This window comes from Streptomyces sp. cf386 (assembly GCF_900103585.1).
Taxonomy (GTDB): Bacteria; Actinomycetota; Actinomycetes; order Streptomycetales; family Streptomycetaceae; genus Streptomyces.
The window spans coordinates 201,655-256,459 of the sequence record NZ_FNHV01000002.1 but is presented as its reverse complement, the minus strand read 5'-3'; the positions used below and the strand labels follow the sequence as shown (position 1 = coordinate 256,459).

The 54,805-nt window shown below is 70.5% G+C and carries 59 protein-coding genes, 1 pseudogene and 1 riboswitch (1 of these 61 cut by a window edge); of the genes and pseudogenes, 34 read left to right on the top strand and 26 right to left on the bottom strand.

Annotated features, from left to right (window positions below):
• Positions 1 to 4: 4 nt before the first annotated feature.
• Positions 5 to 133: a hypothetical protein gene (locus BLU79_RS48820; protein ID WP_093904438.1), complete on the top strand. Its 129-nt coding sequence runs from the start codon at positions 5 to 7 to the stop codon at positions 131 to 133.
• Positions 134 to 229: 96 nt separating this feature from the next.
• Positions 230 to 448, top strand: coding sequence for a hypothetical protein (locus tag BLU79_RS05375; RefSeq protein WP_093904437.1), 219 nt, complete (start codon positions 230 to 232; stop codon positions 446 to 448).
• On the opposite strand, the gene istB is transcribed toward BLU79_RS05375, so the two are convergent.
• On the bottom strand, positions 426 to 1,643 hold the full coding sequence (gene istB, locus BLU79_RS49750) for an IS21-like element helper ATPase IstB (protein WP_093904436.1): 1,218 nt from the start codon (positions 1,641 to 1,643) through the stop codon (positions 426 to 428). The two genes, BLU79_RS05375 and istB, sit on opposite strands and share 23 nt — an antisense overlap.
• Before the next feature lie 131 nt (positions 1,644 to 1,774).
• On the opposite strand from istB, the gene BLU79_RS05365 reads away from it, so the two are divergent.
• Positions 1,775 to 3,418 carry a DNA repair helicase XPB gene (locus BLU79_RS05365; protein WP_093904435.1) on the top strand — a complete coding sequence of 548 codons (1,644 nt, stop codon included), beginning with the start codon at positions 1,775 to 1,777 and terminating at the stop codon, positions 3,416 to 3,418.
• 41 nt (positions 3,419 to 3,459) lie between these two features.
• Here the strand turns inward: BLU79_RS05365 and BLU79_RS05360 are convergent, their stop codons facing one another.
• From BLU79_RS05360 to BLU79_RS05350, 3 genes are read right to left on the bottom strand one after another with little or no spacing between them, the layout of a single operon-like run.
• Positions 3,460 to 3,792 (bottom strand): SH3 domain-containing protein, encoded by a 333-nt coding sequence (locus tag BLU79_RS05360; RefSeq protein WP_093904434.1) that lies wholly within the window; start codon positions 3,790 to 3,792, stop codon positions 3,460 to 3,462.
• Positions 3,756 to 4,970, bottom strand: a complete 1,215-nt coding sequence (locus tag BLU79_RS05355) for a glycosyltransferase 87 family protein (RefSeq protein WP_256333159.1) — start codon at positions 4,968 to 4,970, stop codon at positions 3,756 to 3,758. Before BLU79_RS05355 ends, BLU79_RS05360 begins: the two co-directional genes overlap by 37 nt.
• A 16-nt stretch (positions 4,971 to 4,986) precedes the next feature.
• Positions 4,987 to 5,166 (bottom strand): hypothetical protein, encoded by a 180-nt coding sequence (locus BLU79_RS05350; RefSeq protein ID WP_093904433.1) that lies wholly within the window; start codon positions 5,164 to 5,166, stop codon positions 4,987 to 4,989.
• Positions 5,167 to 5,485: 319 nt separating this feature from the next.
• Between BLU79_RS05350 and BLU79_RS05345 the strand changes: the two genes are divergently transcribed.
• Positions 5,486 to 7,552 (top strand): HelD family protein, encoded by a 2,067-nt coding sequence (locus BLU79_RS05345; protein WP_093904432.1) that lies wholly within the window; start codon positions 5,486 to 5,488, stop codon positions 7,550 to 7,552.
• A gap of 180 nt (positions 7,553 to 7,732) precedes the next feature.
• Here the strand turns inward: BLU79_RS05345 and BLU79_RS05340 are convergent, their stop codons facing one another.
• On the bottom strand, positions 7,733 to 8,428 hold the full coding sequence (locus BLU79_RS05340; RefSeq protein WP_093904431.1) for a copper homeostasis protein CutC: 696 nt from the start codon (positions 8,426 to 8,428) through the stop codon (positions 7,733 to 7,735).
• Between the two features lie 122 nt (positions 8,429 to 8,550).
• Entirely contained in the window at positions 8,551 to 9,225 is a 675-nt protein-coding gene (locus tag BLU79_RS05335; protein WP_093904430.1) for a maleylpyruvate isomerase family mycothiol-dependent enzyme, read from the bottom strand.
• Positions 9,226 to 9,288: 63 nt separating this feature from the next.
• Here BLU79_RS05335 and BLU79_RS05330 point away from each other — a divergent pair, with 63 nt between their 5' ends.
• The 4 genes from BLU79_RS05330 to BLU79_RS05315 all read left to right on the top strand — a co-directional run bounded on the left by BLU79_RS05330 (position 9,289) and on the right by BLU79_RS05315 (position 12,127).
• Complete coding sequence (locus tag BLU79_RS05330; protein ID WP_093904429.1) at positions 9,289 to 9,942, top strand: HD domain-containing protein; 654 nt, start codon at positions 9,289 to 9,291, stop codon at positions 9,940 to 9,942.
• Positions 9,943 to 9,969: 27 nt separating this feature from the next.
• Positions 9,970 to 11,088 (top strand): GNAT family N-acetyltransferase, encoded by a 1,119-nt coding sequence (locus tag BLU79_RS05325; RefSeq protein WP_093904428.1) that lies wholly within the window; start codon positions 9,970 to 9,972, stop codon positions 11,086 to 11,088.
• 42 nt (positions 11,089 to 11,130) lie between these two features.
• Positions 11,131 to 11,550 carry a PPOX class F420-dependent oxidoreductase gene (locus BLU79_RS05320; protein ID WP_093904427.1) on the top strand — a complete coding sequence of 140 codons (420 nt, stop codon included), beginning with the start codon at positions 11,131 to 11,133 and terminating at the stop codon, positions 11,548 to 11,550.
• Positions 11,551 to 11,653: 103 nt separating this feature from the next.
• The gene (locus BLU79_RS05315) at positions 11,654 to 12,127 is read left to right on the top strand and encodes a carboxymuconolactone decarboxylase family protein (protein ID WP_093904426.1); all 474 of its coding nucleotides are present in this window, start codon (positions 11,654 to 11,656) and stop codon (positions 12,125 to 12,127) included.
• Positions 12,128 to 12,158: 31 nt separating this feature from the next.
• Here the strand turns inward: BLU79_RS05315 and BLU79_RS05310 are convergent, their stop codons facing one another.
• Both BLU79_RS05310 and BLU79_RS05305 read right to left on the bottom strand, forming a co-directional pair.
• Positions 12,159 to 12,428, bottom strand: a complete 270-nt coding sequence (locus BLU79_RS05310) for a DUF4031 domain-containing protein (RefSeq protein ID WP_093904425.1) — start codon at positions 12,426 to 12,428, stop codon at positions 12,159 to 12,161.
• The gene (locus BLU79_RS05305; protein ID WP_093904424.1) at positions 12,425 to 12,796 is read right to left on the bottom strand and encodes a hypothetical protein; all 372 of its coding nucleotides are present in this window, start codon (positions 12,794 to 12,796) and stop codon (positions 12,425 to 12,427) included. The genes BLU79_RS05310 and BLU79_RS05305 overlap by 4 nt, the downstream gene beginning before the upstream one ends.
• 54 nt (positions 12,797 to 12,850) lie before the next feature.
• On the opposite strand from BLU79_RS05305, the gene BLU79_RS05300 reads away from it, so the two are divergent.
• The 6 genes from BLU79_RS05300 (at position 12,851) to BLU79_RS05275 (ending at position 18,831) form a co-directional block, all read left to right on the top strand.
• A complete protein-coding gene (locus tag BLU79_RS05300; protein WP_093904423.1) occupies positions 12,851 to 13,768 on the top strand; it encodes a MurR/RpiR family transcriptional regulator in 918 nt (305 codons plus the stop codon).
• A gap of 113 nt (positions 13,769 to 13,881) precedes the next feature.
• The gene (gene murQ / locus BLU79_RS05295; RefSeq protein ID WP_093904422.1) at positions 13,882 to 14,817 is read left to right on the top strand and encodes an N-acetylmuramic acid 6-phosphate etherase; all 936 of its coding nucleotides are present in this window, start codon (positions 13,882 to 13,884) and stop codon (positions 14,815 to 14,817) included.
• Positions 14,818 to 14,843: 26 nt separating this feature from the next.
• Positions 14,844 to 15,689 (top strand): aldo/keto reductase, encoded by an 846-nt coding sequence (locus BLU79_RS05290; RefSeq protein ID WP_093904421.1) that lies wholly within the window; start codon positions 14,844 to 14,846, stop codon positions 15,687 to 15,689.
• Between the two features lie 92 nt (positions 15,690 to 15,781).
• Complete coding sequence (locus BLU79_RS05285; protein WP_093904420.1) at positions 15,782 to 16,585, top strand: hypothetical protein; 804 nt, start codon at positions 15,782 to 15,784, stop codon at positions 16,583 to 16,585.
• A gap of 147 nt (positions 16,586 to 16,732) precedes the next feature.
• Entirely contained in the window at positions 16,733 to 18,109 is a 1,377-nt protein-coding gene (locus tag BLU79_RS05280) for a cytochrome P450 (RefSeq protein WP_305657734.1), read from the top strand.
• Entirely contained in the window at positions 18,109 to 18,831 is a 723-nt protein-coding gene (locus tag BLU79_RS05275; RefSeq protein WP_093904418.1) for a DUF6333 family protein, read from the top strand. The genes BLU79_RS05280 and BLU79_RS05275 overlap by 1 nt, the downstream gene beginning before the upstream one ends.
• 38 nt (positions 18,832 to 18,869) lie before the next feature.
• Here BLU79_RS05275 and BLU79_RS05270 read toward each other — a convergent pair whose 3' ends face one another.
• Both BLU79_RS05270 and BLU79_RS05265 read right to left on the bottom strand, forming a co-directional pair.
• Positions 18,870 to 19,940, bottom strand: coding sequence for a methyltransferase (locus BLU79_RS05270; protein WP_093904889.1), 1,071 nt, complete (start codon positions 19,938 to 19,940; stop codon positions 18,870 to 18,872).
• A 139-nt stretch (positions 19,941 to 20,079) separates the two neighbouring features.
• Complete coding sequence (locus BLU79_RS05265) at positions 20,080 to 20,913, bottom strand: helix-turn-helix domain-containing protein (protein WP_093904417.1); 834 nt, start codon at positions 20,911 to 20,913, stop codon at positions 20,080 to 20,082.
• Positions 20,914 to 21,066: 153 nt separating this feature from the next.
• Between BLU79_RS05265 and BLU79_RS05260 the strand changes: the two genes are divergently transcribed.
• Positions 21,067 to 21,630: a DinB family protein gene (locus BLU79_RS05260; RefSeq protein WP_093904888.1), complete on the top strand. Its 564-nt coding sequence runs from the start codon at positions 21,067 to 21,069 to the stop codon at positions 21,628 to 21,630.
• Positions 21,631 to 21,672: 42 nt separating this feature from the next.
• Here BLU79_RS05260 and BLU79_RS05255 read toward each other — a convergent pair whose 3' ends face one another.
• Complete coding sequence (locus BLU79_RS05255) at positions 21,673 to 22,803, bottom strand: FAD-dependent oxidoreductase (RefSeq protein ID WP_093904416.1); 1,131 nt, start codon at positions 22,801 to 22,803, stop codon at positions 21,673 to 21,675.
• A 139-nt stretch (positions 22,804 to 22,942) separates the two neighbouring features.
• Positions 22,943 to 23,335, bottom strand: a complete 393-nt coding sequence (locus BLU79_RS05250; protein WP_093904887.1) for a hypothetical protein — start codon at positions 23,333 to 23,335, stop codon at positions 22,943 to 22,945.
• Positions 23,336 to 23,463: 128 nt separating this feature from the next.
• Here BLU79_RS05250 and BLU79_RS05245 point away from each other — a divergent pair, with 128 nt between their 5' ends.
• From BLU79_RS05245 to BLU79_RS05220, 7 genes are all read left to right on the top strand, one after another.
• On the top strand, positions 23,464 to 24,303 hold the full coding sequence (locus tag BLU79_RS05245) for a helix-turn-helix domain-containing protein (protein WP_093904886.1): 840 nt from the start codon (positions 23,464 to 23,466) through the stop codon (positions 24,301 to 24,303).
• Positions 24,287 to 24,550, top strand: a complete 264-nt coding sequence (locus BLU79_RS05240) for a DUF397 domain-containing protein (protein WP_093904415.1) — start codon at positions 24,287 to 24,289, stop codon at positions 24,548 to 24,550. Before BLU79_RS05245 ends, BLU79_RS05240 begins: the two co-directional genes overlap by 17 nt.
• A gap of 108 nt (positions 24,551 to 24,658) precedes the next feature.
• Entirely contained in the window at positions 24,659 to 25,630 is a 972-nt protein-coding gene (locus tag BLU79_RS05235) for an ankyrin repeat domain-containing protein (RefSeq protein ID WP_093904414.1), read from the top strand.
• 226 nt (positions 25,631 to 25,856) lie between these two features.
• Positions 25,857 to 26,738 (top strand): hypothetical protein, encoded by an 882-nt coding sequence (locus tag BLU79_RS05230; protein ID WP_256333156.1) that lies wholly within the window; start codon positions 25,857 to 25,859, stop codon positions 26,736 to 26,738.
• Between the two features lie 59 nt (positions 26,739 to 26,797).
• On the top strand, positions 26,798 to 26,992 hold the full coding sequence (locus BLU79_RS49870; RefSeq protein ID WP_371131812.1) for a hypothetical protein: 195 nt from the start codon (positions 26,798 to 26,800) through the stop codon (positions 26,990 to 26,992).
• Complete coding sequence (locus tag BLU79_RS05225; protein WP_371131811.1) at positions 26,952 to 27,260, top strand: Uma2 family endonuclease; 309 nt, start codon at positions 26,952 to 26,954, stop codon at positions 27,258 to 27,260. Before BLU79_RS49870 ends, BLU79_RS05225 begins: the two co-directional genes overlap by 41 nt.
• Positions 27,261 to 27,493: 233 nt before the next feature.
• A complete protein-coding gene (locus BLU79_RS05220; protein ID WP_093904412.1) occupies positions 27,494 to 28,069 on the top strand; it encodes a hypothetical protein in 576 nt (191 codons plus the stop codon).
• Between the two features lie 25 nt (positions 28,070 to 28,094).
• Here the strand turns inward: BLU79_RS05220 and BLU79_RS05215 are convergent, their stop codons facing one another.
• The 3 genes from BLU79_RS05215 to BLU79_RS05205 form a co-directional block, all read right to left on the bottom strand.
• Positions 28,095 to 29,573, bottom strand: coding sequence for an MFS transporter (locus BLU79_RS05215; protein WP_256333155.1), 1,479 nt, complete (start codon positions 29,571 to 29,573; stop codon positions 28,095 to 28,097).
• A gap of 147 nt (positions 29,574 to 29,720) precedes the next feature.
• The gene (locus BLU79_RS05210; RefSeq protein ID WP_093904411.1) at positions 29,721 to 30,581 is read right to left on the bottom strand and encodes a metallophosphoesterase family protein; all 861 of its coding nucleotides are present in this window, start codon (positions 30,579 to 30,581) and stop codon (positions 29,721 to 29,723) included.
• 28 nt (positions 30,582 to 30,609) lie between these two features.
• A complete protein-coding gene (locus tag BLU79_RS05205) occupies positions 30,610 to 31,737 on the bottom strand; it encodes an NADH:flavin oxidoreductase (RefSeq protein ID WP_093904410.1) in 1,128 nt (375 codons plus the stop codon).
• A gap of 177 nt (positions 31,738 to 31,914) precedes the next feature.
• On the opposite strand from BLU79_RS05205, the gene BLU79_RS05200 reads away from it, so the two are divergent.
• On the top strand, positions 31,915 to 32,586 hold the full coding sequence (locus BLU79_RS05200) for a class I SAM-dependent methyltransferase (protein WP_093904409.1): 672 nt from the start codon (positions 31,915 to 31,917) through the stop codon (positions 32,584 to 32,586).
• A gap of 91 nt (positions 32,587 to 32,677) precedes the next feature.
• On the opposite strand, the gene groL is transcribed toward BLU79_RS05200, so the two are convergent.
• The 4 genes from groL to thrC form a co-directional block, all read right to left on the bottom strand.
• On the bottom strand, positions 32,678 to 34,300 hold the full coding sequence (groL, locus tag BLU79_RS05195) for a chaperonin GroEL (protein WP_093904408.1): 1,623 nt from the start codon (positions 34,298 to 34,300) through the stop codon (positions 32,678 to 32,680).
• A gap of 352 nt (positions 34,301 to 34,652) precedes the next feature.
• Positions 34,653 to 34,859, bottom strand: coding sequence for a cold-shock protein (locus BLU79_RS05190; RefSeq protein ID WP_006382349.1), 207 nt, complete (start codon positions 34,857 to 34,859; stop codon positions 34,653 to 34,655).
• 474 nt (positions 34,860 to 35,333) lie between these two features.
• Positions 35,334 to 35,609: a MoaD/ThiS family protein gene (locus tag BLU79_RS05185; protein WP_093904407.1), complete on the bottom strand. Its 276-nt coding sequence runs from the start codon at positions 35,607 to 35,609 to the stop codon at positions 35,334 to 35,336.
• Complete coding sequence (gene thrC / locus BLU79_RS05180; RefSeq protein ID WP_093904406.1) at positions 35,606 to 36,895, bottom strand: threonine synthase; 1,290 nt, start codon at positions 36,893 to 36,895, stop codon at positions 35,606 to 35,608. The genes BLU79_RS05185 and thrC overlap by 4 nt, the downstream gene beginning before the upstream one ends.
• A gap of 18 nt (positions 36,896 to 36,913) precedes the next feature.
• Positions 36,914 to 37,060, bottom strand: a riboswitch (SAM riboswitch).
• 159 nt (positions 37,061 to 37,219) lie between these two features.
• Here thrC and BLU79_RS05175 point away from each other — a divergent pair.
• Together BLU79_RS05175 and BLU79_RS05170 are read left to right on the top strand one after the other, a co-directional pair.
• Positions 37,220 to 38,164: a glucosyl-3-phosphoglycerate synthase gene (locus BLU79_RS05175; protein ID WP_093904405.1), complete on the top strand. Its 945-nt coding sequence runs from the start codon at positions 37,220 to 37,222 to the stop codon at positions 38,162 to 38,164.
• Positions 38,165 to 38,259: 95 nt separating this feature from the next.
• Positions 38,260 to 39,702 (top strand): alpha,alpha-trehalose-phosphate synthase (UDP-forming), encoded by a 1,443-nt coding sequence (locus BLU79_RS05170; protein ID WP_177000877.1) that lies wholly within the window; start codon positions 38,260 to 38,262, stop codon positions 39,700 to 39,702.
• Between the two features lie 66 nt (positions 39,703 to 39,768).
• Here the strand turns inward: BLU79_RS05170 and otsB are convergent, their stop codons facing one another.
• The 3 genes from otsB to BLU79_RS05155 form a co-directional block, all read right to left on the bottom strand.
• Complete coding sequence (gene otsB, locus BLU79_RS05165) at positions 39,769 to 40,644, bottom strand: trehalose-phosphatase (RefSeq protein ID WP_093904403.1); 876 nt, start codon at positions 40,642 to 40,644, stop codon at positions 39,769 to 39,771.
• 52 nt (positions 40,645 to 40,696) lie between these two features.
• Positions 40,697 to 40,975, bottom strand: a complete 279-nt coding sequence (locus BLU79_RS05160; RefSeq protein ID WP_093904885.1) for a DUF3263 domain-containing protein — start codon at positions 40,973 to 40,975, stop codon at positions 40,697 to 40,699.
• 98 nt (positions 40,976 to 41,073) lie between these two features.
• Entirely contained in the window at positions 41,074 to 42,354 is a 1,281-nt protein-coding gene (locus BLU79_RS05155) for an ABC transporter substrate-binding protein (protein ID WP_256333154.1), read from the bottom strand.
• Between the two features lie 120 nt (positions 42,355 to 42,474).
• Here BLU79_RS05155 and BLU79_RS05150 point away from each other — a divergent pair, with 120 nt between their 5' ends.
• The 3 genes from BLU79_RS05150 to BLU79_RS05140 all read left to right on the top strand — a co-directional run bounded on the left by BLU79_RS05150 (position 42,475) and on the right by BLU79_RS05140 (position 45,700).
• Positions 42,475 to 43,419 carry an ROK family protein gene (locus BLU79_RS05150; RefSeq protein ID WP_093904401.1) on the top strand — a complete coding sequence of 315 codons (945 nt, stop codon included), beginning with the start codon at positions 42,475 to 42,477 and terminating at the stop codon, positions 43,417 to 43,419.
• Positions 43,419 to 44,630 (top strand): N-acetylglucosamine-6-phosphate deacetylase, encoded by a 1,212-nt coding sequence (gene nagA / locus BLU79_RS05145; RefSeq protein ID WP_177000876.1) that lies wholly within the window; start codon positions 43,419 to 43,421, stop codon positions 44,628 to 44,630. The genes BLU79_RS05150 and nagA overlap by 1 nt, the downstream gene beginning before the upstream one ends.
• A 140-nt stretch (positions 44,631 to 44,770) precedes the next feature.
• Complete coding sequence (locus BLU79_RS05140; RefSeq protein ID WP_093904400.1) at positions 44,771 to 45,700, top strand: 1-phosphofructokinase family hexose kinase; 930 nt, start codon at positions 44,771 to 44,773, stop codon at positions 45,698 to 45,700.
• On the opposite strand, the gene BLU79_RS05135 is transcribed toward BLU79_RS05140, so the two are convergent.
• Both BLU79_RS05135 and cdgB read right to left on the bottom strand, forming a co-directional pair.
• Positions 45,701 to 46,672 carry a CBM35 domain-containing protein gene (locus BLU79_RS05135; RefSeq protein ID WP_093904399.1) on the bottom strand — a complete coding sequence of 324 codons (972 nt, stop codon included), beginning with the start codon at positions 46,670 to 46,672 and terminating at the stop codon, positions 45,701 to 45,703. It abuts the gene before it with no gap.
• A gap of 119 nt (positions 46,673 to 46,791) precedes the next feature.
• Complete coding sequence (gene cdgB, locus BLU79_RS05130; protein ID WP_093904398.1) at positions 46,792 to 48,453, bottom strand: diguanylate cyclase CdgB; 1,662 nt, start codon at positions 48,451 to 48,453, stop codon at positions 46,792 to 46,794.
• 306 nt (positions 48,454 to 48,759) lie between these two features.
• Here cdgB and BLU79_RS05125 point away from each other — a divergent pair, with 306 nt between their 5' ends.
• Complete coding sequence (locus BLU79_RS05125) at positions 48,760 to 49,353, top strand: flavin reductase family protein (protein ID WP_371131810.1); 594 nt, start codon at positions 48,760 to 48,762, stop codon at positions 49,351 to 49,353.
• Between the two features lie 96 nt (positions 49,354 to 49,449).
• The gene (locus tag BLU79_RS05120; protein WP_093904396.1) at positions 49,450 to 49,941 is read left to right on the top strand and encodes a GNAT family N-acetyltransferase; all 492 of its coding nucleotides are present in this window, start codon (positions 49,450 to 49,452) and stop codon (positions 49,939 to 49,941) included.
• 61 nt (positions 49,942 to 50,002) lie between these two features.
• On the opposite strand, the gene BLU79_RS05115 is transcribed toward BLU79_RS05120, so the two are convergent.
• Entirely contained in the window at positions 50,003 to 50,875 is an 873-nt protein-coding gene (locus BLU79_RS05115) for a sigma-70 family RNA polymerase sigma factor (RefSeq protein WP_093904395.1), read from the bottom strand.
• Between the two features lie 113 nt (positions 50,876 to 50,988).
• A complete protein-coding gene (arfB, locus tag BLU79_RS05110) occupies positions 50,989 to 51,426 on the bottom strand; it encodes an alternative ribosome rescue aminoacyl-tRNA hydrolase ArfB (RefSeq protein WP_093904394.1) in 438 nt (145 codons plus the stop codon).
• A gap of 206 nt (positions 51,427 to 51,632) precedes the next feature.
• Between arfB and BLU79_RS05105 the strand changes: the two genes are divergently transcribed.
• From BLU79_RS05105 to BLU79_RS05095, 4 genes and pseudogenes are all read left to right on the top strand, one after another.
• Positions 51,633 to 52,208, top strand: a complete 576-nt coding sequence (locus BLU79_RS05105) for a TerD family protein (protein WP_093904393.1) — start codon at positions 51,633 to 51,635, stop codon at positions 52,206 to 52,208.
• 167 nt (positions 52,209 to 52,375) lie between these two features.
• Positions 52,376 to 52,783, top strand: a pseudogene (locus BLU79_RS48805) (hypothetical protein); the annotation flags it as partial.
• 48 nt (positions 52,784 to 52,831) lie between these two features.
• Positions 52,832 to 54,556 (top strand): nucleic acid/nucleotide deaminase domain-containing protein, encoded by a 1,725-nt coding sequence (locus BLU79_RS05100; protein ID WP_093904392.1) that lies wholly within the window; start codon positions 52,832 to 52,834, stop codon positions 54,554 to 54,556.
• A gap of 54 nt (positions 54,557 to 54,610) precedes the next feature.
• On the top strand, positions 54,611 to 54,805 hold the beginning of the coding sequence (locus tag BLU79_RS05095; RefSeq protein WP_093904391.1) for an SUKH-4 family immunity protein. The gene runs 378 nt beyond the window's last position; 195 of the gene's 573 nt are visible here — the first part of the coding sequence; its start codon is at positions 54,611 to 54,613; its stop codon lies beyond the right edge, outside the window.

The following is a 54,805-nucleotide window of genomic DNA, read 5'->3' as shown; positions in this document are numbered from 1 at the left end:
TCCCATGCGCACAGCTCGTCGTCTTGCCACCGTCCTGGCCGCCGCAGCCCTGATGATGGGTGCCTTCACCGCCCCGGCCTCAGCGATCGGCATCGACGTCGCCGGGCTGGTCATCGAGACGCCGCCGGTCTGAGGCGACCGCGGCACACCCATCGGGCCGGTCCCGGCGCCCCCGGGCCGGCCCGCCCTCCGTACTCGCCCTCCGTAGGTGAAAGGCCCTCAAGTCCCCATGCGTTCCAAGCGCCCCGTCCGCACCCGTACCGCCCTCTCCGTCGCCGCCCTCTGCTCGGCCGCCGCCGTGGTCGCCGTCCTCGCGCCCGAGGCCTCGGCAGCCCCCTCCGCGCTGCCGCTGCCCATCGGGCCGCAGGGCGGGGAGTCCCTGATCACCGAGGGCCTCACCATCGAAGGCCCGCTGATCAACAACGTCAGTCTGCCCATGCTGAAGTAGCGCGGCGCATCCGGTAGCTGTCCCCGTCGATCCGTACGACCTCGGCGTGGTGGGCCAGCCGGTCCACCATCGCCGGCGCGGACGGGCCGCCGAAGATCTCGTCCCAGCGGCCGAGCGGACGGTCACCGGTCACGATCAGCGAGGCCCGTTCGTAGCGGTGGGCGACCAGCTGGAAGAAGAGGGCGGTGGTCTCCGCGTCGAAGGGCGTGTAGCCGATCTCGTCGACGACCAGCACGGCGTGGTCGTCGAGCGCGGCCAGCTCCTCGGCGAGCCGCCCGGCGTCCCGCGCCCCGGCCAGCCGGGCGGCCCACGCCGCGGCGGTCGCGAACAGCACCGAGTGCCCGGCCTGACAGGCCCGCACGCCGAGGCCGACGGCCAGATGCGTCTTGCCGGTGCCGGGCGGGCCGACGAAGACCACGTTCCGGCGGGCGGCGACGAAGTCCAGCTTGCCGAGCCGGGCCACGACCTCCCGGTCGAAGGAGCGCGGGTGCTCGGAGTCGAAGTCCTCCAGCTGCTTCCGGGCGGGGAATCCGGCGGCCCGCAGCCGCTCCTCGGCGCTCGGCTCGTCCTCGCGCGAGGTCGCCTGGGCCGGCACGAAGACCTTCTCGGCGGGCTCCTCGGGAGCGTGCTCGCGGTGCGTCTGCTGATGGCCGCGCTCGGACTGCGCGGCCATCGGCCCCGACATGTAGGCCAGGATCGCCGCCGAGGCGATGAACGCCATGTGGATCACCGTGCCCCACAGCAGCGAGTGGTGCGAGGTGTGGTGGACGTCCACGAACATCTGGAGCAGATGGACCGAGGAGATGCCCACGATGGCGGTGGCAAGCTTGACCTTGAGCACGTTGGAGTTCACGTGCGAGAGCCATTCCGGCTGGTCGCGGTGGCCCTGCAGGCCGATGCGCGAGACGAACGTCTCATAACCGCCGACGATCACCATGATCAGCAGATTGGCGATCATCACGACGTCGACCAGCTTCAGCACGGCGAGCATGACGTACGTCTCGGTCGCCTGACCGCTCACGCACCGGAGAATTAAGGTCCACAGCTCGTTGAAGAACTTGTAGACGTACACCCCCTGGGCGGCCACGAGGCCGAAGTAGAGCGGGGCCTGCAGCCAGCGGGTGGCGAACAGGGCGTACCCGAGTGTGGTGGTCGTGGGGGACGGGTCACTGCTGATGGGCTGCACGGTCGGCATTCTTCGCAGCCGCCGCCGTCCAGGTGAAAACCACGTCACTCACAAGAATGAAAAGACATCCTGTAGGACTCCGGAATCGATCAGGCACACTGGACGTTTGGCCGGGTGGTCTAGCGGAAGGGCTGACGCACGTGAACGGACCACTGATCGTCCAGTCGGACAAAACCCTGCTCCTGGAGGTCGACCACGAGCGGGCCGACGCATGCCGTCGGGCGATCGCCGCGTTCGCCGAGCTGGAGCGGGCGCCGGAGCACATCCACACCTACCGGGTGACCCCGCTCGGCCTGTGGAACGCGCGCGCGGCCGGGCACGACGCCGAGCAGGTCGTGGACGCGCTGGTGACGTACAGCCGCTACCCCGTGCCGCACGCCCTGCTGGTCGACATCGCCGACACGATGGACCGCTACGGCCGACTGACGCTCTCCAAGCACCCCACGCACGGCCTCGTCCTCACCACCACCGACCGCCCGGTCCTGGAGGAGGTGCTGCGCTCGAAGCGGATCGCACCGCTCGTCGGCGCCCGCATCGACCCGGACACCGTCGCCGTGCACCCCTCCGAGCGCGGTCAGATCAAGCAGACGCTGCTGAAGCTGGGCTGGCCGGCCGAAGACCTCGCCGGGTACGTCGACGGCGAGGCGCACCCGATCGAGCTGCGCGAGGACGGCTGGGCGCTCAGGCCGTACCAGAAGCAGGCCGTGGAGAACTTCTGGCACGGCGGCAGCGGGGTCGTGGTGCTGCCCTGCGGCGCCGGGAAGACCCTGGTCGGCGCCGGGTCCATGGCGCAGGCGAAGTCGACCACGCTCATCCTCGTCACGAACACCGTCTCGGCCCGGCAGTGGAAGCACGAGCTGGTGAAGCGGACGTCGCTCACCGAGGAGGAGATCGGCGAGTACAGCGGGACGAAGAAGGAGATCCGCCCCGTCACCATCGCGACGTACCAGGTACTGACGACGAAGCGGAAGGGTGTCTATCAGCACCTGGAGCTCTTCGACTCCCGCGACTGGGGCCTGATCCTCTACGACGAGGTGCACCTGCTGCCCGCGCCGGTCTTCAAGTTCACGGCGGACCTCCAGGCCCGCCGCCGTCTGGGCCTGACCGCGACCCTGGTCCGGGAGGACGGGCGCGAGTCCGACGTGTTCTCCCTCATCGGCCCCAAGCGCTTCGACGCGCCCTGGAAGGAGATCGAGGCGCAGGGCTACATCGCGCCCGCCGACTGCGTCGAGGTCCGGGTCAATCTCACCGACGCCGAGCGGCTCGCGTACGCCACCGCCGAGCAGGAGGAGAAGTACCGCTTCTGCGCGACGACCGACACCAAGCGGAAGGTCACCGAGGCCATCGTCCGCAGGTTCGCCGGGCAGCAGATCCTGGTCATCGGCCAGTACATCGACCAGCTCGACGAACTGGGCGAGCATCTGAACGCCCCCGTGATCAAGGGCGAGACCTCCAACGCCCAGCGCGAGAAGCTCTTCGACGCCTTCCGGGAGGGCGAGATCAGCGTCCTCGTCGTGTCCAAGGTCGCTAACTTCTCCATCGACCTGCCGGAGGCCACGGTCGCCATCCAGGTCTCGGGCACCTTCGGCTCGCGCCAGGAGGAGGCACAGCGGCTGGGGCGGGTGCTGCGGCCGAAGGCCGACGGTCACAAGGCCCACTTCTACTCGGTCGTCGCCCGCGACACGATCGACCAGGACTTCGCCGCCCACCGCCAGCGCTTCCTGGCGGAGCAGGGGTACGCGTACCGCATCGTGGACGCGGACGAGATCCTGGCGGAGGGCTAGCGGAGGGCGGCGAAGAACCGGGCTGGACCAGGCTGCACGGCCTAGAAGAAGGCGTGGTACTCCATCCAGCCCTTGGTGCTGCCGTGCTTGGAGTAGTACCAGTCACCGCCCTTGGCGGTGCAGTACACGGTCACGTTGCTGCCCGCGAACACGGACTTCTTCACCGTGGAGCTGAAGCTGGGCTTGGCGTACATGTCCGCGTGGTCCCACTGGACGACCTGCAGGGTCTTGTTCCTGATGTTCTTGGTGCAGGACGAGTGCTCCCCCACGGCCGAGGCGCTGGGCGCGGCCACGAGCGTGGCGCCGAGGGCGAGGGCGGTGGCGGCGGTCAGACCGCTCACCGCCCTGCGGAACGGAAGCGACGAGAAGCGCATACAGATTTCCCCGTTTGCTCGATCGAATGAATCGAAGGATTCGGACAACGGCTGATCATGCTGCCACACGCGATGGCGAGCGCCAGGAGGGGGTACGGGGCCGCCAATGCCTGCTGCCACCACGGCAGTTCGAGGTCCAGGGCGCCCTCGTGGGGCACCAGCCACATGGTGCGGGCGGTGAAGACGACGACCACGAGCCATGCCGTACGCAGGCGCCCCTCCGCCAGCAGTACCGCGATCAGCGGCACGCACCACACCCAGTGATGGGACCAGCTGATCGGTGAGATCAGCAGCGCGGTGAAGGCCATGAGGAGGAGGGCGTGGCTCTGCCGGGCGGCCCGCGCGGTCAGCCACAGGCCCGTGAGGGCGACGGCCGCCGCCGGGAGCGCCCAGGCCGGGCCCGGTGCGGCATCTCCCAGGGCGCGGGCGGCCAGGCCCTGCAGGGACTGGTTGTCGACGATCCAGGCCTTGCCGACGCGGTCCGTCTCGTAGAGGCGGCGGGTCCAGAAGTCGAGGCTCGCGGAGGGGAGCGCGAGGGCGCCGAGTACGACGGTCCCCGCGAAGGCCGCCGTCGCCGTGCCTGCCTCCCGGAGGCGCCCTCGCAGCAGCAGGTAAGCGATGAAGATCGCCGGGGTGAGCTTGATCCCGGCGGCGACGCCGATCGCGACGCCCTTCCAGCGGGCGCCCGACGGCCGGGTCAGGTCCCACAGGACCAGGCAGGCCAGGGCGAGGTTGATCTGGCCGAAGAGGAGGGTCTGGAAGACCGGCTCCAGCCAGAGGGCCAGGGCCGTGGCAGCGCAGCGGACCGGGAGGTCGAGGGTCAGACCGGCGAGGCGGGCGGAGAGGTGGATCAGTACGGCGACCAGGAGCGCGTTGCCCGCCAGGAAGGCCGCCTTGAGGACGGCGAACGGGAGCAGTGCCGCCGGGACGAAGAGGAGGGCCGCGAAGGGCGGATAGGTGGCGGGGAGGTGCCACTCGGTGACCGTGAAGCCGTAGAGATCGGCGCCGCCGCGGAGGACGGCTTCGCCTTCCGCCCGGTAGACCAGCGCGTCGGCCATCGGGAGGCGCTGGTGGACGCAGAGGGTGGTGAAGGCGCTGAAGGCGGTGAGGGTGAGGAGGGCGAGGAGAGAAGTCGCCAGAAGGCTGTAGGGAGTTGCGGAATGTGATCGGCGGGTCACGGAGTGACCCTAGGCGTCACTTGTGGCGAACGCCCGCTTCCTCGCCGTACTCACCGAGGACGATCACGTCGAAGGCCGCACCCGCGAACACCCTGACGGCACGCAGGGCTTCGCCGAGGCGATGACGGTGGCTCCCCTGGAGCGCTGTCGCTCCTCGGGGTCCCATGGGGGCTGGGTGGATGGTTGCTGCGCTCATGTCTCCATGATGGGTTCACCGGCACGAAGACCGCATCGGCCCACGGTGCCAAGCCGTGTACTACCTCCGTACGCCTCGGGACGGACCCCCTACCCCCAGGGAGGAGGGCCGCGTCCGGCGGGATCCCCTAGGGGTCGGACAGGGGCGGGTCAGGGGCGGGTCAGGGGCCGGAGATATTCGTTGGCATTTGAGAGGGGCGCTCACCTAAAATCTCCGCTCTTGCCCGCCTCCGTTCACGGAGCGCCGCCGACCGGACGGAAACCGGTAGGCACCTCGCAGCGCCACCCGTCTCACCCGTAGGTCCTCCGGAGGCACCCCCTTGTCCACGCCCGTCGACGACCCACTTGGCCCACTCGACCCGCTCGACCCGCTGTCCCGGGAGCGCACCCACCTCGCCGGCTCCCGCGCCGCCCTGCGCGCCATGCGCGAGGACGTCGAGTCCCTCGACATCAGCGACGTCACCGCGAACTGGGTCAACGCCGAGGTCCTCGCCCACCAGATCGACCTGCGCATCAAGGCGCTGGCCGACCTCAGCGACACCCCACTGTTCTTCGGGCGGCTGGACTATCTGCACGCGCCCGGAATGGAACAGGCAGAAGGCGCGGAGGGCGAGCGCTTCTACATCGGGCGCCGACATGTGCACGACGCCGACGGCGACCCGATGGTCATCGACTGGCGGGCGCCGGTGTCCCAGCCCTTCTACCGGGCCTCGAAGAAGGACCCGCTGGACATCGCGCTGCGCCGCCGCTTCGGCTACACGGGCGGCGATCTGACGGCGTACGAGGACGAGCACCTCTCCGACCCGGCCGAGGCGGCCCGGACCAGCAAGCTGCTCCAGCAGGAGATCGAGCGCCCGCGCGTCGGCCCGATGCGGGACATCGTGGCGACGATCCAGCCGGAGCAGGACGAGATCGTCCGGTCCGGGCTCGGCGGCACGGTCTGTGTCCAGGGCGGCCCCGGCACCGGGAAGACGGCGGTGGGCCTGCACCGGGTGGCGTACCTGCTGTACGCGCACCGCGAGCGGCTCGCCCGCACCGGCACGCTCGTCATCGGGCCGAACAAGTCCTTCCTGCACTACATCGAGCAAGTGCTCCCGGCGCTGGGCGAGTTGACGGTCCGCCAGGCGACGGTGGACGACCTGGTCGCGCACGTCGAGGTGCGCGGCACGGACGAGGCGGCGACCGCGGTGGTCAAGGGCGACGCGAGGATGGCGGAGGTCCTGCGGCGGGCGATCTACTCGCACGTGACGATGCCGACGGAAGCGGTGGTCGTGGTCCGCGGATCACGCCGCTGGCGCGTCCCGGCGTACGAAGTCGAGGAGATCGTCCGCGAGTTGCTCGCCCGCGACATCCGCTACGGCGCCGCCCGCGAGGCCCTCCCGCAGCGCATCGCGCACGCCGTGCTGGTGCAGATGGAGCGGTCGGGCGAGGCGCCGGACGACCGGGTGCAGGACGCGGTGGCCCGCAACAGCGCGGTGAAGGCGGCCGTCAAGGAGCTGTGGCCGCCGGTCGACCCGGCGAAACTGGTCCTGCGCCTGCTGTCGGACGCCGATTTCCTCGCCGAACACGCGGACGGGATCCTCAGCGAGGACGAGCGGAAGACGATCCTGTGGGCGAAGCCGGCCCGGTCGCTGAAGTCCGCCAAGTGGTCCGCTTCGGACGCGGTGCTGATCGACGAGGCCGCCGACATCGTGGCCCGCACCCCCTCCCTCGGCCATGTCGTCCTCGACGAGGCGCAGGACCTCTCGCCGATGCAGTACCGGGCGGTGGGCCGCCGCTGCACGACCGGTTCGGCGACGGTCCTCGGCGACCTGGCGCAGGGCACGACGCCATGGGCGACCCGCAGTTGGGACGAGGCGCTGGCCCACCTCGGCAAGTCGGACGGCCTCATCGAGGAACTGACGGCCGGCTTCCGCGTCCCGACGGACGTCATCACCTACGCCTCCCGCCTCCTCCCCCACATCGCGCCCGGCCTGACCCCGGTGGCCTCGATCCGCGAGAACCCCGGCTTCTTCGAGGTCCGCACGGCAGCGGACACGGCCGAAGTGGTCGCCGCGTGCGGGGAGTTGCTGGCCAACGAGGGGTCGGTCGGGCTGATCGCCGCGGATGCGCGGATCCCGGCCCTGTCGGAGGCGCTCACGGCAGCGGGGATCACATACCTGGCCCCCGGCGAGGAGACGACCCACGAGACCCGCCTGACCCTGGTCCCGGCGTCGCTCGCGAAGGGCTTGGAGTACGACTACGTCGTCCTGGACGAGCCGCAGGCGGTGGTGGACGGCGAGCCGGACGAGCGGACGGGGCTGCGGCGGTTGTACGTCGCCCTGACGCGAGCCGTGTCGGGGCTGATCGTGGTGCATGCGGCTCCGTTGCCGGCTCAGCTGGGCTGAGAGTCACCGGGTCGGGGGGGGCGGAGACGAGTTATGCCGGGCTGCGGGTCGTCGGTGGCTGGTCGCGCAGTTCCCCGCGCCCCCTAGGGGGCGTTGCGGCACCCGTCCCCATGAGAGGCGGTACCCCGCCGGCGCCGGGCTGCGCGACCCACCCCCCCACCCAGCCGCCACTCCGCCCGCCTACGAAACCCCGTCCAGCACACCCCGCCACTCAGCCACGGCCTCCGCCGAGACCGGCCCGTCCCAGCCCTCCGGCCTGGCCGCCCCGCCGATGTGAAACGCGTCGATCCCGGCCGCCACCAGCCCCGGCACATGATCGAGCCGCAACCCACCCCCCACCAGGATCCCCTGCTCATACCCGGGCTCCCCACTCCGCGCCGCCTCCGCCAGCAACGTGGAAAGCCCGTCGTCCACCCCCGCCGCCGACCCCGCCGTGAGATACGTGTCCAACCCCGCCATCCCGTCCATCTGCTTGCGCAGCGCGTCACGGTCCGCAGCCCGGTCGATCGCCCGGTGGAAGGTCCACCGGCATCCGTCCAGCGCCGCCACCACCCGCTCAACGGCGGCGAGGTCCAGCCCGCCGTCGGTGTCGAGGAAACCGAGCACGAACTCGTCGGCTCCGGCACCCCGCATCTCGCGCGCCGTCCGCGTCAGCCGGTCCAGGTCTCCGGCGGCGAACCCGTCCGCCAGCCGCAGCATCACGCGCAGGTCGATGTCGACGGCGGCGCGGATCGCGGCGACGGTCTCGACCGGCGGGGTCAGCCCGTCGGCCGCCATGTCGGTGACCAGTTCGAGCCGATCCGCACCTCCGGCCTGGGCGGCGACCGCGTCCTCGACTCCGAGGGCGATCACCTCCAGGACTGCACGCTTGCTCATGGGACCCCATTCCTCGGCATTCGACGACGACTGCGCGCGTCTACAGGTCTAGTCCAATCCAAGGGTACGGGTTGGAGAAGCCGCCGAGGAGGAGGGCCACCTGGTTGGCGTGATCCGTCGGGTCACCCGAAGATGTTCAGCTCCCTCGCCTCCGCCCCCGCCAGCTCGTACGACCCCCCTTCCGCCGGCCGCCCCGCATACAGCCGTACGAGGGTGGCGGCGTCGCCGATGTACCGCGCCGGGGGCCGCGGAGCCGTCGGCTCGCCCAGGCGCAGGGGCTCGTCCACGTCGTCCAGGTCGGCGTGGAGCGGGGTGTGCCGCCGTTCCCGGGTCAGCCGGACCAGCAGGCGCAGCGCATCCGGCAGGCCGGCGCCGGCATACGCCCCCGGCTCCCCGAGCACCTCCCGTACGTCACCGGCGTGCACCCACTCGCCCAGCGCGATGCCGTCCAGCGCTCCGCCCGCCCCGGCGATCACCGGGCCGGCCTCGGTCATCCCGCGCTCCAGTTCGTCGACGACCCGCGCGTTGGTCCAGTCGGCGCGCTCGGCGATGTCCCGGTCGTTGGACTCGGGCGAGAACACGCCCTCCTCGAACCGGCTCTCCACCACCCGCATCAGCGCGGCCGAACAGTGCGCCAGCACATCCCGCACCGACCACCCCGGACACGCGACGGTCGGCAGCGCGAAGTCGGCGTCCGGCCGCGTGCGCAACAGCGGAACCAGCGCGTCCCGCTCGACGACCAGCAGCCGTCCCGGCAGCTCGGGATCCCTTACCTCGTGCGCATCAGCAGAAGTCATGACCTCCACGCTAGGGGCCGGGGCGGCCGGGACGGGAGAATGCCGGGACGGGAGAATGAAGGCATGGCCGATCTCGAAGATCTCCGGTCCCGCTGGCTGCGCACCCTGCTCGCGGCGCGGGACGACGAGTCCCACGCCTCCTCCCTCTCCCCCGACCGGTACGGGGAGGCCCTGCTGCGCCGCTGGTCGGAGCCGCAGCGGCGGTACCACACCGTCGAGCACCTGGCTGCGGTCCTCGGGCACATCGACGCACTGGAGCAGTACGCGGACGACGTCGTGGCGGTGCGGCTCGCGGCCTGGTTCCACGACGCCGTGTACCTGCCGGACCGGTCGACGAACGAGGAGCGCTCCGCCCGGCTCGCCGAACGCGCCCTCCCGGAGGCCGGTGTCCCCGCGGAGCGGACCGCCGAGGTGGCCCGCCTCGTCCGCCTGACCACCGGCCACGACCCGGCGCCGGACGACCGCGACGGCCAGGTCCTGTGTGACGCCGACCTCGCGATCCTCGCCGCGCCGCCCTCCGCGTACGCCGCCTACACGGCCGCCGTCCGCGAGGAGTACCACTTCGTCCCCAGCGACGCCTTCCGCGAGGGCCGCGCCGCGATCCTGCGCCAACTCCTCGCCCTGCCAAGCCTGTTCAGCACCCCGCACGGGAGGAAGGAGTGGGAGGCCACGGCCCGCTACAACCTCGCCTCCGAGCTGGAAATGCTGTCGCTCTGAACCGCCCGTCGCCGTAGCCTGCAGGGCATGCGAGACATGGGCGGGGAACGCGTACAGGAAGCCGTGGCAGGCTGCGTGGCGCTGCTGCGGACGGCCGTGGACCGGGACTGGAAGACCGTCCGGGCCGGGCGGGTGGAGTGGGACTGTCACGCCACCGCGTTCCACATCGCCGAAGACCTCATCGCCTACGCCGCCAACCTGGCCGGACGCGCCCAGGACGCCTACGTCCCGTTCGAGATCACCCTCGACGAGGGCACCGGCAACGAGGACCTCCTCCACGTCATCGAGACGACCGGCGCCCTCCTGACCGCCGCCGTCCGCACCGCGCCCCGCGAGGCGCGCGCCTTCCACCCGTACCCCTTCCGCAGCGCGAACCGCGAGGGCTTCGCCGCGATGGGCGTCGCCGAAGTGCTGCTCCACACGCACGACATCGCCGAGGGGCTCGGCCTGGCGTACGAACCGCCCGCCGAACTCCCCGAGTTCGTGCTCACGACGATCTTTCCGCACGTCCAACCCGGCCCGGACCACTGGCGCACGCTGCTGTGGGCCACCGGCCGCGGCGATCTGCCCGGCCGCGCGCCCGTCACCGAGTGGCGCTGGCGCAACAACCTCGTCATCCCCACCGACCGCCTCACCCTCCAGGGCGTCACCCCCGCCTCCGCGGCCGACCTGCGCTCCGGCGGCGACGGCGGCTTCGAGTGGGTCGAGGGCGGGCCCTTCGAGGGCACGCGGGAGGCCGCCGAGTGGATGATGAAGGCGTACGAGGGGGGCGTACACCGGCCCGAGTGGGGGCTGTTCGTCCTCGTCCGGCGGGAGGACGGCCTTGCGGTCGGGGGCGTGGGCTTCCACGGCGTACCGGACGACGAGGGCCGGGCCGAGGTCGGCTACGACCTCGCCGCATCCGCCCGCGGCCACGGCTACGCCACCGAGGCCCTGCGCACCCTCTCCGACCAGGCCCTGGCCAGGGACGACGTGAAGCAGCTGTGCGCGATGATCGAGGACACCAACACCCCGTCGCAGGGCGTGGCCACGCGCGCCGGATACGTCCGGGCGAGCGTCGAGGAGGAGCGCACGGCCCACGAGGAGCAGGACATGGACCGGACGCTCCGGCTGTACGTCCGCCGGGGGCAGTCCGCGGCGGCCTAGCCTGAGGGCGAGCCGACCCGCGCCGCCTTCAGGGAGCCCGCCATGTCGTTCACCGACGAGGAGACCGCCTACCTGTACGCCAACCCGCTCGCCCGGTTCGCCAGCCTCTGCGCGGACGAGCAGCCCGATGTGGTGCCGGTGGCCCTCGAGTTCGACGGCACGCACTTCTGGGTGGGCGGGCCGGGCACCGAAGTGCTCGGCACCCGCAAGTTCCGCAACGTCGGGCACGGCCGCGACAAGGTGGCCTTCGTCGTGGACGACCTGGTCTCCGTCGAACCGTTCGTCGCGCGCGGCATCCGGGTGTACGGCATCGCGGACGGGCCCGTCGAGCGGGTCGGCATGGTGGGTCCCGGGCACTACCTGCGCATCACGCCGACCCTCTCGTGGAGCTGGAACCTGTCCGACCCTCCGCAGCCCGCCGGCGACTCCTGGTACTCCATGCACCGGACCACGCACACGTGACCCACGTCACGCCCGAGGGGCCACGACTCACGTCACATCCCGTCTGGCCGTTCCGTCATAGCTGTGTAACCGACAGCAGACGACAACGGATGGGGAGTTGGCCATGAGCGCCCGCCTGAACCTCTTCGAGAACCCGATCGCCGGCAAGGTCATCAAGCACTTCGGCTCGGCCGGCAAGGTGGTGCACGACTCGCCGCTGCCGATCGGCACACAGCACCTGGTGACGCTCCGCGCCAGTCAGATCAACGGCTGTGGCTTCTGCACCGACATGCACAGCAAGGACGCCGTCGCCGCGGGCGAGGACTGGCTGCGCCTCAACCTGGTCGCGGCCTGGCGGGAGGCCACCTGTTTCACCGAGGCCGAGCGCGCCGCGCTGGAACTCACGGAGGAGGGCACCCGTATCGCGGACGGGGCCGGCGGAGTCCCGGACGAGGTCTGGGAGAACGCCGCCAAGCACTACGACGAGGAGCAGCTCGGCGCCCTGGTGATCCTCATCGCCATGATCAACACCTACAACCGGCTGAACGTCATGATCCAGCAGCCCGCGGGCAGCTACCAGCCCGGCCAGTTCGCCTGACCCAGGGCCGAGCCGCGCGGCCGAGGGGGCGTCAGCCCAGCTCCCGCCCCTTCGGCCTGCGCAGCCCCGCCCCGTACAACAACCGCACCACCTCACGGCTGCTGACCTCCACCGCCCCCGCGCGCACCACGTCGGCGTACCGATGGGACGGGATGTCGTAGTGATCCCGCTCGAAGGCCCGGCGCGGCACGCCCAACCCCTCGGCGAACGTGTGCAGTTCGTCGTACGACACATCGCTCACGAGGTGCGACCACATCCGGCCGTGTCCCGGCCAGGTCGGCGGGTCGATGTAGATCGTCACGACGTGCCGGCCGAGCCGAGCGCCCCCACCGCCGCGACCTTCACGCCCGCCTCGTGGCACACCCAGTGCGGGTCGGGGCCCAGCTCCGGTTCGATCTCCAGCGCGTGCGGGTCGCCGGAGCGGCAGACCGGGCACAGCGGCCAGCGGCCGTAGTTGTCCAGCAGGGCGTCCTGCACGTCCTGGGCGACGAGCCCGGCCACGTACTCCACGCCTTCCGGCCACTGCTCCACCCACCAGCGCCGCTGTACGACCGACTCCTCGACCAGCGAGACGACGTCCGCCTCGGCGACCTCGCCCGCGACCAGATCGGCGAGCACGAGGGCGCGGGCCGTGTGCAGCGCCTGCTCCAGCGGACTGATGGGTTCCATGGTCCCATTGTGCGCACTCTTGACCCGGCACCGAGCCGAAAATATCTTTCATCTGTGACCCAGGACGTGAAGGAAAGTTTCGGCAACGGTTCCGGAGGGCCCCCGCCCGCACCCGCCGCCCTCGCGGCCAAGGTGCGCACGCTCGCCCCCTCGATGACCCGCTCCATGCAGCGCGTCGCCGAAGCGGTCGCGAGCGACCCGGCGGGCTGCGCGGCCCTCACGGTCACCGGCCTCGCCGAACGCACCGGCACCAGCGAGGCCACCGTCGTGCGCACCGCCCGCATCCTCGGCTACCCCGGCTACCGCGACCTGCGCCTCGCCCTCGCCGGCCTCGCCGCCCAGCAGCAGTCGGGCCGCGCGCCCGCCATCACCACCGACATCGCGGTGGACGACCCGATCGCGGACGTGGTCGCCAAGCTCGCCTACGACGAACAGCAGACCCTCGCCGACACGGCCGCAGGCCTCGACACGGCCCAGCTGGGAGCGGCGGTGTCGGCCGCCGCCGGGGCCCGCCGGATCGACGTGTACGGCGTCGGCGCGTCCGGGCTGGTCGCCCAGGACCTCGCGCAGAAGCTGCTGCGGATAGGGCTGATAGCCCATGCGCACAGCGATCCGCATCTCGCCGTGACGAACGCGGTGCAGCTCCGCGCGGGTGACGTGGCGATCGCGATCACGCATTCCGGGTCGACGGGGGACGTCATCGAGCCGTTGCGGGTCGCCTTCGAGCATGGGGCCACGACGGTTGCCATCACCGGGCGGCCGGACGGGGCAGTGACGCAGTACGCCGATCACATCCTCACGACATCCACGGCTCGGGAGAGCGAGTTGCGTCCCGCGGCCATGTCGTCCCGGACCAGTCAGCTTCTTGTGGTGGACTGCCTGTTTGTGGGGGTTGCTCAGCGGACTTATGAGACGGCGGCGCCGGCGTTGGCGGCTTCTTATGAGGCGCTGGCACATCGGCACCGTCGATAGACCGTAGGCCTGACGGTTGTGGGTTGGCTGCGGACCGGTCGTGGCTGGTCGCGCAGTTCCCCGCGCCCCTTGGGTCGGACAGCACACCGAAACCCGGAAAGAACCGTCTCCTCATGACCTCTACATCCAACCCCCGTGAACTCCGCGCCGAGTTGGACTCCCTGACCACCGAAGCCTTCCGTCCCGAGCTCGCCGAGATCGATCAGCTCCCGACCCTCGACATCGCCCGCCTCATGAACGGCGAGGACGCCTCGGTACCCGCCGCCGTCGCCTCGCGTCTCCCGCAGATCACCGCCGCCATCGACGCCATCGCCGAGCGGATGGGGCGGGGCGGGCGGCTCGTCTACGCGGGTGCCGGTACCGCCGGGCGGCTCGGGGTGCTCGATGCCTCCGAGTGTCCGCCCACCTTCAACACCGAGCCGGGCCAGGTGGTCGGGATCATCGCGGGCGGGCCGGAGGCCATGGTGACCTCCGTCGAAGGCGCCGAGGACTCCGCAGCGCTGGCCCGGGCCGACCTCGACGCCCTCCCGCTCACCCCCGCCGACACGGTCGTCGGCATCTCCGCCTCCGGACGCACCCCATACGCGATCGGCGCGGTCGAACACGCCCGTGCGCAGGGGGCGTTGACGGTCGGCCTGTCCTGCAACCCGGACAGCGCCCTGGCCGCCGCGGCCGAGCATGGCATCGAGGTCGTCGTGGGCCCGGAGCTGCTGACCGGCTCGACCCGGCTGAAGGCCGGCACCGCGCAGAAGCTGGTCCTCAACATGCTCTCGACGATCACGATGATCCGCCTGGGCAAGACGTACGGGAACCTGATGGTCGACGTCCGCGCCTCCAACGACAAGCTGCGCGCCCGCTCCCGCCGTATCGTCGCCCTGGCCACGGGCGCGCCCGACGCCGACATCGAGCGGGCCCTGACCGAGGCGGGCGGCGAGGTGAAGACGGCGATCCTGATTCTGCTGGCCGGCGTGGACGGGTCGACGGCGGCGGGGCTGCTGGAGTCCGCCGACGGTCACCTGCGGGCGGCGCTGAAAACGGCGGGGAGCTGAGTCAACTCCCCTGTTAGCGTGGCCATATGACGGCACCCTCGACGTTTCGCATCGGCGGCGATCTGGAAGTACGACGGCTCGGGTTCGGGGCCATGCACCTGCGGCCCGAATCCGCCGAGGAGCGCGCGGCCTGCGTCGCGGTCGCCCGGCGCGCGGTCGAACTGGGCGTCACGCTGATCGACACGGCGCATCTGTACGGCTGGGGAGCGAACGAGGATCTTCTCGCCGAGGCCCTTAATCCGTACCCGGAGGGGCTCGTGATCGCCACGAAGGTCGGGTTCCGGCAGACGACGTCCGGTGAGGGCTGGCGGCACGCGGGCGCGCCGGACGATCTGCGCGGGCAGGTCGACGAGGCTCTGCGCCGCCTGCGCCTGGACCGCATCGAGCTGCTCCAACTCCACCGCCTCGACCCGGGCGTACCGCTCGCCGACCAGCTCGGCGCCCTCCGCGACCTGCGCGACGAGGGCAAGATCGGCCGGATCGGCCTGTCGGAGGTGACGGCCGACGAGCTCGCCGAGGCGCGGTCGGTCGTCGACATCGCGAGCGTCCAGAACCGGTACAACCTCCTCGACCGCGAGCACGAACCCGTACTGAAGGCCTGTGAGGCGGCGGACATCGCGTTCCTGCCGTGGCGGCCCGCTGCGGCGGGCGCGTCCGGGGGCAGGTCCGCGGAGATCGCCGCGGTGGCGGCGGAACTCGATGCCACGCCCACCCAGGTCGCCCTCGCGTGGCTCCTCGCCCACTCCCCGGTGATCCTGCCGATTCCGGGGACGTCGAGCGTCGCGCACCTGGAGGAGAACCTCGGGGCGGACGCCGTACGGCTCGACCGGGAGCAGTACGACCGACTGAGCCGCGCCGCCGAGTCCGCCTGACGCGGCACAACCCTGCCCCGGTCACGTTGGTCTTTCGTGCGTGAACCCTGCGCCGCAACCGGGCACAGGGCGTTGAGTACGGGAGATACACCATGTCAGCCACAGCCATTCGTCGTACCGTCCTGGCCGCTTCCGCGGTCTCCCTCGCGCTTCTCGCCACCGCCTGCGGTGGCGGCGAGCAGGGCGGTGAGGACAAGGGGGCGACGGGCGGCTCCAAGTCCGAGAAGCCCGCGGCGAAGGCGCTCACCGCCGCCGAACTGGAGAAGCTCGTCGTCGCCAAGGGCGATGTCGAGGGCCACGAGATCACGAAGCCGGGGAAGGCGGACGTCTTCGATCCCGGTGCCGTGTCCGTCGAGAAGGCCGAGTGCGAGCCCGTCGGCCAGGTGCTGTCGGCCCTGCCGGCGAGCAAGCCGGCGTCGAGCGTCCAGCGGCTCGTGGTCCAGAAGCCCGAGGCGGCCAAGAAGGACATGCCCTCGATGGAGGAGCTCGCGGAGATGACGGAGGAGGAGGCCCAGCAGGCGACGCTCGACTCGCTCGACATCACCAAGACGATGACCTCCCTCTGGTCCTACGAGGGCGACGGCGCCGAGCAGACCCTCGCCGCCCTGCGGGAGGCCGGCAAGAAGTGCGCCGGGGGCTTCTCCATGACGATCGACGGGGAGAAGCAGCAGGTCGGCAAGGTCAGCGAGGAGAAGCTCTCGGCCGGCGAGGACGCCGTCGCCTGGACGGTGGCGACGAAGCAGGACGGGACGCCCGGCGAAACCAAGGTCGTTGTCTTCCGGCAGGGCACCACGCTCGCGGGGTTCTCGTCCTTCAACATCGCCGCGGTCACCCGGGGCGAGGCGTTCGAGCAGCCGACGGCCGTCATCGAGGCCCAGGCGGCCAAGCTCGGCTGACCGGGACGGGGGAACCGGGGGGACCCCCGGTTCCCCCGGTTCCCCCTCTCGTCCCACGTGGCGCAGGACACGTTCATGACAGGATTGCGTTGGGGAAAGGTCAGGGAAGGCATAGGGGCGCCCATGATTGCCGTGAAGGGATGACCCGTGCCGTCCACTGCCCCTCCCCCCATACCCCGGGCCGCAGGATCGCTTCCGTTCATCGGTCACGCTCTGAAAATGCGCGACAACCTCGGCTTCATCGACTCGCTGCGCGACACACGGGAACCACTCGTCGAGATCGTCCTGCAACCCGGGACGCGCACCATCGTGGTCCAGGACCCGGCCCTGATCCACCAGATGCTCAAGGCCCTGGCGCCCACCCTCGACAAGGGCCGGCTCTACGACAAGCTGGGCCAGCTGCTGGGCGACAGTGTCGTCACCGCCACCGGCCGGACCCACGTACGCAAACGCCGCCAGGTGCAACCGGCGTTCGCCCACACCGAGATCAGCCGGTACGTCGACATCATGCGCGCCGAGGTGGCCGCCACGGTCGCCGGCTGGGAGCCCGGGCGGCCCCTCGACGTACGCGAGGCGATGGTCGGGCTCAGCCTCGACATGCTGGCCAAGACGGTGTTCGCCGGCAGCCTCGACGACGCCGTCTTCCGCCGGCTGCGCAGCGACCTGTCGGTGGTGTTGAACGACGTCGGTGTGCGCATCATGCTGCCCGACTGGACCGAGCGCCTGCCGCTGCCCTTCAACCGCCGCTTCGACCGGGCCCGGGCCGGCGTACGCGCCACCATCAACACCGCCGTCGACGAACTGCAGGCCTCCGGGCACGACACCGGGGACATGCTCTCCATGCTGCTGCGCGCCATCGACGAGGAGACCGGCGAGCCGCTGACCGGGCATCAGATCTGCTCCGAGATCCTCACCCTGGCCGTGGCGGGCACCGAGACCACCGCGTCGGTGCTGTCCTGGACGCTGTACGAACTCGCCCGCCACCCCGACATCGAGGCCCGGATCCTGGCCGAGCTGGACGAGGTTCTCGGCGAGCGGCCGGTCGCCTTCGACGACGTGACCCGGCTGCCTCACCTGAACCGGGTGATCACCGAGACGCTGCGGCTGCACCACCCCGGCTGGCTGGTCACCCGCCGCACCACCGAGGAGACCCGGCTCGGCGAGTGGACGCTGCCCGCCGGCACCGAACTGGCCTACTGCCAGCACGCCCTGCACCGCGACCCCGAGCGCTTCCCCGACCCGCACACCTTCGACCCGGACCGGTGGACCGACCCCGCGCAGGAGCCTCCGCCGGGCGCGTTCCTGCCCTTCGGGGACGGCAAGCACAAGTGCATGGGGGACCGCCTCGCCCTCACCGAGATGGTCACGGCGCTCGCGACGATGCTGCGTTCGGTACGGCTGGAACTCGCCGAGGGCCAGGTCATCCGCCAGGTCGCCCGGCTCACCGTACGGCCGCGCGCCCTGCGGATGGCCGTCCGCCCCCGGAACCGTCGCGAGTCAGTGCCCGTCGCTACGGTGCACTGATGGCCGACACCACCTTTTGGACCTGCCCACCCGACCGAGAAGTTCAGGGACGGGGCGATGACTGCACCCTCACCCTTCTTCTCCCCCCGTTCCCCACGGGCACGGTGGACTTCTCTCCCCACAACCCGGCAGAAGCCCGCCACTTCGCCGAAAACTTCGCCACCGTCGACGAGATCCTCGAAGAGCTGCCCCCCATCTCCGCAGCCGCCTCTCCGGCTCTGTGGACACGGGCGGACCTGGACATCATCAAGGTGGGCTGCTGGGGCAACGTCATCTCGATCACCGACCCGGCCCTGGCCGACAACATCGGCGATCTGCCGCTGCTCGGCGCATCCACCAAGCTCCGCGAGCGCCACCCCGACGCCAGGATCGTCGGATCGGCCAACGTCGACTGCGGAGAGGACCACACCGAGGACATCATCCAGCTCCCCGGCGGCTTGATGGTGCACACCGAAGGCTGGCCCGGCGTGGAACCGCTGGACGTCACCGGCGACCCTCGGGCCGTGGTGCGCGCCCTCGGCATCAGCTCCGAGACCCTCGCCGACGAAGCGATCGACCTGGACGAGGAGTCCGACGAGATCGACTGGCGGGCCCTGGGCCGGCTCGCGCTCGGACCGTGCGACCCGTGGGGCCGCCCGGACCTGACGATGTCCGTCTTCCGCGTCCGCCACACCAGCGGCTCGACCTACCGGATGGAGGAGAGCTGGTTCTGGAACCGGTAACGGTGCGGAAGCCGACTCGAGAACCGTTGACCCCGCCGTCAGTCGGCCACGGCCTCGATGAGGGAGAACGGCGCGGCCTCCGTGAGCGGGGTGACCGAGGTGAGGGACAGGCCCGCGCGTCGGCACACCTCCTCGAAGTCCCGCCGGGTGCGCTCCCGGCCGCCCACGTTCACCAGCATGTTGAGGTCGCTCAGGTAGGTGACTCCGCCGTCGGTGACGTCGGATTCGGCGCGGGTGTCGACGACTTCGGGCAGCACCGGCTCGACGATCAGGACGAGTCCGCCAGGGGGCAGCACCTCGCGGCAGTGGCGCAGGATCGTGACCGCCCGGTCGTCCGTCCAGTCGTGCAGGATGCTCTTCATCAGGTAGAGGTCGCTGCCCTCGGGGACGGCACGGAAGAAGTCCCCGGCGACCAGTGAGCAGCGGTCCGACAGCCCATGCCGCTCCAGCGTCCGCGGCGCCTCGGCCAGGCCCTGCGCGGTGTCGAGGACCACGCCGGTGAGATGCGGATGCGCGTCGAGTACGGCGGCCAGGAGGGTGCCGTCGCCCCCGCCGACGTCCGTGACCCTCGTGAACCGGCCGAAGTCGAAGGCGTACGGCAGCGCGGCGGCGGTCTCCGCGACGGCCTGGCTCATCGCCGCGTTGAACTCCGCGGACAGCTCCGGGTGTTGGCCGAGGTGGCTGAAGAAGTCCGTACCGAAGACGGTGTCGAAGGCGATCTCGCCGGTCCGGACACTGCCGTCCAGCTGCTCCCAGGCGCGTACGATCGCCGGCTCGGTGAACATCCGCACGAACGACGTGAGGGAGTCGGGGTGGCCCGGGTCGAGGAGGGCGCCGGCGGGGGTCGCAGAGAAGGAATCAGGGGCGCTTTCCGATTCCGCCAGCAGACCGAGCCCGGCCAGGGCGCGCAGCAGCCGCGTCATGGACTGGCGCTCGGCACCGACGGCGACGGCCACCTCGGCGGCCGGGCGCGGTGTGTCACCGACCAGCTCCAGCACCCTGAGCCGGACCGCCGCACGCAGGGTCTGCGCGGCCATGCTCCCGAACGCGAGCCGGACGATCAGATCGCGGTCGGCTGTACCGGCTGCTCGGACGTCGGTGTCGGGCATGTTCGCCATGGGTGGGATTCCTTTCGGGGTGGGTGCAAGTGGAAGTGGGGTGGGTGGAAGTGGACTGGGGTGGGTGGAAGTGGAGTGGGGTTGAACTCGGGCGTCGAGGAACTCCGACGTCAAGACGGGCACCGCCCGCCTAACCCGCGGACGTCGCCATGCCGGCCAGGGCACCCGGCGTGCACCCGGCGAGGGCCAGTACGTCGCGATGGAGGTGGGGCTGGTCGGCGTATCCGCAGGCCAGGGCGGCGTCACTGATGCTCGCGCCGGTGCGGAGCGCTCGGGCGGCGTGGTCGAAGCGGACCAGCATCGCGGCACGCTTCGGGGTGAGCCCGATCTGGGCGCTGAACCTGGACCACAGCCGCTTACGGCTCCACCCGCAGGAGGCCGCGAGGTCGTCGACCCGCACCCGGCCTCGACGGGCCACGATCGTGTCCCAGACGGCGGCGACCTCGGGCGCCATCGACGGAGCCCCCGCCGCCCGCCGCGCGAGGAACTCGTCCACCAGCCCGAGGCGTTCCCGCCACGTCACGGCGTCGGCCAACCGCTCGCGGAGGCATCGCTCGGGCCGCCCCCACAGGTCTTCGAGCCCGGTGACGGCTCCGTCCAGTTCGCGCGGGGAGACACCCAGCACCGCGTAGGCGGCCCGCGGTGACAGGCACACCTCGACGCACTCGACCCGCTCGCCGCGGATGCGTGCCGGACCGGGCGAGAGCGAGGCGGCGAGGCTCCGCAGGGGCCGGGGTCGGTGCCCACCGCCGCTCTCCACAGTCATCGGGTCGTCCCCGAACCCGATGACGACGATCACGGCGGGCTGCGGAAGCACCCGCATGTCCAGCCCAACGGCGCCACGGTCATGGAACCCGGCCATCCGGACGCCGTCGAGGGCCATGCCGGCGAGCGGGACGGCGACCTCCCAGCCGTTCTCGACCTCACGATGCACGGGGGCGGACCCCACCTGGTGGCTGCGCATGCTTCTACGGTCGCCGACTGCGGCGGTCCTGTCTTGGACGAAAATTCCGTACGACGCACTCCGAGGACCCGGCGATTGAGGTCAGAATCTGACCTCATTGGCTTCTAGCGTGAGTCTCGACCGATGGAACACACATCCATGGAGGCCGAGACCATGCAGGACGCCACGCCCAACACCGCCACCGCCACCGCCCCCGCTTCCGTCCCCGCCGCCGACGAGCGCGCCGACCTCCTCGAAGCACTGGCCAAGCACCGCCAGTTCCTGCGCTTCACCGCCCGCGACCTCACCGACGAGCAGGCCGGGCTGCGGACCACGGCCAGCGAGCTGTGCGTCGGCGGCCTGATCAAACACGTCACGTCGGTGGAACGGAGCTGGGCGGACTTCATCCAGCACGGGCCGTCGGCCATGCCCGACTTCACCGCCATGACCGAGGCCGACTTCGCCAAGCGCGCCGACGACTTCCGCATGCTGCCCGGCGAGACACTGGAGGGCGTCCTCGCCGACTACGCCGAAGTGGCCGGCCGCACCGACGAGTTGGTCGCTGCCCTGCCCGACCTGAACGCCGCCCACCCGCTGCCCAAGGCACCCTGGAACGAGCCCGGTGCCCACTGGTCGGCCCGCAGGGTCCTGCTGCACATCATCGCCGAGACCTCCCAGCACGCCGGCCACGCCGACATCATCCGGGAGTCCCTGGACGGCGCGAAGACCATGGGCTGACCCGGCCTCGGGGCGGTTCGGGGTTCGATCGGTCTCTCTGGTTCATCGGCGCTCCTCGGTGAACATCTCGATCAGGCCCTGAGCCGTGTTGTTCTCGGAGGCGATCCCCTGGACCTCGACGCCTTCATAGGTGACGGCCTCGGCGCTGCGGGGGAACATGGCCTGCTCGTACGCGGTGAGCGCGGCCTCGACATCGTCCGGGTGCGCCGCGAGGGCCTTGCCGAGTTCGGCGCCGTCGAGCATGGCCAGGTTGGCGCCCTCGCCGTTCGGGGCCGCGAGGTGGGCGGCGTCGCCGAGCAGGGTCACCCCCGGCACCCGGTCCCACCGGAGTCCGGTCGGCAGAGCGTAGTGGGGGCGCAGGACCGGTGCGGTGTCGCCGTCGGTGATCAGCGAAGTGAGCTCCGGCGCCCAACCCTCGAACTCCGCCGCGATCCGCGCGGTGGCCGCGGCGGCATCGGTGAAGTCGATGGCGGCGAACCAGTCCTGCGGCTTGGACAGCACCACGTAGGTGTGCAGGGTGTCGCCGCTCTCCCGGTGGGCGAAGATCTCCTTGCCCGGCGAGGGCGCGATCATCGACCCGCCGCCGACCGCCTTCGCGGCCGCGGAGTGCCGGGTGTCGGCGCCGAACAGGTAGGTCTCGACGAACGACGTGCCGGCGTACGAGGGGGTGGCGTCGGAGAGCAGCGGGCGGACCCGTGACCACGCGCCGTCCGCGCCGACCAGCAGGCTCGTGACGACGGCGGCGCCATCGGCGAACGTCACCTCGTGGCGCCCCTCGCCGAGGGCGCGGGTGCCGCTGACCTTGCGCCCCCACCGGACGGTACCGACCGGGAGCGAGTCGAGCAGGATCTGCCGCAACTCGCCGCGCTGCACCTCGGGGCGTCCCCCCGTCCCGTCGTCGCCCTGCTCGAACATGACGGTCCCATCCGGGTCGAGGACCCGCATCGCCTGCCGCCCCTCCAGGACGATGGCGCGGAACTCGTCCATCAGACCGGCCGCCTCAAGGGCGAGCTGCCCGTTGTAGTCGTGGATGTCGAGCATCCCGCCCTGCGTACGCGCCCCCGCGGAGGACTCGGCCTCGTAGACCGTGACCGGGATGCCATGGACGTGCAGGACACGGGCCAGCGTGAGTCCGCCGAGTCCGGCGCCGATGATCGTGACAGACGTGTGCATGGTGGCTCCTCGGGATCGGGGCCGCCCGGTGAGCTCCGGCCGGCCGTCTCCGCAAAGGTGCAAGACCCCGCCTACAAGCCACCGACAGCGGACCGACAACCCCCGACAGCCGACCGACACCGCAGATCAGCAGATCAGCTCAACGGGGCATACGCCCCTCCCGGTTGACGGCCTGAACCTGCTCCCGCAACACCTCCGCACGCGACGCGACCTCCACCGCATCCGGCGGACAGTCCCACTCCCGCCCACCCCCGACGGGCCGCAACTGCACCTTCCCGCCCACATGCCCTCTGACCTCGCCGATACGCCCGTCCCGCGCATCCACGGCATGACTGCCGACGGCCGGCTGCTCGCCCCGCACCACGGAGGCCAGCTTCTCCGCGACCCGGACATTGCAGCGCCCGAGCTCGACGAGCGGGAACGGCTCGTCACCGGCACCGGTCACCGGGTCCACGCACAGAGAGGGCAGGACCACCCCGGCCCCCACAAGGGCCTCCCGCAGGGCCACCACGACTTCTTCGGTCGACCGCACGCTTGCCTCCACATCCACGTCCACATCCACGCTGAGTTTGCGATTCGCAACACAGCGTGTCGGTCATGTGCCTAACCTGGCCATACGAGGCACCCCAACAACCTCGTCTGGTGGACCGGGAGTTGCACATGCCAGGACCCAAGGACCTCGACCCCTCTTCATCGCCACGAGCCCTGTTGGGCGCGGAGTTGCGTCACGCGCGCGAGAGAAAGGGCCTCAGTCAGGAGGCCCTGGGCCTGAAGCTGTTCGTCAGCGGCACGTTCATCGGCCAACTGGAGGCGGGCACGCGGCGCTTGCAGCCCGACATGGCGCCGATGCTCGACGAGATCCTGGACACGAACGGCTTCTTCACGCGGAACTGCAAGGCGTCCAACAAGTCGAAGTATCCGGAGCACTTCGCGGAGGCGGCGGAGGCCGAGGCGGAAGCTACGGTGATCAGGCATTACGCACCGCTGCTGATCCCCGGACTACTGCAGACGCCTGCCTACGCGCGGGCCGTAAACCGCGCGTACGACCCGACGGCAACGGAAGAAACGATCGACGAGTGGGTGGAAGGCCGGATGGAGCGGATCCGGCTGCTCGACCACCCAACACAGCCCTTGTTGTGGACGGTACTTGACGAGGCTGTACTGCGCCGAGAGACCGGCGGCCGAGCGGTGATGGCGGAGGCGCTGCGCCATGTCGCGGACATGGCGCGCCAGAGGCGAGTCATCGTGCAGGTGCTGCCGTTCAGTGCGGGAGCGCACAAGGCGATGGAGGGCTCGCTGAAGCTGATGGACTTTTCGGATGCCCCTCCGCTGGCCTACCTGGAGGGTCCCGGCACCGGCCGGCTGGAGGACGATCCGGCCATCGTCGCCCAACTCAGGTTCACATTCGATCTCCTCGTGGCCTCCGCACTCTCGCCGGAGAAGTCTCTGGCCCTCATTGAGGCGATGGCGCAGGATTACGCCCATGAGGAACATCCCTGAGTACGACCTGGACGGCGTCACCTGGTGCAAGTCCAGTTACAGCGGTGGCGGCGGCAACGAGTGCCTGGAAGTCGCGCGCTGGCGCAAGTCGACGTACAGCGGTGGCGGCGGCAACGACTGCCTCGAAGTAGCCGACGGCAACCCCACCGTCGTCCCCGTCCGCGACTCCAAGAACCCCCTCGGCCCGAAGCTCGTATTCCGAGCCTCGGCCTGGTCCGCCTTCGTCGAGGACGTGAAGGCCCGGTAGACGTACGCGCCTCTCACCGCCCCCTTGCCGCCGAAGGACGCCGCACCGTTGTCAGTGCTGTCTGCGATGGTTCGGGTACGGAGATCAGCGGGCTGGAGGGGGCATGGGATGACGGGGCGGGACGCCGGCGGCTGGACCGGCATGGACTATCGCGGCTGGCAGGACCACGCGGACGTGACGCGCCGCCTGAACGCCGGGGCCGATCCGGAGAGGTGGGGCGTCGGAGGCTCACGGCCCCTGCATCGCGCCGCGGTGTTCGGCTCGCCCGAGGTCGTCGCGGAACTGGCCCGGCGCGTGGCGGACGTGGACGCGCTGGAGAACGGAACGACCGCACTGTGGGACGCGGTGGTGGCGGGCCGTACGGAGAACGCGCGAGCGCTGGCCGCCGCCGGAGCCGACCCGGAGTGGGTCGGATACGGCGGCTGGACGCCGGGACGGCTGAGTCTCGCCGGGCCGGAGCCGGATCTGTTCGACCTGTCCGAGGCTCAGCCGGGTCTGTCGCAGGCGGAGCACGCGGTGGCGGAGGAGGGCCGACGGCTGATCGCGGCCCTCGGTGACTTCTACTACGACGGCCTGGGCCTGGCGGCCGTGGCCGGGATCGACGCCGAGGAGGCGATACGCCGCCTGGAGGCGACCCCGGCCGACGGCGAACTGATCGAGGACATACTGGCGGACCCGTTCGACTACGACCTGGACGAGACCCTGCGACTCGTCGGCGTGACGACCGTGCCGGGCGGCTGCGTCGTCACCCAGCCATGGGGATACGGCCCTTCGATGCCGGGCATACACACCCGCCTCTCCGCAGGCACCGTCTCCTACGGCCTGTACGCCAACCCCAAGAGCGGGAACCAGGGCAGCATCCACCGCGACGGCGCAGGCGAGGGCTGGGACCTGCACCCGGGCGGCGGCCCGTACCCGGAGGAGAGCCCGGAAGAGGTCCTGTTCTCGTACGTCTACTGCCACCACGCGGTGGCCTACTCGCTCGCGTACGCCGGACTGCGCCCGACCGACGCCCGCGCGGTCCTCGGCCCGCCGGACCACTGGGTCGAACTGCCGAATAGCGACTACTGGGCAACGTGACGAAGCCTCCCGAAGCTCAAGCATCCAGCTCCGAGCCCTCTTTGCAAGGAATGGTTGGAGGGCCTCAACCCACCCTCCCACCCGGCGAGTTGACTTGACGCGTTCGGCTTGCCACGCAGAGTCACGGTGGTTTAGCGTGCCCGAATAACGAACAGCCCCCGCCAGGTGCTACCAACACCTGCGGGGGCTTGACCAACGAGATCGAAGGCTGACGAGGTCCGATCCCATGGCTGATGCCAAGCTTAGTGCTGCCTCCCTACCCGCGCACGCCTCCCCGCACCCCATGGCCAATCCGGGTTACGGGAAACGGTCAGCACCCGATCAACACCGGCGCACGAACCACGACTTCGCCGCCCTCCCACCCCGCGAAGCCGCCATCGCCGCCTACATCGACCGCCTCCCCGACGGCGCCGACATCTCCGTAAAAACGCTGGCCAAGCAGCTCCCGTACGGACAGTGCGCCCTCCGCACGGCCCTCAACAACCTCCAACGGGCAGGCCACTTGCGCCGAGGCCGCGAACACCTGGCATCCGATTCCGGCTCCGCCCGCTGGATCACCCGATCGTGGTTCTCCCGTACGGCACGCGACGACGACTGGTGGGCAGCGTTCACGAGGGGCGACGTACCGAAGGAACCCCCACCGGACGGCCCACCCCGCCAGACCCGCTCCCGGGCCTACGTCCTCCTGGCCGCCCTCGGCCGCGAGACCCCCGCGCTGTCCCTGTCGGCCATCGAGTGCGCGGCTCTCGCACCCCTGGTCGCCGACTGGTACGAGCGCGGCGCCACCGACACCGACGTACTCCGCGCCCTGACCAGCGGCCTCCCGACCCCGGTCCACCACCCGGCGGCCCTGCTCCGCAACCGCCTCACCAGCAAACTCCCACCGGAACGCGCCCCGGCCCGCGTATCCCTCCGCATCTTGGAGTGCGCGAAGTGCGGAGTGCCCGGCCGCCCGGAGGCGTTACCGGGCGGCATCTGCCGGGCATGCCGGGGCGAACGCGCCGCCGACCGCCACAGTGCGCCCGTGCAGGCCTCCACAATCCAAGCCCGTGCGGCAGAAATCCGTGCCGCAATGTCCGAACGACGACAAGAAAGGACACCCGCATGACGGCTCCTACGGTCCGCCGACACCGCCCCGGGGCACGATGGAGGGAAGGAGGCGAAGCCATGACCCCCAGCACCGCCGAACGCCCGCAGATGCCCATCGAGGACTTCGAGGACCTTGCTGCCGCCGCCCCGGAGAATGTGCGGCTCGAATTCGTCAACGGACGGGTCCGGACCAAGGATCCGCTCAGCGTCGACCGACGCGGCGCTCGCCCCGGTGGATCACTTCGTCGAGCACGGCGAATGGTCCGGGACTGACGGCATCCTGATGGCCCTGGAGATCACCTCCCGCGATCGTGACACCAACCAACGCGACCGCATCGACAAGCCCGTCGGTTATGCGGAGGCCGACATTCCCGTCTACCTCCTCGTCGACCGCGACAACTGCACAGTCGTCGTGTACAGCGAGCCCAAAGAAGGCCGCTACCAGCAGTCCCCGTCCTACCCCTGGGGAGCCACCGTCGAGATCCCCTCCCCCGTGAACATCACCCTCAACACCGAGAAACTCAAGGACTACGCCCACTGACACCCAACACGGACCGGACGAAGCAGCCACTTGAACCCACTGGAAGAGCCGCAGCATCTGCTCGACGAAGCCGACATCGCCGAAGCCCGCGCTCGTCAGGCGGCTCTGTCCGGCCCGCCACTGTCCCACGACGAGTTCATGGCCCAGTTGGAGACAGAGGATCTCCATGTGCATGCTGAAGGTCGGCCACACCCCCTGACCAGGCCCCCGCAGAGCCGCCACGGAGCCACCCCATGAACCACACCCAGCTGACCGCCCTCGGCCGAGCCCTCCGCCTCCTCGGCGAGCACGGCGAGGCCCTCACCGCCACCACCCCGGACGCCAAGCTCCACGAGGTCAAGGCAGACCTCCGCCGCGCCCTCGACCTCCTCGACGAGAGCGTCACCGGCGCCGCCCCGACGACCCGCTGCCCGGAGCACCCGAACGGCCCGGTCGACACCGCCGCCCCCGACCTCTGCCTGCTCTGCGAAACCCGCCGCCGAGCCGCCCGCCGCTCCGAGTACAACGGCACCGGCCCCGCAGCCCCCCGTACTCCCGAGCACACCGCCCCCTCCCGCTACGGCGTCCGCGGCGACCGCCCCCAGCCCCAGCAGCGCTGGCTGCCGGAGCTGTGGAACGGCCAGGAGTGGCAGCTCTGCGGTACCCCGCGCCGAGACCGCCGCGAGGCCGAGCTCTATCTCGCCGCCGCGCGCCGCGGCCCGCGCCCCGCCATGGCCTACCGTCTGGTGCACGAGTTCACCGACTACGAGGTGCTGCGCGTGTGGGGTACGCCGGTGAAGGTCGACATCGAGCCGCTGGGGAACCTGTAGCCCTGCTTCACGTACTGCTTGGGAGCTACTTCGCCGTAGCCCCCACCTGCTCCGCCGCCCCCTCAGCCACCGGCTCCCCGCCCACGGCCACCGTCTGCCGCGGAATGAACGACGCCACCACGAAGGCCAGCAGCGCCGCCCCGGCGCCCACCGCCAGAACCACCTTGAAGGCGTTCTCGGACGGAAGGGCGTACCCGCCGAGGTTCGTCGTCATCTGGGCGAGGATCACGCCCGCGACCGCGCTCGCCGAGGACGTACCGAGGGAACGCATCAGCGTGTTGAGGCTGTTCGCGGCGGCCGTCTCCGACGCGGGCACGGCGCTCATGATGAGCGCGGGCATGGAGCCGTAGGCGAAGCCGATACCGGCGCCGTTGATGCAGGCGACCAGGATGAAGTGCCAGACCTCGGACATCAGGACGATGTTGAGGCTGTAGCCGGTGGCGACGATCAGAACGCCGATCATGAGCGTGACCTTCGGCCCCTTGGCCCGGGAGATGGCGGCCGACACCGGGGCCGTGGCCATCATGACGAGACCCGACGGCGCCATGCACAGGCCCGCGATCAGCATCGACTTGCCGAGGCCGTAGCCCGTCTGCGCGGGGAGCTGGAGGATCTGCGGGATGACCAGGCTCATCGCGAACATCGCGAAGCCCACCGCGATCGAGGCCAGGTTGGTGACCAGCACCTGACGGCGGGCCGTCGTCCGCAGGTCGACCAGCGGCTGCTCGGTGCGCAGCTCCCACCAGCCCCAGGCCAGCAGGATCACCACGGCCGCCGCGAACAGACCGAGCGTCGTCCCGCTGGTCCAGCCCCAGTCGGCGCCCTTGGAAATGCCGAGGAGCAGACAGACCAGGCCGGCCGCCATGCCTATGCCGCCGACGAGGTCGAAGCGCCCGCCGGTGCGCACCTTCGACTCGGGCACCACCAGCAGCACACACCCCAGCGCGACGACACCCATGCCGGCCGACGTCCAGAACAGGACGTGCCAGTCGAAGTTGTCCGCGATGAGCGCGGCGGCGGGCAGCCCGAGCGCGCCACCGATGCCGAGGGAGGCGCTCATCAGGGCGGTGGCGGAGCCGAGGCGCTCGGCGGGGAGTTCGTCGCGCATGATGCTGATGCCGAGCGGGATCACACCGGAGGCCAGACCCTGGAGCACCCGTCCGACGATCATCGGGACCAGCGAGTCGCTCAGGGCACAGACCACGGAACCGGTCACCAGCAGGACGACGCTGACCAGCAGCATCCGCCGCTTGCCGTACATATCCCCGAGCCGCCCCATCACGGGCGTCGCCACGGCCGCCGCCAGCAGCGTCGCCGTGACCGCCCAGGCGGTGTCCGACGCCGGGGCGTCGAGCAGCTTCGGCAGCTCCGGGACGATCGGGATGACCAGGGTCTGCATCAGCGAGACGACGATCCCGGCGAAGGCCAGCACCGCCACCACGGCGTTCGGCCGCGGCGGTGCGGAGCCCCCGGCCGCGACGGGAGGGGCAGGGGCGTGGGACATGACGGGGCCTCCGTGGACGTACGAGCGTGCAGGGTACGTAATTGACCGAGGCAACCTTAAGTCAGTTGATTGACTTACTCAAGCGAGACAGGTGGCGCCCAGGTCAGGCGCCCCCGCTCACATCAGGTCAGGTCAGACGCGACCCGCTCACGCCTCCCGTTCCAGGAACGCCCGCACCTGCCCCTCGTCCAGCTCGTACACCGTCTCGTGCGCCCGGGGATCCCGCGCGTGGAAGGTGTGGAACATCGGCCCCGCGGCCCCACCCAGCTCGACCAGCGACGCCGAGGCCCCGCGCACCACCCGCTCGGTGCCGGGCGGCATGGTCAGATCGACGCGGCTGACGACACCGGGGGTGACCCAGACCGGCACCGCTTCCAGGAAGCCGAAGAGCTGGAGGTGGTAGTGCCCGGTCAGGACGACCCGTACGTCACTCCCGCGGATCGCCTCCGCCAGCTCGCCCGGGTTGCGCAGCCCGAAGAGCGGCTGGGTCGCCGAGATGCCGAGGCTGATCGGCGGATGGTGGAGGGCGAGGACGGTGCCCCGCTCGGACGGCCTGCTCAACACCCCGCGAAGCCAGTCCAGTTGGTGTGCGCTCAGCTCCCCGTGCACCTTGCCGGGCACCAGCGAGTCCAGCGTCACGAACCGCCGGCCCCCGACCGTGCTCACCGCCGCCCGCTCCGAGGCCTCGGAGTCCAGGACCGCCTCCGGTGCCGGGTGCCCGCTGCCCAGCACCTTCCCGAAGGCGCCGCGCTCGTCGTGGTTGCCGGTCGTGTAGAACACGGGCGCGTTGTGGCCGCGCGCGAACTCGCCCACCAGCTGCTGTACGGCCGTGTACGCCTCCACGGCCCCGTCGTCGGCGATGTCCCCGGTGACGACGACCGCGTCCACGTCCCGCAGATGCCGCAGCTCGGCGAGCATCAGGCGGAGCGAGTCGGTCGCGTTGACGCCGTACTCGTTGGGGGTGTCGGAGCGGTCCACGTGAGTGTCGGAGAGATGAAGGATCCTCATCTCTCCGACACTAGCCGCGAGTTGGACCTCAGCTCAGGGTCTTGAGCGCCGCCGCGTCGTACGCCGCCAGCTCGTCGACGCGGCCGGACAGCACCTTGGCCGCCCACTCCGGGTCCTGGAGCAGGGCACGGCCGACGGCGACCATGTCGTACTCCTCGCGCTCCAGGGCGTCCAGGAGGTCGTCGAAGCCCTTGACCGCGGAGCCCTCGCCGACGAAGGCCCTGATGAAGTCGCCGTCGAGGCCGACCGAGCCGACGGTGATCGTGGGCTTGCCGGTCAGCTTCTTCGTCCAGCCGGCCAGGTTGAGGTCGGAGCCGTCGAACTCCGGGATCCAGTAGCGGCGGGTGGAGGCGTGGAAGGCGTCGACGCCGGCCGCGGCGAGCGGGGTCAGGATGGCCTCCAGCTCCTCCGGGGTCTCGGCGAGGCGGGCGTCGTAGGCCTCCTGCTTCCACTGCGAGTAGCGGAAGATGACCGGGAAGGACGACGAGACCGACTCCCGTACGGCGGCCACGATCTCGGCCCCGAACTGCGTACGGGCGACCGGGTCACCGCCGTACGCGTCCGTGCGGCGGTTGGTGCCCTCCCACAGGAACTGGTCGACCAGGTAGCCGTGAGCACCGTGGATCTCCACGCCGTCGAAGCCGATGCGCTCGGCGGCCGCGGCGGCCTCGGCGAACGCGCCGATGACGTCGTCCAGGTCCTGCCGGGTCATCGCCTTGCCGGTGGCCTCCGTGGCGCCGATGCGCAGACCGGAGGGGCCGACGGCGGGGGCGTCGGCGACCGGCGGCTGCCCCTGCTCGCGCACCATGCCGATGTGCCACAGCTGCGGGACGATCGTGCCACCCGCCGCGTGCACCGCCTCGGCGACCTTGCCCCAGCCCTCGAGCTGCTCCGCACCGTGGAACCGGGGGACCCTGTCGCTCTGCCCGGCCGACTCGTGGCCGACGTACGTGCCCTCGGTGACGATCAGGCCGACGCCGGCCGCGGCGCGACGGGCGTAGTACGAGCGCACGTCCTCGCCGGGGATGCCGCCCGGGGAGAACATACGGGTCATCGGCGCCATCGCGATGCGGTTCGGGACGGTGAGGCCGTTGATCACGGTCGGCCGGGACAGGATCTGGGCCGCACGTGAGGCGGGGGTCTCGGTGACGGTCACGTCTGGGGCTCCTCGGGGTGGGACTGCTAACCGGTTGGTATGTGCGCGCGCATTGTTGCACCTACTTAAACAACCGGCTATGCCGTCCCACACATTCCCAGTCCCGCCGAGCCCGGCTGTGACACCGGACACCTACACCCATCCCGCCTCCTGCGCCCCGTCCCGGAGAATGTCCGTATGCCGAAGCCCTCGCTGGTCTCCGTGAGCACGTTGGAGCGCTCTACCGTCGTCGCCAACAACACGATGAACCGCGAGCGCGGACTCGCCGGCGTCAACAGCTACGCCCGCGAGCTGGGCTTCGACCCCCTGGCCCGGCTGGCCGCCCGCCCCGCCGCACCCTCCTGGCTCGACCTGTGCAGCGGCGAGGGCCGTGCCCTGCGGGAGGCCGCCCGGGCGCTGCCCGGCGACGCGGTGCTCACCGGCGTCGACCTGGTCGGCCCGCTCGCCCCCGTGCCGGCCCCGCCCACGGTTACGGAGATCGTGGCCTCCGTGTCGTCGTGGACCCCGACCAGAACCTACGACCTGATCACCTGCGTCCACGGCCTGCACTACATCGGCGACCAGCTCGGCCTTCTCGCCCGCGTCGCCTCCTGGCTCGCCCCCGACGGACTGTTCACCGCGCACTTCGACCCGGAGTCGGTTCGCTGGGCCGACGGCTCGGCGGCGGGGCGGGCGGCGGTCTCGGCGCTGCGGTCGGCCGGCTTCCGCTACAGCGCCCGCCATCATCGGCTGACACTCGAGGGCGCACGCGAACCGTCCCTCCCGTTCCGCTACCTCGGCGCCGACCCGGCCGCCGGGCCCAACTACACGGGCCGGCCCGCCGTCGGCTCCCACTACGGCCACCCCTGAAACGCCCGAGGGCGGCACCCCCCGTCGGAACAGGAAGTGCCGCCCTCGGTAAGGACGTTGATCAACCGGAGGTCGAAGCCCCCGAGGTCGATCAGAAGTCCATGTCACCGCCCGGCATGCCGCCACCGGCGGGCGCGGCGGCCTTCTCCGGCTTGTCGGCGATGACGGCCTCGGTGGTGAGGAACAGCGCGGCGATCGACGCGGCGTTCTGCAGCGCGGAACGCGTCACCTTCGCCGGGTCGATGATGCCCTCGGCGATCATGTCGACGTACTCGCCGGTCGCGGCGTTGAGGCCGTGGCCGACCGTCAGGTTGCGCACCTTCTCGACGACGACGCCACCCTCGAGACCACCGTTGACGGCGATCTGCTTCAGCGGGGCCTCGAGCGCGAGCTTCACGGCGTTGGCGCCGGTCGCCTCGTCACCCTCGAGCTCCAGCTTCTCGAACACCTGGGAGGCCTGCAGCAGGGCCACGCCACCACCGGCGACGATGCCCTCCTCGACGGCCGCCTTGGCGTTGCGCACGGCGTCCTCGATGCGGTGCTTGCGCTCCTTGAGCTCGACCTCGGTCGCGGCACCGGCCTTGATGACGGCGACGCCACCGGCGAGCTTCGCCAGGCGCTCCTGGAGCTTCTCGCGGTCGTAGTCCGAGTCGCTGTTCTCGATCTCGGCGCGGATCTGGTTCACACGGCCCGCGACCTGCTCGGAGGAGCCGGCACCGTCGACGATGGTGGTCTCGTCCTTGGTGATGACGACCTTGCGGGCCTTGCCCAGGAGGTCCAGGGAGGTGTTCTCGAGCTTGAGACCGACCTCCTCGGAGATGACCTCGCCACCGGTGAGGATGGCGATGTCGTTCAGCATGGCCTTGCGACGGTCACCGAAGCCCGGGGCCTTGACGGCGACGGACTTGAAGGTGCCGCGGATCTTGTTGACGACCAGGGTCGACAGGGCCTCGCCCTCGACGTCCTCGGCGATGATCAGCAGCGGCTTGCCCGACTGCATGACCTTCTCCAGGAGCGGGAGCAGGTCCTTGACGGAGCCGATCTTGGAGTTGGCGATCAGGATGTACGGGTCGTCGAGCGACGCCTCCATCCGCTCCATGTCGGTGGCGAAGTACGCCGAGATGTAGCCCTTGTCGAAGCGCATACCCTCGGTGAGCTCCAGCTCCAGACCGAAGGTCTGGGACTCCTCGACGGTGATGACGCCTTCCTTGCCGACCTTGTCCATCGCCTCGGCGATGAGCTCGCCGATCTGGGTGTCGGCGGCGGAGATGGAGGCCGTGGAGGCGATCTGCTCCTTGGTCTCGACGTCCTTCGCCTGCTCCAGCAGGGCGGCGGAGACGGCCTCGACGGCGCGCTCGATACCGCGCTTGAGGGCCATCGGGTTGGCGCCGGCGGCTACGTTGCGCAGGCCCTCCTTGACCAGGGCCTGGGCGAGAACGGTCGCGGTGGTCGTACCGTCACCGGCGACGTCGTCCGTCTTCTTGGCGACTTCCTTGACCAGCTCGGCGCCGATCTTCTCAAACGGGTCCTCGAGCTCGATCTCCTTGGCGATGGAGACACCATCGTTGGTGATCGTGGGGGCGCCCCACTTCTTCTCGAGGACGACGTTGCGGCCCTTGGGGCCGAGCGTCACCTTCACGGCGTCCGCGAGCTGGTTCATGCCGCGCTCGAGGCCGCGCCGCGCCTCCTCGTCGAACGCGATGATCTTGGCCATGTGAAGTGGTCCCTCCAGGACTGGGGGTGATTCCTTCGGACCGCGCCCGCGCCCGCGACGGACGGCTCGCATGCCTTGTGGTTCCTTGCCCCACCCGGCCTGCGGGCCTCACCGACCCGGTCCTCTTTTGTCACTCTCACCTTCAGAGTGCTAACGCCAATGATTAGCACTCGGCCCATGCGAGTGCAAGCGGCTCTCGGGGATCGGGCGGGGCGCTCCGCCGGGCGCGAACAGGGCGCGAAGGGGGCTCGGACGGGGCTCGGACAGGTTCTGAACATGGCGAAGGGCCCGCACCCCGGGGGGTGCGGGCCCTTCGAAGAAGAACGTCGCTGCTGTTAAGTCGACGCGTGCTTCAGGTGGTCGCCAGCCGGACCATGTCCGCCTGCGGCCCCTTCTGGCCCTGCGAGATCTCGAAATCGACCCGCTGACCTTCCTCCAGGGTGCGGTACCCGTCCATCTGGATCGCGCTGTAGTGGACGAAAACATCCGCACCACCGTCGACCGCGATGAAGCCGTACCCCTTCTCCGCGTTGAACCACTTGACGGTGCCCTGAGCCATGCCTAACTCCCCTATTACTGGCCCTTGCACAGATCCACACTTCGCGGATCCGGGTCAGACCTCACCCCCCATCGGTCGGGGGCGTGCGCCGGAACGCGTCGACCGCGGCTGAATGTATCTGCCCAACTGCCGTCTGCAACAGGTCAATCGGACGAGAAATCCGGGCACGACCGGTCGGGAATGTGGGGACAATTCCGCTGACTTCAGGTCAAGTCGGGCCCGGCAAAGGGAACAAAAGCCGCAAAAAACCCGCACACTTTGGCTACTTCTTGTCGGGCTTACGGCAGAAATCAAGAGCTATACGAGGGCTACCGACCCGTGGATCGGCGGCATGTTCCCCAACTGTACCTCGCTCAACCACACAGAATTGCCCCCTCCGCTTCTCTCACGGAGGGGGCAATTCGGTGAACTCTTAGTGACTGGGGTTACCGATGGTAATGATCGGTCATTCGGTCACCCCGTCATCGGCCGCCGTCAGCCGCCGGCGACGGCCGGGATGATGGAAACGCCCGCGCCGTCGGGGGTGGCCGTCTCCAGCCCCTGCTCGAAACGGACGTCGTCGTCATTGACGTACACGTTGACGAACCGACGCAGCTTGCCCTGGTCGTCGAGAACCCGGGCGGCGATCCCGGTGTGGTTCTTCTCCAGGTCGGCGATGACCTCGGCGAGGTTGCCACCCTCGGCGGCGACCTCGGCCTGCCCGCCGGTGTAGGTGCGCAGGATGGTGGGGATACGGACGGTCACGCTCATGATGCGAGGCCAGCCTCTCGGAAGGAGTCCAGGTTCGGGCGGATGGTGGCGGTGAGGCCGGTGCCGGCCACCGCGTCGAGGGTCTTGAGGCCGTCGCCCGTGTTCAGGACGACGGTGGTCTTCGTGGGGTCGAGGAGGCCATTCTCGATCAGCTTCTTCGTGACGCCCACCGTGACGCCGCCCGCCGTCTCGGCGAAGATGCCCTCCGTGCGGGCCAGGATCTTGATCGCGTCGACGATCTGCTCGTCGTTGACGTCCTCCACCGCACCGCCCGTGCGGCGCGCGATGTCCAGGACGTACGGGCCGTCGGCCGGGTTGCCGATCGCCAGCGACTTGGCGATGGTGTTCGGCTTCTGCGGCCGGACGACCTCGTGGCCCGCCTTGTACGCGACGGACACCGGGGAGCACCCCTCCGCCTGCGCACCGAAGATCTTGTACGGCTTGTCCTCGACGAGCCCGAGCTTGATCAGCTCCTGCAGCCCCTTGTCGATCTTCGTGAGCTGCGAACCGGACGCGATCGGGACGACCAGCTGGTCCGGGAGCTGCCAGCCGAGCTGCTCGCAGATCTCGTACGCGAGCGTCTTCGACCCCTCCGCGTAGTACGGCCGCAGGTTGACGTTGACGAAGCCCCAGCCCTCGCCGGCCGGGTCGCCGATCAGCTCGGAGCAGAAGCGGTTCACGTCGTCGTAGTTGCCCTCGATGCCGACGAGCTCGCCGCCGTAGACCGCGGCCATGACGACCTTGCCCTGCTCCAGGTCGTGCGGGATGAACACGCAGGAGCGGAACCCGGCGCGGGCGGCGGCGGCGCCGACGGCACCCGCGAGGTTGCCGGTCGAGGAGCAGGAGAGGGTGGTGAAGCCGAAGGCGCGGGCGGCCTCCAGGGCCTGCGCGACGACGCGGTCCTTGAAGGAGTGCGTCGGGTTGCCCGAGTCGTCCTTGACGAACAGTTTGCCGGCGTCGACGCCGAGCTCACGGGCGAGGTTGTCGGCCTGGACGAGCTTGGTCCAGCCGGGGTTGATGTTCGGCTTGGTCGCCACGTCGGCCGGGACGGGGAGGAGCGGCGCATAGCGCCAGATGTTCGCGGGACCCGCCTCGATCTGCTTGCGGAGCTCCTCGGCGTCGTAGGCCGAGAAGTCGTAGGCGATCTCCAGCGGGCCGAAACACTCCTCGCACGCGAAGACCGGTCCGAGGGGTACCCGGTGACCGCACTCACGACAGGACAGCGCGGCGGCGGGGCCGAGGTCTACGGTGGAATCGGTGCTGCTTGCAACAGTCTGCACAGCCATGTGAGGCGAGGCCCTTTCTCCTCATCTTCCTCACGACGCATCTCGCCGTGAGACGGATTTGGCACCTTCCCAAGCCGGGAGCCTCGCCACATCAACGTGACAAGACCGGCTGGAGGGTTGCCGGGGCTTCATCGGGCCGTTTCCCTCTGCCCCTCTGGATGAGCTGTATGCGGTTGTTAACAACGGCCGACCTCGGACATGCGATGGTCATCCGCGTTGTTCAAGACTGTAACCGAAGGCCAGGACAGTTGAGATAGTCGTCCGAACCGCGAGATGGATCACACGATTACCTGCTGTGATCACGACAGTGAGGAGCAACAGACTGTGCTGGAAGAAGCCGAGCGCTGGCTGAGCACCCGCTCCTGGTCCGTGACCGATCGTCCACTCCATCAGATACTCGCCGCCAAGCAGCGTACGGGCCAGTCGGTCTCCGTCGTACTGCCGGCGCTCAACGAGGAGGAGACGGTCGGCGACATCGTCGCGATCATCCGTCACGACCTCATGCAGCAGGTCCCGCTGGTCGACGAGATCGTCGTCGTCGATTCCGGGTCCACCGACCGCACCTCGGAGGTGGCCGCCGCAGCGGGCGCGACCGTCGTGCACCGGGACGACATCCTCCCGCGCGTCCCGACCGTGCCCGGCAAGGGCGAGGTCCTGTGGCGCTCCCTGCTGGTCACGAGCGGGGACATCGTCTGCTTCATCGACGCCGACCTGAAGGAGTTCTCCTCCGACTTCGTCTCGGGCATCGTCGGCCCACTGCTCACCAACCCCGAGGTCGACCTGGTCAAGGGCATGTACGACCGCCCGCTCGGCGGCGCGGCGGGGCAGGGCGGACGGGTCACCGAGCTGATGGCCCGCCCGCTGCTGAACATGCACTGGCCGCAGCTGGCCGGTTTCGTGCAGCCGCTGGGCGGCGAGTACGCGGCCCGCCGCAGCCTGCTGGAACAGCTCCCGTTCCCCGTCGGATACGGCGTCGAGCTGGGCATGCTCATCGACGCGCTGCACCTGGTGGGACTGGACGCGCTGGCCCAGGTGGACGTGGGTGTGCGCAAGCACCGGCACCAGGACGGGCAGGCGCTCGGCCGGATGTCCGCCGCGATCTACCGCACGGCGCAGCTGCGGCTGGCCCGCGGGCATCTGATCCGGCCGTCGCTCACGCAGTTCGAGCGGGGCGAGGACGGGTTCGAGCCGCGCACGTACTCCGTGGACACCGAGGAGCGGCCGCCGATGGTGGAGATCGCGGAGTATGCGACGCGGAAGGTCGCGTAAACGCCGGAAACCGGCCGTATACAGGGAGTACAAGGGCCCTCCACTGAGCGGAACCGCACGTTTGAGCGTTTCCGGGGAGGGCTAGGTAGAGGCGTATGGCTTCCACGCAGGATGCGCCGGGTGCGCAGGGTGCTGCCAAGGTGCTGGTCGCTTCGAACCGCGGCCCGGTCTCGTACGAGGTGCGCGACGACGGTTCCTTGCACTCCAAGAGAGGCGGCGGCGGAGTCGTCTCCGGGCTGTCGGCGATCGGGCCGGACGCGGGCGCCCTGTGGGTGTGCTCGGCGCTGTCCGACGGGGACCGTGAGGCGGTGCGGCGCGGGGTCGGCGAGGACGGCGTGCTGATGCTGGACATCCCGGCCGACGTGCACGCCGACGCGTACAACGGCATCGCCAACTCGGTCCTGTGGTTCGTCCACCACATGCTGTACCAGACGCCGCTGGAGCCGGTCTTCGACGCGGAGTTCCGGCGCCAGTGGGCGTCGTACGAGACGTACAACCGCGCGTTCGCTCAGGCGCTGGCCGGGCGGGCGGCGCCGGGGGCGGCGGTGCTCGTCCAGGACTACCACCTGACGCTGGTGCCGGGAATGCTTCGCGAACTACGCCCTGACCTGCGCATCGGTCACTTCTCGCACACGCCGTGGGCGCCGCCGGAGTACTTCCGGATGCTGCCGGACGACATCCGCTCGCAGGTCCTGCGCGGGATGCTCGGCGCGGACCGGCTGGGGTTCCTCACCCGGCGGTGGGCGGACGCGTTCGAGGCGTGCTGTACGGAGTTCGCCGGCGGGCTCGGGGATACGCGTGTCGGTGTGCACGGCCTGGGCGCGGACGCGGACTTCCTGCGGGCGCGGGCCCATCAGGCGGACGTGGCCGAGCGGATGGCGGCGCTGAAGGACGAGATCGGCACGGCGGCGGACGGGCGTCCCCGGCGGACGATCGTGCGGGTCGACCGGACAGAACTGTCCAAGAACATCGTCCGCGGCCTCCTCGCCTACCGACAACTGCTGGACGACCACCCCGAGTGGCACGAGCGCGTGGTGCACGTGGCCTTCGCGTACCCCTCGCGGCAGGACCTAGCGGTGTACCGGGACTACACGGCCGAGGTCCAGCGCCTGGCCGAGGAGATCAACTCCGACTACCGCACCCCGACCTGGACCCCGGTCGTCCTCCACGTCAAGGACGACTTCGCCCGCTCCCTTGCCGCATACCGGCTCGGCGACGTGGCCCTGGTCAACCCCATCCGCGACGGCATGAACCTCGTCGCCAAGGAGGTACCGGTCGTCTCCGACGAGGGCTGCGCGCTGGTCCTCTCACGAGAAGCAGGCGCCTTCGAGGAACTGGGCGAGGACGCGATCACGGTCAACCCGTACGACGTGATCGACACGGCGCGTGCGCTGCACGAGGCCCTGTCCATGGGCCCGGAGGAACGAACGGAGCGCTCGAAGCGGCTGGCCGCGGCGGCGACGGCACTGCCACCGGCGCAGTGGTTCCTGGACCAGTTGAACGCGCTGGAGGAGGGGGCGGCCGGGCGGCCTGCCTGAGCCCGTCGGCCGCCCCGGCCCAGCGGCCCACCCAGGCCGCGAGCGGTCAGGTCAGGTCAGGGCACGTCACGTCGACTGGTCCGCGAGCGCCCGCAGCAGTCGTACGACCCCCTCCGGGCCGTCGACCACGATGTCCGCCCGCTCCGACAGTTCGGTGACCTCCTCGCTGCCGCTGCAGACCAGGAGGCCGGGGGTGCCGGTGGAGCGGAGGTTTTCGATGGCGGTGTAAGCGGGGAGGTCGCCGAGGTCGTCGCCGGCGTAGAGGACCGACTCGGCGCCGAGGTCACGGAGATAGTCGAGCAGGGCCACGCCCTTGTCCATGCCGGGTGGGCGGAGTTCGAGGACCAGGCGGCCCGGTTCGACGATGAGGCCGTGGTAGGTGGCGAGGTCGGTGAGGGGTGCGCGGAGGGCGTCGAAGGTTCCCTGGGGGTCGGCCGCTCGGCGCGTGTGCACGGCGAGGGCGTGTCCCTTGTCCTCGATCCAGGTGCCCTGACCTGCACTGTTGTCGGCGAGGACGCCCGGCAGCCCGACGCGGACGGCTGCGACGCCGGGGTGGGGGTCGGGGGCGGTGACCTCACCGCTGACGGCGTCCCAGCGCTCGGCGCCGTAGTGCCCGAGCACGACGAGGTGCTCCAGCCCCGGGACCCCGGCGAATCCGCCGTACCGCACGGCGACGTCGGCCGGGCGCCCGGTGATCACCGCGACGGCGGCCACCTTCGGGGCGAGCGCCGTGAGGGCCGGGAGGGCGTCGGGGTGGGCGCGGGCCTGCTCCGGGTCGGGCACGATCGGCGCGAGCGTCCCGTCGAAGTCGAGCGCGACCAGCGCCCGCGAGGGGTGGGCGAGGATGGCGGCCAGGCCGTCGCGGCCCGGCTTGGTCGTGGGTGTCGGCAGGGGGCCGGGGTGGGAGTGGGGGTCCATGGTCGGGTCCTGGTGACTGGCCATACGGCGACCCTATCCAGGGAGCCCCCGACGTACCCCTCGTCCAGGAAGCCCCTCACCTCTCCGCCCGCCGCGCCTCCCGTACCCTCCGCAGACGGTTCACCGTCACCGGGTCGTGGGCCAGGGCCCGTCGGTCGTCCAGCAGGGCGTTCAGGAGCTGGTAGTAGCGGACGGGGGCCAGGCCCAGTTCCTCGCGTATCGCCCGCTCCTTGGCGCCGGGGCCCGGGAAACCCCGGCGTTCCAGGGCGAGGATGGCCTGCTCGCGGTCGGCGAGGGAGGCCGCCGCGGCCTCGGGCCGGTCGTGGCTTTGGTCCTCGTCCCGGTCCGGGTCCATGTCCCGGTCCCGGTCCTCGTCCTGGTTCATGTGTCGCACCGTAGTCCCCGCCACCGACAACCGCCCCGCCCCTCCCCTCGACAACCGGCGACCGGCGACTACCCCGCACTCTCCTCCCGCGTAGCCGTCGACTGCAGCTGCCCCAGGATCGCCGACGGGCTGCCGCCGGACGCGACCGTCCTGCCGATGCGCTGCTTGATGTCCGCGCTGATCGCGGCCCAGGAGGTCCGGCCGACCGGGTAGAGCTCGGAGACCGGGAGTTCCTCGAGGAACGGCTTGAGGTCGGCGTCCCTCTTGGCCTCGGTCATCACCGTGGACGCGGAGTTCGTGACGGGAAGGAGGTCGTACTCACGGGAGAAGTCCAGGACGTTCTCCTTGGCGTAGACGAAGTCGAGGAACTCGCCCACCTGTTCGGCATGCCCGTTCTGCTTGAAGGCCAGCATCCAGTCGGCCACACCCATGGACATCTTGGTGGGCCCGTCGGCTCCGGGCATCGGCACCATGCCGAACTTCACGCCCTTCTTCTCGGCCATCTGCATCAGCGAGGGGTGGCCGTTGAGCATGCCGACATCCCCGGCCGCGAAGGCGGTGAACGCGTCCGCCCGGTTGAGCTCGCCGGGCGCCACCGGCCCCGTCAGCCCCTTGCCGACCAGGTTGTTCTTGAGCCAGTTGAAGGTGGCGACGTTCTCCGTGGAGTCGATGCTGTACGTGCCGAGGTCGGTGTCGGTGTAGCCGCCCCCGCCGCTCAGCAGCCACTGCATCGTCTCGGCCTGCGCCTCCTCGGGACCGAGCGGCAGCGCGTACGGGTACTTCACGCCCTGCGCCTTGAGCGCCTCGGCGTCGGCGGCCAGCTCCTTCCAGGTGGTCGGCGCGGTGAGGCCGGCCTTCTCGAAGAGGGTCTTGTTGTAGAAGAGCAGGCGGGTGGAGGAGGCGAACGGAATGCCGTACTGCACCCCGCTCACCTGCCCGGCGTTCGCGAGCTGCGAGACGAAGTCGGCCTGGACGGGGATCGAGAGCAGGTCGTCGGCCTGGTAGAGGAGGTCCTTCGCGGCGTAGTCGGCGTACGCGCCGATCTGCGCCATGTCCGGCGCCTCGTCGGCGGCGACCATCCCCTTGACCTTGGCGTCGACGTCGTTCCAGGAGTACACCGTGACGTCGATCGTGACGCCGGGGTGCTCGGCCTCGTACGCCTGGACGAGCTTGTCCCAGTATTTCTGGGAGCTGTTCGCCTGGCTGTCCCCGTACTCCGCGGCGACCAGCCTCAGCGTCACCTCGTCCGAACCACCGGTCACCCCGCAGCCGCCCAGAACCACCGTCAGGCCCAGCGCGGACACCGCCGCGATAGTTCCCGTACGAACCGTACGCCTACGCCGCTGCACGCCAACCCGCCCTACACCCATGTTCGAAACTTTCGAAACGTCATACATATTGCCCCCATAAGGTCTACACCACGTAAGTGGACTAGACCTCTCGCGGGTGCGCAAGACACACTGTCCCCCGTGAGACATGTCATCGCCCTCGATGTGGGCGGCACCGGGATGAAGGCAGCCCTGGCGGGAGCGAGCGGCGAGCTGCTCCACCAGGCCCGCCGCCCGACCGGCCGCGAGCGCGGACCGGACGCGGTCGTCGACGGCATCCTCGACTTCGCCGCCGAGCTGCGCGCGCACGGCGAGCGGCACTTCGGCGAGCCCGCGGTCGCCGTCGGCGTCGCCGTCCCCGGCATCGTCGACGAGGAGCGGGGCATCGCCGCCTACGCGGCCAACCTGGGCTGGCGGGACGTACCCCTGCGCCGACTGCTCACCGAACGGCTCGGCGGCCTCCCCGTCGCCCTCGGCCACGACGTGCGCACCGGCGGTCTCGCCGAGGGCCGGATCGGCGCGGGCCAGGGCGCCGACCGCTTCCTCTTCATACCGCTCGGCACCGGGATCGCCGGCGCCATCGGCATCGACGGCCGGGTGGAGGCGGGTGCGCACGGCTTCGCGGGCGAGATCGGCCACATCGTCGTACGGCCCGGGGGTGCCCCCTGCCCGTGCGGGCAGCGCGGCTGTCTGGAGCGGTTCGCGTCCGCGGCGGCGGTGAGCGAGGCATGGGCCGCCGCCTGCGGGGACCCGGAAGCGGACGCCGCCGACTGCGCCAAGGCCGTCGCGTCCGGCGACCCGAACGCCGTACGGATCTGGCAGGAGGCCGTGGACGCCCTCGCCGACGGCCTGGTCACCGCCCTCACCCTGCTGGACCCCCGCACCCTGATCATCGGTGGCGGCCTCGCCGAGGCGGGGGAAACCTTGTTCACACCGCTGCGGGAGGCCGTCCAGCGGCGGGTCACGTTCCAGAAGCTGCCGTCCATCGTCCCCGCGGCCCTCGGAGACACGGCCGGTTGCCTCGGCGCCGGCCTCCTGGCCTGGGACCTCCTCGACCAAACCGACCGTACGGAGGTAACCCCCTGATGGCGAACGCCCTAGGGGCGCGGGGAACTGCGCGACCAGCCACACACAACCCGCACCCCGCAACCGACAAGGCGCCCCTCATCCTGTCCGGCGCCGACGTGGTCATGCCGACGGGAACCCTCAAAGAGGGCAGGCTGATCGTCGACGGCACCCGCATCGCCGCCACAGCCCCGGAGAACGCTCACCGCATCGACCTCACCGGCCACTACGTAGTGCCCGGTTTCGTCGACATCCACAACCACGGCGGCGGCGGAGCCTCGTTCACTTCAGGCACGCCGGACGACGTGGTCACCGGCATCCACACCCACCGCCTGCACGGCACCACCACCCTCGTCGCCTCCACCGTCACCGGCGACATGGACTTCCTGACCCAGCGGGCCGGCCTCCTCTCCGAGCTCGCCGAGCAGGGCGACATCGCCGGCATCCACTTCGAGGGCCCGTTCATCTCCCCGTGCCGCAAGGGCGCGCACTCCGAGGAGCTGCTGCGCGACCCCGACCCGGCGGACGTACGCAAGCTCATCGACGCGGCGCGCGGCCACGCGACGATGGTCACCCTGGCCTCCGAACTGCCGGGCGGCATCGACTCCGTACGCCTCCTCGCCGACCACGGCGTCATCGCGGCGATCGGGCACACGGACGCGACGTACGAGCAGACGGTGGAGGCGATCGAGGCGGGCGCGACGGTGGCCACCCACCTCTTCAACGCGATGCCGCCGCTCGGCCACCGCGAGCCGGGCCCGATCGCGGCCCTGCTGGAGGACGAGCGGGTGACGGTCGAGCTGATCAACGACGGCACGCACCTGCACCCGGCCTCCCTGCAGCTGGCGTTCCATCACGCGGGCGCGGACCGGGTCGCGTTCATCACGGACGCGATGGACGCGGCCGGCTTCGGCGACGGCCGCTACATGCTCGGCCCGCTGGAGGTGGACGTGGCCGACGGCGTGGCGCGCCTCGTCGAGGGCGGCTCGATCGCGGGGTCCACCCTCACCCTGGACCGCGCCTTCAAGCGGGCGGTGACCATCGACCGGCTGCCGGTCGAGGACGCGGTCGCGGCCCTGTCCGCCAACCCCGCCAAGCTGCTCGGCCGCTACGACCGCATCGGCTCGCTGGAGCCCGGCAAGGACGCCGACCTGGTCGTGCTGGACTCCGACTTCGAGCTCAAGGGCGTGATGCGCCGGGGCGAATGGGTGGTCGATCCCCAACTGGGGTGATCTGTCCTTCTGTTGGGGGCGGCGGTTGTCCTGGGAGACTGGGACGGCCGCCGCCCGTTTGGCATGATCAGGCCTCCGGGCGGAGCGTCCGGCAGCCAGACGGCGAACACATTCCGAACTTCGGGGGAGGTCGGCCACAGGTGATCCTCACGGTCACGCTGAACACCGCTCTCGACATCACCTATCGGGTACGGGCGTTGCGGCCCCACGCCTCCCACCGGGTCTCCGAGGTGACCGAACGCCCCGGCGGCAAGGGCCTGAACGTGGCCCGGGTGCTGGCGGCCCTCGGCCACGAGGTGACGGTCACGGGCTTCACGGGCGGCGCGACGGGCCGTGTCGTACAGGAGCAGCTCACGGCCACACCCGGCGTGGTGGACGCGCTGGTCCCGGTGACGGGAGCGACCCGGCGCACGATCGCCGTGGTGGACGCGCACACCGGCGACACGACCCAGCTCAACGAGCCCGGCCCGACGATCACGCCCGCCGAGTGGTCCGCCTTCCAGGAGGCGTACGGCGACCTGCTCGCGTCGGCGTCCGCGGTGGCTCTGTGCGGCAGCCTGCCGCCGGGCGTGCCGGTGGGGGCGTACGCCGGTCTGGTACGCGCCGCGAAGGCCGCCGAGGTGCCCGTCCTGCTGGACACCAGCGGTGAGGCGCTGCGGCGGGGCGTCGCCGCTCGCCCGGACATCATCAAGCCCAACGCCGACGAGCTGGCCGAACTCACCGGCTCCCACGAGCCGATGCGCGCCACGCAGGACGCCCGCAGGCGGGGCGCCCGGGCGGTGGTCGCCTCCCTCGGCGCGGCGGGCCTGCTCGCCCTGACCTCCGAGGGCCGCTGGCGAGCCACCCCGCCCGCGCGCGTACACGGCAACCCGACGGGCGCGGGCGACGCGGTGGTCGCGGGCCTGCTGTCGGGGTTGGTGGAGCGGCTGCCGTGGCCGGACCGGCTGGCCCGAGCGTCGGCGCTCAGCGCGGCGAGCGTGCTGGCGCCGGTGGCGGGGGAGTTCGAGCGGGGGACGTACGAGGAGCTGCTGGGGCGGGTGGCGGTGACCGGGGAGGTCACCGCCGCGTGATCAGGAGCTGGACTTGACCCAGCCCTTCACGAGCCACATCTGGTCGAGCAGGGCGTCGCACTGGTTGCCCTGCTCGCAGGACACCTTGATCGTGTTGGTGCCCTTGTTGAGCTGGATCCAGTTGTAGGTCTTCGTCCAGCCCTTCTCGTAGTCGCCCTCGGCGGCGCCCGTCCAGTTCTTCAGGTCGACGGGGCTCGTGGAAGCCGTGCCGTTGACCGTGAGCGTGGCGTTCTGGTCCTTCCCCGGGACGCTGTACCCGACGAAGACGGTGTACTTGCCCTTCTTGGGGATGCCGTTCACGGTCCAGGTGACCGAGGAGCCGACCTGGTTGAAGCCGGTGACGTAGACGCCGCCGTCGGCCTGGGCGCCCTTGATGTCGGACGCGGTGGCGGCGCCGCCGCCGAGGGCGAGAGCCTTGGCGTCGATCGTCGGCAGGTTCTCCTCGGCCGCCTGGCTGTTGCTGTTCGACGGGCTGGGCGCGCTGCTCTCCTGGGACTGCGTCGGCGTCGACCCCACGTCGTTGCCCGTCTTGTCCTTGTCGTCGTCCCCGCCCAGCATGGCCACGCTGATGCCTATGACGACCGCCGCGACCACGGCGATCGCACCGATCAGCAGCCCTTTGGTGTTCGGCCCCCGGCCACGCCCGCCGCCGGACCCGCTGCCACCGCTGTACGCCGGCTGCTGCTGGGCCGTCGGTGTCCCGCCGGGGAACGTCTCCGGCGCCGAGTAGTGCGCGTTCGGCTGGCCGTACGCGCCCTGCTGCTGTGGGATCGGGCCGTTGGGCGCCGCCGGAGCCTGCTGACCGTACTGGCGCTGCCCGACCGGACGCACGCGGTTGACCGAACCCGGGTAGCCGTAGCCCCCGCCACCGGAGGGCGGCTGGGCGCCGTTGGCCTGCCCGTCGGCGTAGAGGTAGCCGAACGGGTCGTCGTCCTCGGGCGGCGTGTTCGCGCCGTTGTTGCCGGACGTCATCCCTGTGGTACTCCTCACCAGGTGCGGGCGAATGCGATAGGTCTGAAGAATGGCGAGCCTACCCGCTCCTGCTGGCCCAAACGGGTGACACAGACCGCATCAGCTCGCTGACCTGGGGGTTACCCAGCGCGTCTGTGTTGTTTGGGACGAGATCGTTTCTCTACGTACATCCGCTCGTCAGCGGACTTCAACACTTCGTCCGCAGTCATGCCACAGTGTGCCCACCCGATGCCGAAACTGGCGCCGACGCGGACCGCCCGCCCCTCGGCCCGGATCGGTTGGATGATCTCGTTGCGCAGCCGTACGGCGAGGTCCTGGGCGTCGGCCCGGCCGAGCCCGTCGGCGAGGATCACGAACTCGTCGCCGCCGAGCCGGGCGACCGTGTCGCCGTCGCGGACGCCGCGGGTGAGCCGCCTGGCCACCTCGATGAGGACCGCGTCACCCGCGTTGTGCCCGAACCGGTCGTTGATCGACTTGAAGCCGTCGAGGTCGCAGAAGAGCACCGCGAGCCCCTTGGTGCCGTCGTCGCGCCGGTCATTCTCGTCCGGGGCGACGGTGTGGACATGGTGGTCGAAGCCGTCGAACGCCGCCGCGCCCGGCCGGAAGTCGAAGCCGTGGCCGTTGGCGTCGTACACGGCCGGGTGGCCGTAGGCCGCGTCGGTGGACTCCAGGGCGCCCGCGTTGGTCGGGTGGGTGCACAGCCGGGAGGAGAGGCGGGAGCGCAGCTCGGCGGAGTTCGGCAGGCCGGTGAGCGAGTCGTGCGAGGCGCGGTGGGCGAGCTGGAGCTCGCGGCGCTTGCGGTCCTCGATGTCCTCGACGTGGGTGAGCAGGAAGCGGGGGCCGTCCGCGGCGTCGGCGACGACGGAGTTGCGGAGCGAAACCCAGACATAGGTACCGTCGCGGCGGCCGAGGCGCAGCTCCGCCCGGCCTCCTTCGGCGGACGTCCGCAGCAGCGTGCCGATGTCCTCGGGGTGGACGAGGTCGGAGAAGGCGTAGCGGCGCATCGCGGAGGCGGGGCGGCCGAGGAGGCGGCACAGGGCGTCGTTGGTGCGCAGGATGCGGCCGTGCTGGTCGCCGCCCATCTCGGCGATGGCCATGCCGGAGGGGGCGTACTCGAAGGCCTGCCTGAAGCTTTCCTCACTCGCGCGCAGGGCCTGCTGCTCGCGCTCCAGCCTGACCAGCGCCCGCTGCATATTCGCGCGTAGACGTGCGTTGCTGATGGCGATGGCGGCCTGGAACGCGTACATCTGGAGCGCCTCGCGGCCCCACGCGCCCGGCAGTCGGCCGTTGCGCGGCCGGTCCACGGACAGGACGCCGATCAGCTCACCGCAGGCGCCGCCCTGCACGCCGGGGGTGAACATCGGCGCGAAGAGGCGGTCCGAGGGGTGCCACTCGTCCTCGAAGCGGGGCGCCGGGCCGTCGGTGTACCACTGCGGGACGTCGTCGTCGTCGAGGATCCAGCCCTCGGTGTGCGGAATGAAGACCAGGTCGCCCCAGTGCTCGCCCATGCTGAGCCGACGCTCCCAGGACTCGCGGGAGCCGACACGGCCGGTGATCAGGGCCTCGGCGGCCGGGTTGCCGGCGAACGCGGCGACGACGAGGTCGCCGTCGGGGCGTACGAGGTTGACGCACGCGAGCTCGAAGCCGAGGCCGGTCACGACGCCGTCGGCGACGGTCTGCAGGGTGTCCGCCAGGCTACGGGCCGTGTTCATGTCAGCCATGACCTGGTGCAACTGTCGCAGGGTCGCAAGACGGACGTACGGCTCCGACTCGGTCTCCATGCTCGCCCTCCCCCCGAGACCTCGCAGCGAATCAAGGGTTCTACTTCGGCGTAACTTCCCTTGCTAGTTCCCCGCCACTGAATCACAGCGCGCTGCCCACTCGGTACACAGGGTCAACAATTAATGGCTCTTGTGACTCAAGTCACAGGTAAACGTGAACAATTGAGCGGAGTTTCTGCGGTTTTCCTGTGCGTTTACTGAACGCAAACTTTGTGCGTGTGTGGAGATGTCGGTCCGCGGTCCTAGGTCCGTTCTCGGGCGGAGGCCCGATGCGGGACGTGCGGAGGTGACATTAGCGTCTTCGTCGTGCCGAACACTTCGCCTCCGCCCGTGACCGCCGTCCTCCCCGCCTCCCCGAGCGGCTCCGGGCATGCTGAGGGAGTGAGCAACGACGAGTTCCGCGCCGCCATGTCGCGGCTGGCCGCGGGTGTGGTCCTGGTGACCGCGCTGGAGCCGCCGCTGGACCCGGACGACCCGCACGCTCCGGCCGGCGAGGACGTCGGCATGACCGCGACCGCGTTCATGTCGGTGTCCCTGGACCCGCCGTTGGTGCTGGTCAGCCTGCGCGAGGGCTCCCGCATGGACGACCTCCTCGACGAACAGCCCCTGTGGGCCGTCTCGGTGCTCTCCGAGCGCCAGCGCCACATCGCCGGCCGCTTCGCCATGAAGGGCCGCGTCAGCGACCGCCTGCTGTTCGCCGACATCCCCTACGTCCGCGGCAAGGAGAGCGGCGCTCCCCTGGTGGGCGGCGCTCTGGCCACCCTGGAGTGCCGCACCGAGCAGCGGGTGGCGGCCGGCGACCACACCCTGGTGATCGGCCGCGTCCTGTCGGCCTCACTGCCGAGCGCGGACGGCGGACCGCTGACGTATTTCCGGGGCCGTTACCGGCAGTTGGGATGAACTCCGTCGCACCGAACTCCACCGCACCGAACTCCGCCGACGGTTCCGGCGCGCAATTCCATGGCGGCAAATGATCACCCGCCTTACCCTGCCCGGATGACGTCGACGACTTCAACACCGCGCCTCGAAGAAATCACACCCGCGAACTTCGAGGCCGCAACCGGGATACGCGTCCGCCCCGACCAGGAATTCGCGGTCTCCCCCGTCATGCAGTCCCTCGCCGAGGCCTACGTCCACCCCACCGGCGTCGCCTGGCCCCGCCTGATCGTCGACGGCGACCGCCCGGTCGGCTTCCTGATGGCCTTCTTCGACATCGACTGGCACGGCGACGGCACCCTGTTCCGCTCGGGACTGTGGCGGCTGAACATCGCCGCCGACGAACAGGGCCGCGGATACGGCCGGTTCGCGGTCGAGTCCGTCGCCGCGGAGATCCGCCGCCGGGGCGGCAACCGCTTCTACGTCACCTGGCACCCCGGCCCGAACGGCCCCGAGAACTTCTACCTCGGCCTCGGCTTCCGCCCCGACGGCGAGACCAGCGAGGGCGAGACGGTGGGGGTGCTGGAGCTGGACGGGCCGGAGGAGGCGTAGCCGGTCGTCCACGGCGGCTCCAGGGCCCGCCCGGCGGATCAGGCCCTGGATCTCCCTGACGTCAGATCTCCCTGACGTCCAGCCGGGCCACCCGCCCGGGCTCCGTCACGATGTCGATCACGGCGATCCGATCCCGTACGAACGCAAACCTCAGCGCCCGCTCCACCCGCCCCTCGGCGAACACCACACACCCCGGCACACCGTCGACCAGCGCGGACCGCGCGACCCCGGAGAGCGGCCCGAACGTCGCCGCGCCCCGCGCCACCGCCGCCGCGCCCGTGGTCACCCCGACCTCGGTGCGCACGACGACGTCCGGGTCGAGGACGTCGAGCAGCCCCTCGAAGTCCCCCTCCCGCGCGGCGGCGAGAAACGCGTCGACGACCTCCCGCCGCCTGCGCTGCCCGGCGCCCCCGGTCTCGGGCACGTCGGCGCCCTGAACCCGGCGCCGGGCCCGGCTGGCGAGCTGGCGCGCGGCGGCGGGCGTACGGTCCACGACGTCCGCGACCTCGTCGTACGACACCCCGAACAGGTCGTGCAGCACGAACGCCAGCCGCTCGGCAGGCGTCAGGGCGTCCAGTACGACGAGCAAGGCGACGCCGACCGAGTCGGCGAGGAGGGCGTCCTGCTCGGGGTCGGGCGCGGTCGCGGAGACGGTGGGAGCGGGCGGCTCAGGCGCCGCGGCGTCCAGGGGCTCCTCCGCGCGGGACTTTCGGGAGCGCAGCATGTCCAGGCAGACCCGGCCGACGACGGTCGTCAGCCAGCCGCCGAGGTTGTCGATCCGTGTGGTGTCCGAGCGGCTCACCCGGAACCAGGCTTCCTGCACCGCGTCCTCGGCCTCGGCGGTCGAACCGAGCATGCGGTGCGCCACGGCGCGCAGATGGCCGCGGTGCGCCTCGAAACGCTGGGCAAGGAAGTCGGTGTCGTCGGCGCTCATCAGTCGCAGCCTCTCGTCGCGGTCGTCGTCGGTTGCCTGACGAATCGCGCGACGCGGATGTGACGGCGGAGCCCCTGCGCCTGGTCACACCTGCCCCAGCCGCACCCGGGCCGTTACCCCCAGTCCCGCCCGGACCGCCCCCGCTTGGTGTCGGAGCGCTGCTTCTTCTCCCTCAGCCGCCGCTCATTGATCCCGCGGGGAATCCGGGTGGGCCTGCGCGGCTTGGGCGGCGGGGCCGTCGCTTCGGCGAGGAGCGCGGCGAGGCGTACGGCGGCGGTCTCGCGGTTGCGCCACTGGGAGCGGTGCTCGGAGGCGCGCACGGTGAGGACACCGTCGACCAGCCTTCCGGCCAGCCGCTCCAGCGCCCGCCCCTTCCAGACCTCGGGCAGCGCCTCGGTCTTCGCCAGGTCGAACCGCAGCTCGGCCTGGGAGTCACTGGTGTTGACGTGCTGGCCACCCGGGCCGCTCGACCGCGAGAAACGCCACATGAGCTCGGCCTCGGGAAGCGAGACGGAGCCACGGATGACGTAGGGACCAGACATGTCCTCCATGTTCCCCGCCCTGTCCCGTCCACGTCACGCGAATATCGCCCTCGCAGCCGCTCTCGTAGCCGTCCTCCTGGCCGCTCTCGTCTCCCCTACGGGTGCTCTTTGGCAAAGAAAGTAAAGACACCTGGAACTTGAGGTACCCCTCTACGCGTTCATAGGGGTAGCTGTAGCTTCTAGCCGTACCGCAACGAGGGAAGGGACTCCCAACAATGGCTGTAAGCCTGTCCAAGGGTGGCAACGTCTCGCTCACCAAGGAGGCTCCGGGCCTGACCGCCGTCACCGTGGGCCTCGGCTGGGACGTCCGCACCACCACCGGCACGGACTTCGACCTCGACGCCTCGGCGATCGCGGTCAACCCCACGGGCAAGGTCTACTCGGACGCCCACTTCGTCTTCTTCAACAACAAGCAGACGCCGGACAACACGATCGTCCACACCGGCGACAACCGCACCGGCGAGGGCGCGGGCGACGACGAGGCGATCAACGTCAACCTGGCGGCCCTCCCGGCCGACATCGACAAGATCGTCTTCCCGGTCTCCATCTACGACGCCGAGAACCGCTCGCAGAACTTCGGCCAGGTGCGCAACGCCTACATCCGCATCCTCAACCAGGCCGGCGGCGCCGAGATCGCCCGCTACGACCTCTCCGAGGACGCGGCCACCGAGACCGCGATGGTCTTCGGCGAGCTCTACCGCAACGGCGCCGAGTGGAAGTTCCGCGCGGTCGGCCAGGGCTACGCCTCGGGCCTGGTGGGCATCGCCCAGGACTTCGGCGTGAACGTCTGAGAACCATGCCCTGACCTGGCGAAACAGGCTGCTGGGTGGTGCTGAGGCAGCACAGGATCAGCACACGATGGCCTGGTCAGCACGAAGACCCCCCAACTCACCCTTGGGGGGTCTTCTTCATGCGCGGGTGAAGGGGAGCGCTACACGGCGTCTCAGCTGCCTGCCCGGGCTGCGGTACCCGTTCGGAGAAGGTGCACGGCTCCTACCTGCGGTTCCCGGCCGATCTGCCCCGTGCCGGACAGCACGTCGTGCCTGCCTTGCGCGTCCGGCGCCACATCTGCACCGCACGGTCGTGTCCGCGCAGGATGTTCGTGGAGCAGGTGCCGGGACCGACCCGCCGCTACAGCCGGGTCACCGACGGCAGCGGGCCGCGCTGGGCGAGATCGGTCTCCACGCCCGGCTCTCCTCGCGGATACGTACCTCGCCACGCTCATGCCGGAGGCCAACGGCTCGCCTGCGCACGGCTCGACGGCTTTCCGCGCCCGCAGCAGCCCGCCGCGATCGCCGGAGGAAATGTTCTGCGACAGATGCGTCACAGATCAGGTCAAGCGGCCTGGGTGAACTTGTTCTCATGATCCGTTCGAAGTTACGTTTTCCGAAGTTCCTTTCGAACGGGGGTCCTTGTGGGAGTAGTCCTGCCGAGCGAGCTGGATGCGGCCCTGGACCTGATAGGCATCAGCTGGCCCAACGTCGACGAGGACGACTACCGCGAAATGGCCCAGGCCATGCGGGAGCTCGCCGACGACATCGACGACGGCGCCGCCGACGCCCACCAGGCGATCACCGACCTGATCGGGGGCAACGAAGGCCTTGCGATGCAGGCCCTGGAGCAGCACTGGGGCCTCGTCAAAGGCAAGCATCTGACCAATCTCGCCGAGGGCGGCCGTGTGGCGGCGACCGCGCTGGACGCGGTCGCGGTGCTGATCGAGGGCGCGAAACTCGCGGCGATCGTCCAACTCGGCATCCTCGCCGCCGAGATAGCGGCCGCCATCGCGGCCGCCCCCGTCACCCTGGGCCTCTCGACGCTGGGCGGTATCGCGGGCACGCAGGCCACCCGGATCGCGGTGAAGCGCATCTTCGAGGAGGTGTGCGAGGAGATCGCCGGGCGGATCATCGAGGTGGCGACGGGCCCGGTCCTCCAGGCCATCGGCTCGATGGCGGGCGACCTGGTCCTGCAACTGGGCGGCAACGCCCTGGGGACCCAGAAAGGCGTCGACCTCGGCCAGACCGCGAAGGCCGGCCGGGAGGGCCTGAACGAAGGCGTCGACAGCCTCAAGTCGGGCGGCGGGATGCAGCTGGCCAGCGCGGGCGGCGACGCCGGCGGTTCGATGCAGCTCGCCGGCGCGGGCGGCGGGTCCTCCGGCTCGGGCGGTGGCGGCGGTCAGTTCAGCATGGACCCGGACTCCTACGACCGGGCCGGCAACGGGCTCAAGAGCGCGGGCGGCAAGATCCGCGACGGCGCCGGCAACAAGCTGTCGCGCGCGAAGTCCTCGCACGGCCGTGCCAGGGGCAAGGACCCGCTCACCAATCTCCTCGACCCCATGGTCGACGAGCTCATGGAGGGAATCGGGAAGGGCGTCAAGCGCTCCGCCGACCACCTCGACGACAGCATGACCAGCGGCCTGAGCAAGATGGCCAAGCGCCACAAGGACAACGACGACGAGACCGCCCTTTCCCTGAAGCAGCTCCAGAAGGGCAACGACGGCAAGACGCCCATGTACCTCATGAGCGACGACGGAACGCTCAAGCGGCTGAAGTCGGACGGCGGCACCGACAAGCTGACCCAGGAGGACCGGGACCGCATCGGCCTCAAGCTCGACGGCGACAACGCCGGACGGCCGCTGCCGGGCGAACCGAACCTCAAGCTCCAGGGCAAGGAGCGGCCGCGCCCGCTCAGCAATTCACAGCAGGTGGATCTCGGGAGCACACCGCTGTCCCAGGCCGTGCAATTGGCCCGCCACTCGGACAAGAGCTACGGCAATCACAAGCAGGTGAACGGCGAGGACAAGTTCGAGAGCAACAACTACGCCGCCGCCCGGTTCAACAGCGCCAAGGACGACGACGGCGACTTCGTCATGGTCGCGCGCAGTTCGGGATTCCGGCACTCCGAGCGCATGATCGGCTTCCCGGTCCTCCGGGACGGGGCGGGCGACCGTATGACCGAGCTGTACACGGAAAGAGCCCCCTGTTCGTCCGCGCCGAACTGCAGCGCGTGGATGAAGGAGAGGCTCTCGCATGTCGATGTCACCCACAGCATCGATTACGGGAACACAAAGGAATCAAGAGCGCAGGGCAACGCGGAAATGATGGATTACCTGGATCGCCTCAAGGGGAATCGAGGTAAATAACTCACGTGCTAGCATCGGGCACTCCTCTCATTCGCAAGGCAGGCAGGTCACGAGATGCCATCCCCGATCGACCGGGAAACCCTGGAGTCCGAGTTCGCCCCGGAAGAACTCATCACGTTTCCCGAAGCAGTGGTGGCGAACATCCGGCACGAGCCGAGCGCGCGCTTCCTGCGTGACGTCGGCATTCCGGCCCGCCCGAATCCCTGGTTCGACCTCGTCGACGGGACCCCGGAGCAGGCGAGGCCGCTC

Coding starts and splice junctions, on each gene's coding strand:
- BLU79_RS48820 (WP_093904438.1), top strand. CDS start 5: ATGCGCACAGCTCGTCGTCTTGCCACCGTCCTGGCCGCCGCAGCCCTG.
- BLU79_RS05375 (WP_093904437.1), top strand. CDS start 230: ATGCGTTCCAAGCGCCCCGTCCGCACCCGTACCGCCCTCTCCGTCGCC.
- istB (WP_093904436.1), bottom strand. CDS start 1,643: ATGCCGACCGTGCAGCCCATCAGCAGTGACCCGTCCCCCACGACCACC.
- BLU79_RS05360 (WP_093904434.1), bottom strand. CDS start 3,792: ATGCGCTTCTCGTCGCTTCCGTTCCGCAGGGCGGTGAGCGGTCTGACC.
- BLU79_RS05350 (WP_093904433.1), bottom strand. CDS start 5,166: ATGAGCGCAGCAACCATCCACCCAGCCCCCATGGGACCCCGAGGAGCG.
- BLU79_RS05340 (WP_093904431.1), bottom strand. CDS start 8,428: ATGAGCAAGCGTGCAGTCCTGGAGGTGATCGCCCTCGGAGTCGAGGAC.
- BLU79_RS05335 (WP_093904430.1), bottom strand. CDS start 9,225: ATGACTTCTGCTGATGCGCACGAGGTAAGGGATCCCGAGCTGCCGGGA.
- BLU79_RS05330 (WP_093904429.1), top strand. CDS start 9,289: ATGGCCGATCTCGAAGATCTCCGGTCCCGCTGGCTGCGCACCCTGCTC.
- BLU79_RS05325 (WP_093904428.1), top strand. CDS start 9,970: ATGCGAGACATGGGCGGGGAACGCGTACAGGAAGCCGTGGCAGGCTGC.
- BLU79_RS05320 (WP_093904427.1), top strand. CDS start 11,131: ATGTCGTTCACCGACGAGGAGACCGCCTACCTGTACGCCAACCCGCTC.
- BLU79_RS05315 (WP_093904426.1), top strand. CDS start 11,654: ATGAGCGCCCGCCTGAACCTCTTCGAGAACCCGATCGCCGGCAAGGTC.
- BLU79_RS05305 (WP_093904424.1), bottom strand. CDS start 12,796: ATGGAACCCATCAGTCCGCTGGAGCAGGCGCTGCACACGGCCCGCGCC.
- murQ (WP_093904422.1), top strand. CDS start 13,882: ATGACCTCTACATCCAACCCCCGTGAACTCCGCGCCGAGTTGGACTCC.
- BLU79_RS05290 (WP_093904421.1), top strand. CDS start 14,844: ATGACGGCACCCTCGACGTTTCGCATCGGCGGCGATCTGGAAGTACGA.
- BLU79_RS05285 (WP_093904420.1), top strand. CDS start 15,782: ATGTCAGCCACAGCCATTCGTCGTACCGTCCTGGCCGCTTCCGCGGTC.
- BLU79_RS05275 (WP_093904418.1), top strand. CDS start 18,109: ATGGCCGACACCACCTTTTGGACCTGCCCACCCGACCGAGAAGTTCAG.
- BLU79_RS05270 (WP_093904889.1), bottom strand. CDS start 19,940: ATGCCCGACACCGACGTCCGAGCAGCCGGTACAGCCGACCGCGATCTG.
- BLU79_RS05265 (WP_093904417.1), bottom strand. CDS start 20,913: ATGCGCAGCCACCAGGTGGGGTCCGCCCCCGTGCATCGTGAGGTCGAG.
- BLU79_RS05260 (WP_093904888.1), top strand. CDS start 21,067: ATGCAGGACGCCACGCCCAACACCGCCACCGCCACCGCCCCCGCTTCC.
- BLU79_RS05255 (WP_093904416.1), bottom strand. CDS start 22,803: ATGCACACGTCTGTCACGATCATCGGCGCCGGACTCGGCGGACTCACG.
- BLU79_RS05245 (WP_093904886.1), top strand. CDS start 23,464: ATGCCAGGACCCAAGGACCTCGACCCCTCTTCATCGCCACGAGCCCTG.
- BLU79_RS05240 (WP_093904415.1), top strand. CDS start 24,287: ATGAGGAACATCCCTGAGTACGACCTGGACGGCGTCACCTGGTGCAAG.
- BLU79_RS05235 (WP_093904414.1), top strand. CDS start 24,659: ATGACGGGGCGGGACGCCGGCGGCTGGACCGGCATGGACTATCGCGGC.
- BLU79_RS05230 (WP_256333156.1), top strand. CDS start 25,857: ATGGCTGATGCCAAGCTTAGTGCTGCCTCCCTACCCGCGCACGCCTCC.
- BLU79_RS49870 (WP_371131812.1), top strand. CDS start 26,798: ATGACCCCCAGCACCGCCGAACGCCCGCAGATGCCCATCGAGGACTTC.
- BLU79_RS05220 (WP_093904412.1), top strand. CDS start 27,494: ATGAACCACACCCAGCTGACCGCCCTCGGCCGAGCCCTCCGCCTCCTC.
- BLU79_RS05215 (WP_256333155.1), bottom strand. CDS start 29,573: ATGTCCCACGCCCCTGCCCCTCCCGTCGCGGCCGGGGGCTCCGCACCG.
- BLU79_RS05210 (WP_093904411.1), bottom strand. CDS start 30,581: ATGAGGATCCTTCATCTCTCCGACACTCACGTGGACCGCTCCGACACC.
- BLU79_RS05200 (WP_093904409.1), top strand. CDS start 31,915: ATGCCGAAGCCCTCGCTGGTCTCCGTGAGCACGTTGGAGCGCTCTACC.
- groL (WP_093904408.1), bottom strand. CDS start 34,300: ATGGCCAAGATCATCGCGTTCGACGAGGAGGCGCGGCGCGGCCTCGAG.
- BLU79_RS05190 (WP_006382349.1), bottom strand. CDS start 34,859: ATGGCTCAGGGCACCGTCAAGTGGTTCAACGCGGAGAAGGGGTACGGC.
- BLU79_RS05185 (WP_093904407.1), bottom strand. CDS start 35,609: ATGAGCGTGACCGTCCGTATCCCCACCATCCTGCGCACCTACACCGGC.
- thrC (WP_093904406.1), bottom strand. CDS start 36,895: ATGGCTGTGCAGACTGTTGCAAGCAGCACCGATTCCACCGTAGACCTC.
- BLU79_RS05170 (WP_177000877.1), top strand. CDS start 38,260: ATGGCTTCCACGCAGGATGCGCCGGGTGCGCAGGGTGCTGCCAAGGTG.
- otsB (WP_093904403.1), bottom strand. CDS start 40,644: ATGGCCAGTCACCAGGACCCGACCATGGACCCCCACTCCCACCCCGGC.
- BLU79_RS05160 (WP_093904885.1), bottom strand. CDS start 40,975: ATGGACCCGGACCGGGACGAGGACCAAAGCCACGACCGGCCCGAGGCC.
- nagA (WP_177000876.1), top strand. CDS start 43,419: ATGGCGAACGCCCTAGGGGCGCGGGGAACTGCGCGACCAGCCACACAC.
- BLU79_RS05135 (WP_093904399.1), bottom strand. CDS start 46,672: ATGACGTCCGGCAACAACGGCGCGAACACGCCGCCCGAGGACGACGAC.
- cdgB (WP_093904398.1), bottom strand. CDS start 48,453: ATGGAGACCGAGTCGGAGCCGTACGTCCGTCTTGCGACCCTGCGACAG.
- BLU79_RS05120 (WP_093904396.1), top strand. CDS start 49,450: ATGACGTCGACGACTTCAACACCGCGCCTCGAAGAAATCACACCCGCG.
- BLU79_RS05115 (WP_093904395.1), bottom strand. CDS start 50,875: ATGAGCGCCGACGACACCGACTTCCTTGCCCAGCGTTTCGAGGCGCAC.
- arfB (WP_093904394.1), bottom strand. CDS start 51,426: ATGGAGGACATGTCTGGTCCCTACGTCATCCGTGGCTCCGTCTCGCTT.
- BLU79_RS05105 (WP_093904393.1), top strand. CDS start 51,633: ATGGCTGTAAGCCTGTCCAAGGGTGGCAACGTCTCGCTCACCAAGGAG.